The sequence below is a fragment of the Streptomyces sp. NPDC017095 genome (assembly GCF_044332325.1).
In the GTDB taxonomy this organism is placed as follows: Bacteria; Actinomycetota; Actinomycetes; order Streptomycetales; family Streptomycetaceae; genus Streptomyces.
This window is the reverse complement of sequence record NZ_JBIROU010000003.1, coordinates 625,371-667,076: the sequence shown is the minus strand read 5'-3', so window position 1 is coordinate 667,076 and position 41,706 is coordinate 625,371. Positions and strand designations below refer to the sequence as shown.

The 41,706-nt window shown below is 74.6% G+C and carries 31 protein-coding genes, 5 tRNA genes and 1 riboswitch (1 of these 37 cut by a window edge); of the genes, 17 read left to right on the top strand and 19 right to left on the bottom strand.

Going from position 1 to position 41,706, the window contains the following annotated elements; genetic code table 11:
• Nucleotides 1-382: 382 nt before the first annotated feature.
• Entirely contained in the window at nucleotides 383-931 is a 549-nt protein-coding gene (locus ACH4OA_RS09180) for a MarR family transcriptional regulator (protein ID WP_365883158.1), read from the bottom strand.
• Nucleotides 932-1,041: 110 nt separating this feature from the next.
• Between ACH4OA_RS09180 and ACH4OA_RS09175 the strand changes: the two genes are divergently transcribed.
• Nucleotides 1,042-2,325 carry an MFS transporter gene (locus ACH4OA_RS09175; protein ID WP_397968354.1) on the top strand — a complete coding sequence of 428 codons (1,284 nt, stop codon included), beginning with the start codon at nucleotides 1,042-1,044 and terminating at the stop codon, nucleotides 2,323-2,325.
• Nucleotides 2,326-2,452: 127 nt separating this feature from the next.
• Here ACH4OA_RS09175 and ACH4OA_RS09170 read toward each other — a convergent pair whose 3' ends face one another.
• Both ACH4OA_RS09170 and ACH4OA_RS09165 read right to left on the bottom strand, forming a co-directional pair.
• A complete protein-coding gene (locus ACH4OA_RS09170) occupies nucleotides 2,453-4,099 on the bottom strand; it encodes a SpoIIE family protein phosphatase (protein ID WP_397936764.1) in 1,647 nt (548 codons plus the stop codon).
• Nucleotides 4,100-4,229: 130 nt separating this feature from the next.
• On the bottom strand, nucleotides 4,230-5,603 hold the full coding sequence (locus tag ACH4OA_RS09165; RefSeq protein WP_397936763.1) for an NAD(P)/FAD-dependent oxidoreductase: 1,374 nt from the start codon (nucleotides 5,601-5,603) through the stop codon (nucleotides 4,230-4,232).
• A gap of 384 nt (nucleotides 5,604-5,987) precedes the next feature.
• Between ACH4OA_RS09165 and ACH4OA_RS09160 the strand changes: the two genes are divergently transcribed.
• Both ACH4OA_RS09160 and ACH4OA_RS09155 read left to right on the top strand, forming a co-directional pair.
• Entirely contained in the window at nucleotides 5,988-6,779 is a 792-nt protein-coding gene (locus ACH4OA_RS09160) for a TetR/AcrR family transcriptional regulator (RefSeq protein WP_397936761.1), read from the top strand.
• Nucleotides 6,780-7,102: 323 nt separating this feature from the next.
• Complete coding sequence (locus ACH4OA_RS09155; RefSeq protein ID WP_397968352.1) at nucleotides 7,103-9,142, top strand: sigma-70 family RNA polymerase sigma factor; 2,040 nt, start codon at nucleotides 7,103-7,105, stop codon at nucleotides 9,140-9,142.
• A gap of 7 nt (nucleotides 9,143-9,149) precedes the next feature.
• On the opposite strand, the gene ACH4OA_RS09150 is transcribed toward ACH4OA_RS09155, so the two are convergent.
• Both ACH4OA_RS09150 and ACH4OA_RS09145 read right to left on the bottom strand, forming a co-directional pair.
• Complete coding sequence (locus ACH4OA_RS09150) at nucleotides 9,150-12,467, bottom strand: ATP-binding protein (protein ID WP_397968350.1); 3,318 nt, start codon at nucleotides 12,465-12,467, stop codon at nucleotides 9,150-9,152.
• Nucleotides 12,468-12,914: 447 nt separating this feature from the next.
• On the bottom strand, nucleotides 12,915-14,990 hold the full coding sequence (locus ACH4OA_RS09145; RefSeq protein ID WP_397936756.1) for an asparagine synthase-related protein: 2,076 nt from the start codon (nucleotides 14,988-14,990) through the stop codon (nucleotides 12,915-12,917).
• A 723-nt stretch (nucleotides 14,991-15,713) separates the two neighbouring features.
• Here ACH4OA_RS09145 and ACH4OA_RS09140 point away from each other — a divergent pair.
• From ACH4OA_RS09140 to ACH4OA_RS09125, 4 genes are all read left to right on the top strand, one after another.
• On the top strand, nucleotides 15,714-17,138 hold the full coding sequence (locus tag ACH4OA_RS09140; protein ID WP_365874452.1) for an MFS transporter: 1,425 nt from the start codon (nucleotides 15,714-15,716) through the stop codon (nucleotides 17,136-17,138).
• A 157-nt stretch (nucleotides 17,139-17,295) separates the two neighbouring features.
• Nucleotides 17,296-18,516, top strand: coding sequence for an L-2-hydroxyglutarate oxidase (lhgO, locus tag ACH4OA_RS09135; protein WP_397936753.1), 1,221 nt, complete (start codon nucleotides 17,296-17,298; stop codon nucleotides 18,514-18,516).
• A 30-nt stretch (nucleotides 18,517-18,546) separates the two neighbouring features.
• The gene (trmB, locus tag ACH4OA_RS09130; RefSeq protein WP_397936752.1) at nucleotides 18,547-19,374 is read left to right on the top strand and encodes a tRNA (guanosine(46)-N7)-methyltransferase TrmB; all 828 of its coding nucleotides are present in this window, start codon (nucleotides 18,547-18,549) and stop codon (nucleotides 19,372-19,374) included.
• 91 nt (nucleotides 19,375-19,465) lie between these two features.
• Nucleotides 19,466-20,770, top strand: coding sequence for a PrsW family intramembrane metalloprotease (locus tag ACH4OA_RS09125; RefSeq protein WP_397968347.1), 1,305 nt, complete (start codon nucleotides 19,466-19,468; stop codon nucleotides 20,768-20,770).
• Between the two features lie 68 nt (nucleotides 20,771-20,838).
• On the opposite strand, the gene ACH4OA_RS09120 is transcribed toward ACH4OA_RS09125, so the two are convergent.
• Complete coding sequence (locus ACH4OA_RS09120) at nucleotides 20,839-21,783, bottom strand: aldo/keto reductase (RefSeq protein WP_397936750.1); 945 nt, start codon at nucleotides 21,781-21,783, stop codon at nucleotides 20,839-20,841.
• 197 nt (nucleotides 21,784-21,980) lie between these two features.
• A complete protein-coding gene (locus ACH4OA_RS09115; protein WP_397936749.1) occupies nucleotides 21,981-23,051 on the bottom strand; it encodes a M23 family metallopeptidase in 1,071 nt (356 codons plus the stop codon).
• 12 nt (nucleotides 23,052-23,063) lie between these two features.
• A riboswitch (cyclic di-AMP (ydaO/yuaA leader) is annotated at nucleotides 23,064-23,228 on the bottom strand.
• A gap of 308 nt (nucleotides 23,229-23,536) precedes the next feature.
• Here ACH4OA_RS09115 and ACH4OA_RS09110 point away from each other — a divergent pair.
• Nucleotides 23,537-23,610: transfer RNA gene (locus tag ACH4OA_RS09110), tRNA-Met, on the top strand.
• 67 nt (nucleotides 23,611-23,677) lie between these two features.
• On the opposite strand, the gene ACH4OA_RS09105 is transcribed toward ACH4OA_RS09110, so the two are convergent.
• A complete protein-coding gene (locus ACH4OA_RS09105) occupies nucleotides 23,678-24,811 on the bottom strand; it encodes a dihydrofolate reductase family protein (protein ID WP_397968345.1) in 1,134 nt (377 codons plus the stop codon).
• A 149-nt stretch (nucleotides 24,812-24,960) separates the two neighbouring features.
• Between ACH4OA_RS09105 and ACH4OA_RS09100 the strand changes: the two genes are divergently transcribed.
• Nucleotides 24,961-25,470: a MarR family winged helix-turn-helix transcriptional regulator gene (locus ACH4OA_RS09100; RefSeq protein WP_397936747.1), complete on the top strand. Its 510-nt coding sequence runs from the start codon at nucleotides 24,961-24,963 to the stop codon at nucleotides 25,468-25,470.
• A 127-nt stretch (nucleotides 25,471-25,597) separates the two neighbouring features.
• Nucleotides 25,598-26,278 (top strand): GTP cyclohydrolase II, encoded by a 681-nt coding sequence (ribA, locus tag ACH4OA_RS09095; protein WP_397945823.1) that lies wholly within the window; start codon nucleotides 25,598-25,600, stop codon nucleotides 26,276-26,278.
• Nucleotides 26,279-26,507: 229 nt separating this feature from the next.
• On the opposite strand, the gene ACH4OA_RS09090 is transcribed toward ribA, so the two are convergent.
• Nucleotides 26,508-27,143 carry an NADPH-dependent FMN reductase gene (locus ACH4OA_RS09090; RefSeq protein WP_397968343.1) on the bottom strand — a complete coding sequence of 212 codons (636 nt, stop codon included), beginning with the start codon at nucleotides 27,141-27,143 and terminating at the stop codon, nucleotides 26,508-26,510.
• Nucleotides 27,144-27,274: 131 nt separating this feature from the next.
• On the opposite strand from ACH4OA_RS09090, the gene ACH4OA_RS09085 reads away from it, so the two are divergent.
• Nucleotides 27,275-27,961 (top strand): TetR/AcrR family transcriptional regulator, encoded by a 687-nt coding sequence (locus tag ACH4OA_RS09085; RefSeq protein ID WP_397936744.1) that lies wholly within the window; start codon nucleotides 27,275-27,277, stop codon nucleotides 27,959-27,961.
• A 79-nt stretch (nucleotides 27,962-28,040) separates the two neighbouring features.
• On the opposite strand, the gene ACH4OA_RS09080 is transcribed toward ACH4OA_RS09085, so the two are convergent.
• Together ACH4OA_RS09080 and ACH4OA_RS09075 are read right to left on the bottom strand one after the other, a co-directional pair.
• Nucleotides 28,041-28,919 carry a hypothetical protein gene (locus ACH4OA_RS09080; RefSeq protein ID WP_397968341.1) on the bottom strand — a complete coding sequence of 293 codons (879 nt, stop codon included), beginning with the start codon at nucleotides 28,917-28,919 and terminating at the stop codon, nucleotides 28,041-28,043.
• A 5-nt stretch (nucleotides 28,920-28,924) separates the two neighbouring features.
• Complete coding sequence (locus tag ACH4OA_RS09075; RefSeq protein WP_397968339.1) at nucleotides 28,925-29,104, bottom strand: hypothetical protein; 180 nt, start codon at nucleotides 29,102-29,104, stop codon at nucleotides 28,925-28,927.
• Nucleotides 29,105-29,401: 297 nt separating this feature from the next.
• Here ACH4OA_RS09075 and ACH4OA_RS09070 point away from each other — a divergent pair, with 297 nt between their 5' ends.
• Complete coding sequence (locus ACH4OA_RS09070) at nucleotides 29,402-30,355, top strand: LuxR C-terminal-related transcriptional regulator (protein ID WP_397945827.1); 954 nt, start codon at nucleotides 29,402-29,404, stop codon at nucleotides 30,353-30,355.
• 134 nt (nucleotides 30,356-30,489) lie between these two features.
• On the opposite strand, the gene ACH4OA_RS09065 is transcribed toward ACH4OA_RS09070, so the two are convergent.
• The 8 genes from ACH4OA_RS09065 to ACH4OA_RS09030 all read right to left on the bottom strand — a co-directional run bounded on the left by ACH4OA_RS09065 (nucleotide 30,490) and on the right by ACH4OA_RS09030 (nucleotide 39,250).
• Nucleotides 30,490-31,485, bottom strand: a complete 996-nt coding sequence (locus ACH4OA_RS09065) for a DMT family transporter (RefSeq protein WP_397968337.1) — start codon at nucleotides 31,483-31,485, stop codon at nucleotides 30,490-30,492.
• A gap of 88 nt (nucleotides 31,486-31,573) precedes the next feature.
• Nucleotides 31,574-32,317, bottom strand: coding sequence for a 2OG-Fe dioxygenase family protein (locus tag ACH4OA_RS09060; protein WP_397968334.1), 744 nt, complete (start codon nucleotides 32,315-32,317; stop codon nucleotides 31,574-31,576).
• 35 nt (nucleotides 32,318-32,352) lie between these two features.
• On the bottom strand, nucleotides 32,353-33,594 hold the full coding sequence (locus ACH4OA_RS09055) for an argininosuccinate synthase-related protein (RefSeq protein WP_397936737.1): 1,242 nt from the start codon (nucleotides 33,592-33,594) through the stop codon (nucleotides 32,353-32,355).
• 258 nt (nucleotides 33,595-33,852) lie between these two features.
• Nucleotides 33,853-33,925, bottom strand: a tRNA-Lys gene (locus tag ACH4OA_RS09050).
• A 90-nt stretch (nucleotides 33,926-34,015) separates the two neighbouring features.
• On the bottom strand, nucleotides 34,016-35,509 hold the full coding sequence (locus ACH4OA_RS09045; RefSeq protein ID WP_365874482.1) for an amino acid permease: 1,494 nt from the start codon (nucleotides 35,507-35,509) through the stop codon (nucleotides 34,016-34,018).
• A 209-nt stretch (nucleotides 35,510-35,718) separates the two neighbouring features.
• Complete coding sequence (locus ACH4OA_RS09040; protein ID WP_397968332.1) at nucleotides 35,719-37,944, bottom strand: DEAD/DEAH box helicase; 2,226 nt, start codon at nucleotides 37,942-37,944, stop codon at nucleotides 35,719-35,721.
• A gap of 299 nt (nucleotides 37,945-38,243) precedes the next feature.
• On the bottom strand, nucleotides 38,244-38,789 hold the full coding sequence (locus ACH4OA_RS09035; protein ID WP_397936734.1) for a hypothetical protein: 546 nt from the start codon (nucleotides 38,787-38,789) through the stop codon (nucleotides 38,244-38,246).
• A 110-nt stretch (nucleotides 38,790-38,899) separates the two neighbouring features.
• Nucleotides 38,900-39,250, bottom strand: a complete 351-nt coding sequence (locus ACH4OA_RS09030) for a metallopeptidase family protein (protein WP_365882569.1) — start codon at nucleotides 39,248-39,250, stop codon at nucleotides 38,900-38,902.
• Nucleotides 39,251-39,342: 92 nt separating this feature from the next.
• Here ACH4OA_RS09030 and ACH4OA_RS09025 point away from each other — a divergent pair, with 92 nt between their 5' ends.
• From ACH4OA_RS09025 to ACH4OA_RS09005, 5 genes are all read left to right on the top strand, one after another.
• Complete coding sequence (locus tag ACH4OA_RS09025; RefSeq protein ID WP_397968330.1) at nucleotides 39,343-40,872, top strand: metallophosphoesterase; 1,530 nt, start codon at nucleotides 39,343-39,345, stop codon at nucleotides 40,870-40,872.
• A gap of 80 nt (nucleotides 40,873-40,952) precedes the next feature.
• Nucleotides 40,953-41,025 (top strand) — tRNA-Glu (locus ACH4OA_RS09020).
• A 36-nt stretch (nucleotides 41,026-41,061) separates the two neighbouring features.
• Nucleotides 41,062-41,136 (top strand) — tRNA-Asp (locus ACH4OA_RS09015).
• Between the two features lie 24 nt (nucleotides 41,137-41,160).
• A tRNA-Phe gene (locus ACH4OA_RS09010) sits at nucleotides 41,161-41,234 on the top strand.
• 97 nt (nucleotides 41,235-41,331) lie between these two features.
• Nucleotides 41,332-41,706 carry the 5' portion of a histone deacetylase gene (locus ACH4OA_RS09005; protein ID WP_397968328.1) on the top strand. The gene runs 300 nt beyond the window's last position, so 375 of the gene's 675 nt are visible here — the first part of the coding sequence; it begins with the start codon at nucleotides 41,332-41,334; its stop codon lies off the right edge, out of view.

Below are 41,706 nucleotides of genomic sequence, written 5' to 3'. Positions count from 1 at the left end.
TTTTCCGATCCGATTTCCTCGGTGCTTTCCAGGTTCCCGCTTCCGCGTTTCCCTTTCCGGCGGTTCCGACTCTATCAGATCCTTTCGGCGTCTGACTCCCAGTCAGGGGGGTTTGTCTTCCGGGCCGTTGGCCCTTCCGACGTCTCAAACCTTAGCGGATCCGCCCGGCGATTCCCAATCGGGCCGCCGAGTCCCTATTCGAATTGAATTCCGGCACGCCGAAAGCAACCCGTTCGGGAGATCGCACTGAAGGTGTGAGGGGTGCCGCTCGAGGCGGCGGAGGTGCTGTCGGAGAACCGTTACGGCTCCGCGGCAACCCGAAGAACTTTACGGACCGCACCAGGGGGTGTCAACCCACCCTGTCAACATCTTTTGCGGCGTCTCAGTCCAGGTCGCTGAGCCGGCCGCCGGCGTCCGGCTGCGCGTGCTCCACCCGGCGCAGGAGCCGGGTCAGCACCTCGCCGAGCACCGCGCGCTCGGCGGGCGTGAGGTCCTGGAGCAGGTCCCCCTCGAACACCGTCGCCAGGCGCATGGCCTCCAGCCACTTCTCGCGGCCCTCGGGCGTCAGCTCCACGATGACCCGGACGCGGTTGGACTCGTCCCGCTCCCGGGTGACCAGACCCTCGGCGACCATGCGGTCGATCCGGTGGGTCATCGCGGCCGGGGTGAGGCCGAGCCGCTTGGCCAGGTCGCTCGGGCCCATGCGGTAGGGCGCGCCGGACAGGACGAGCGCCTTGAGCACTTCCCACTCGGCGTTGCTGATGCCGAGGGCGGCGGTCTGGCGGCCGTACGCGACGTTCATCCGGCGGTTCAGCCGGGACAGCGCCGACACGATCTTCTCGACCTGGGGGTCCAGGTCCTGGAACTCGCGCTGGTAGGCGGCGATCTGTTCTTCGAGTGTCGGCTCGGTGACGCCGCGGGTGTCGGCCATGGGCGCAGTATGGCACGCGGCCCCTTTGCCTTGAAGTCCTTCACTGTGTACTCTTTAGCTTCGAACTTTAGCTTCGAAGTCTTCAGGTCTAACTAGTGAGAGAGGTGAACGTGACCAGGGCGAGGGGCGCGGCGATGCGCCGGATCCACGTGGGCAACGCACTCAGCGCGTTCGGGCTCGGTTTCACCGTCCCGTACCTGTACGTCTATGTGGCGCAGGTGCGGGAGCTGGGAGCCATGACGGCGGGACTCGTGCTCGCCGTCTTCGCCGTGGCCGCGCTGATCGTGCTGCCGTTCGCCGGCCGGGCGATCGTGCGGCGCGGCCCGCTGCCGGTCCTGCTCGCCGCTCTGGTGACGGCCGCGCTGGGCGCGCTGAGCCTCGGCCTGGCGGGCAGCGCCACGGCCGTGCTGGTGTCCGCGGCGGCGCTCGGTGCCGGTCAGGCCGTGATGCAGCCGGCGCTGGCGACGATGATCGTGGACTGCTCCTCGGCGGACACGCGCTCGCGCGCGTTCGCGACCCAGTTCTTCCTGCAGAACCTGGGGCTCGGTGTGGGCGGCCTCATCGGCGGCCATCTGGTCGACACCACGCGCGTGTCCTCGTTCACGCTGCTGTTCGCGATCGAGGCGGCGATGTTCCTGCTGCTGGTGGCGGTGCTGGCGACGGTGCGCATGCCGCACTCGCCGCGCATGGAGGACGCGCCCGCCGCGTCGGCGAAGGGCGGCTGGCGGCAGCTGCTCGGGAACCGGGCGATGGTGCAGCTGTGCGTGCTGGGCTTCGTGCTCTTCTTCGCCTGTTACGGCCAGTTCGAGTCGGGTCTGAGCGCCTACGGGGTGGAGGCGGCCGGGATCTCCACGTCCGCGCTGGGTACGGCGCTGGCCGCGAACACGCTGATGATCGTGGTCGCCCAGTTCGCCGTGCTGAAGCTGGTGGAGCGGCGCCGGCGGTCCCGCGTGATCGCCTCGGTCGGCCTGATCTGGGCCGTGGCCTGGCTGGCCGCCGGGTACGCGGGGCTGGGCCACGGCAGCCAGGAGATGGCCACGGCCGCGTTCGTGTCGACGTACGCGCTGTTCGGGCTGGGCGAGGCGATGCTGTCGCCGACGCTCGCGCCGTTGGTCGCCGATCTGGCGCCGGAGGGCATGGCCGGGCAGTACAACTCGGCGTTCGCGCTGGTCAAGCAGCTCGCGTTGGCGATCGGTCCGGCGGTGGGCGGTCCGCTGGGCGCTTCGCTGCCCGGGCCGTACGTCGTGGCGTTCCTGCTGGTCTCGCTGGGCATCACCGCGCTGGCGCTGCGGCTCGGCCGCGGGCTGACCGTGGCGCAGGACCAGCCGTGGGCCGCCGCGGGCAGCCGGGTGGTCGCCCGGGGCGGGGCCCCGGCGGAGACACTGGCCGCCTAGCCGGCCGCCAGCCCAGGGGTGCGGGCGACCGCGCGGCCGGGCACGGACCACCCGTGCCCGGAAGCCGGCCCGCACCCCTGTGGCGTACCCCTGCGGCGTTTGTCCCCGCGGTGTCGCCCCTGCGGCGCTACCTCCGCGGCAGCGCGAACTCGCACCACACCGCCTTGCCGCCGCCCGGGGTGCGGCGGCTGCCCCAGCCGGTGGCGATCGTCGCCACGATGGCGATGCCCCGGCCGGACTCGTCGCCCGGTTCCGCGCGCCGGCGGCGCGGCAGGTGGTCGTCGCCGTCCGTGACCTCGACGATCAGCCGGCGGTCGGTGCGGCGCAGCCGCAGCCGCATGGGCGGGGTGCCGTGCTGGAGGGAGTTGGCGACCAGCTCGCTGGCGGCGAGCACCCCGAGGTCGTGCAGTTCGGCCGGGAAGCGCCAGCTCGTCAGCACGCCGGAGGCGAAGGCCCGTGCCCGGGGTGCCGCCTCGACCCCGCCGAGGAGTTCCAGGGCCGCGTTGCGGAAGAGGTCGCCGTCCGGGCCCGTGCGCGCCGGGTGCTGGAGGACGAGGACGGCCACGTCGTCGTCGTGGTCGGCGGTGACGCCGGCCGAGCGGACCAGGCGGTCGCAGACGACCTGCGGGGTGCCGGTGGCGCCGGCCAGGGCGCCTTCGAGCGCGGCGATGCCCTCGTCCAGGTCCGCGTCACGGCGCTCCACCAGGCCGTCGGTGTAGAGGACGGCCGTGGCGCCGGGGCCGAGGGCGATGCTGCCGGAGGAGTGGATCCAGCCGCCGGTGCCGAGCGGCGGGCCGGTGGGTTCGTCGGTGCGCGAGACCGTGCCGTTCTCGTCGCGGACCAGGATCGGCAGATGGCCGGCGGAGGCGTACACCAGCCGGCCCTCGTTCGGGTCGTGGACGGCGTAGACGCAGGTGGCGATCTGGTTGGCGTCGATCTCGGCGGCGAGGCCGTCGAGCAACTGGAGCACCTCGTGCGGGGGCAGGTCGAGGCGGGCGTAGGCGCGGACGGCGGTGCGGAGCTGGCCCATGACGGCGGCGGCCCGCACACCGCGGCCCATGACGTCCCCGATGACCAGGGCGGTCCGGCCGCCGCCGAGGGTGATCACGTCGTACCAGTCGCCGCCGACCGCGGCCTCGGTGCCGCCGGGGTGGTAGGTGGCGGCGATGCGCAGGTCGTCGGGCTGCTCCAGCTCCTGCGGGAGCAGGGAGCGCTGGAGGGTGACGGCCGTCTCGCGCTGGCGGCGCTCGCTGGCGCGCAGGCGCTCGGCGGCCTCGGCGTGGTCGGTGACGTCGGTGGCGAAGACGAGCACGCCCGCGTCGCGGTCGCCGCCCTCGGGGACGGGGGTGCAAGTGAAGGTGTACGAGCGGCCGTCCGGGGCCTTGCGGGACTTCAGGGTGCGGGACCTCCCGCTGCGCAGCACCTGGTCGAGCAGCGGGAGCAGGCCCAGCGCGGTGAGTTCGGGCAGGGCGTCGCGGGCGGGCCCGCCGGCGGGGCGGGGGCCGAAGGCCGTGGTGTAGGCGTCGTTGACGTAGGCGACGCGGTGGTCGGAGCCGTGGACGAGGGCGACGAGGGCCGGGACGCGGTCCAGCACGTCACGCGCGGGCAGTTCGTCGACGGCGGGGACCGGGTGGGTGCCGTCGGCGGTCCGTACGGCGCGGGCCGCGGGCACGGAGCCTTCTTTCCGCCGGTCCGGGGAGACAGCCGTCTCGGACCGCGCGGCGGCGCGGCGCTGCGTACCGGGGAGCCGGGCGCTCCAGCGCGTGAAGTTCACTGTGGGAAAGGCCTCGTGGGTGCGGTGGGCGGGCGGGGGACCCGTCCGAGGACGTGGGCAGTCTGGCAGGGAGCGGGACGCGGCGACATCCGTCAGACGCCCCGGTGCCCCGCGGAGTTCCCGGGCCCGGTCAGGACGACCCCTTCGGGTCTGCGGAGGGGTCGTGGGGAGACTTTCCCCCGGCCGCCAGTTCGAACTCCGCGCGGGGGTGTTCGAGTGAGCCGAGCGAGACGATCTCCCGCCGGAAGAGCCCGGCGAGGGTCCATTCGGCGAGCACCCGGGCCTTGCGGTTGACGGTGGGCACCCGGCTGAGGTGGTACGCGCGGTGGAGGACCCAGGCCGGGTAGCCCCGGAGCCGGCGTCCGTAGACCTGGGCGACGCCCTGGTGCAGGCCGAGGGAGGCGACGGAGCCGGCGTACCGGTGCGCGTAGGTCTCCAGGGGCTCGCCGCGCAGCGCGTGGGCGATGTTGTCGCCGAGGACCCGGGCCTGGCGGACCGCGTGCTGGGCGTTGGGCGCGGTCTCGGCGCCGGGTGCGGCGGCCGTGACGTCGGGTACGGCGGCGGCGTCGCCGGCGGCCCAGGCGTGCTCGGTGCCGTCGACGGTGAGCTGGGCGGTGCAGCGCAGCCGGCCGCGGCCGGTGCGCGGCAGCCCGGTGGCGGCGATCAGCGGATGCGGGGTGACGCCGGCCGTCCACACCACCGTACGGGTCGGGAAGCGCTGGCCGTCGCTGAGCACGGCGACCCGGCCGGCGCAGGACTCCAGGCGGGTGTCCAGCAGCACCTGGATGTTGCGGCGGCGCAGCTGGGTGACGGTGTAGCGGCCCAGCTCCGGGCCGACCTCCGGCAGGACGCGGTCGGTGGCCTCCACGAGGACCCACTTCATGTCCTCGGGGCGGAGGTTGTGGTAGTAGCGCGCGGCGTAGCGGGCCATGTCCTCCAGTTCGCCGAGCGCCTCCACGCCCGCGTAGCCGCCGCCGACGAAGACGAAGGTGAGCGCGGCGTCGCGGAGCGCGGGGTCGCGGGTGGAGGAGGCGATGTCCAGCTGCTCGATGACGTGGTTGCGCAGGCCGATGGCCTCCTCGACGGTCTTGAAGCCGATGCCGTACTCGGCGAGCCCGGGGATGGGCAGGGCGCGGGAGACCGAGCCGGGGGCGAGCACCAGTTCGTCGTAGCCGAGGAGCCGGGCGGACCTGCCCTCCTCGGCGGTGGCGAGGGTGGTGACGGCGGCGGTGCGCGCGTCGTGGTCGATGGAGGTGACCTCGCCGACGACGACGTGACAGTGGTCCAGGACCCGGCGCAGCGGTACGACGACGTGGCGCGGGGAGATCGAGCCCGCGGCGGCCTCGGGAAGGAACGGCTGGTACGTCATGTAGGGGTCGGGACTGACGACCGTGATGTCGACCTCGCCTCTCCTCAGCTCGGCCTTCAGCTTCCGCTGGAGGCGCAGGGCCGTGTACATCCCGACGTAGCCACCGCCGACAACGAGAATGCGCGCACGTTCCATCACCCTCCCATGACGCACCCGGCGCTGTTGTTTGTCCACAGGCCCGGCAAGGTGTGTGACGGGCGGCCGGCTGGGCGCACAGCCCGCCGCGATGTCACCGCGGGACGAAAGGGGGCAGGTCAGCGGGGCCGGTCGGGAGAAGGGGAAGGCAGGGAAACCGGACGCACGCGCCGCGTACTCCGATCGGGGGGCGCACTGTACGGAACCTGCCCCTTCTGAATTGACTTCGTCTCAACTATGTTCGTGTGTCGACGAGGTGTAGGGAATGTGGTCGAACGGGCCCGCGACGGGCGGTTCCGGTCGAGGCCGATGCCGGCTTTCGCGCACCTCGGGTTCAGTGGCGGGGAGAGTCTCCGGGGGGAGACGACATTACCGGGGGAATACATGCATGTTCAGGAGACGCATTGGGCATCCGCGACCGTCGTCGCGCCCGGTGGCACATCGATGAGCACGGCGGGTGCCGGACGCGCTGACGGGGCGCGGACGACTCCGCTGCGAGTGGACGCACAGCGCAATCTGGAACACGTGCTGCGTGCGGCGCGTGAGGTGTTCGGCGAGCTGGGGTACGGCGCGCCGATGGAGGACGTGGCGCGGCGCGCCCGGGTCGGGGTGGGCACGGTGTACCGGCGCTTCCCCAGCAAGGACGTGCTGGTCCGGCGGATCGCGGAGGAGGAGACGGCACGGCTGACCGAGCAGGCCCGGGCGGCGCTCGGACAGGAGGACGAGCCGTGGTCGGCGCTGTCGCGGTTCCTGCGGACGTCCGTCGCCTCGGGCGCCGGGCGGCTGCTGCCGCCGCAGGTGCTGCGGGTCGGTTCCGCCGCGCCGGGCGAGGAGGGCCCCGCCGGGGCGTTCCCCGCCGTGGGCGCGGTCGGTGTCCTCGCGGACACCCGGGTGCCCCAGCAGCGGGTGCAGCCGGTCGGCGTCGAGCTGCGGCTCGTGGCGGAGGCTCCGGCGGCGGACGACGACGCCGGGGCCGGTGCCCTGCTCGACGTGGTCGGGCAGCTGGTGGAGCGGGCCCGTTCGGCGGGCGCGCTGCGGCCGGACGTGTCGGTGGGGGACGTGCTGCTGGTGATCGCCACGGCGGCGCCGTCCCTGCCGGACGCGGCGCAGCAGGCGGCGGCCTCCTCGCGGCTGCTGGACATCCTGCTGGAGGGACTGCGGTCGCGGCCGGTCTGACGCGGCCCGGCCACGGGATCGTTTCCGGCCTCGCTCCGGGGCTCGGCCCCCGCTTCCGGCGGCCGGTTCCGCTTCCCGCCCGCGCCACCCGAGCGGCTGTCACGGCCGGGTGGCGCGGGCGGCCCTTCGCGGGACCCGTGGACCCTCGGGCGGTCCGTCCGGGCGCCCGGACGGACGGCTGTCCGGCCCGTGTTCGAGCGCGCGCGGAGGAGTTCCGCTCGGATGAACGGACGAGATGTGCGCGGGGCGCCTCGGAGGGAGAGGGCTGTGGCACGCTGAACCGGTGACGGATGGGGCTGGGCCGGGGCCGGGGGCTTTCCGCGATGGGCGCTGACGGGCGGGACGGGTCGGGCGTGAACGACGGGGCGGACGCGGGCACGCACGGGCCGGCCGCGCCGTACGTACCGGAACAGGGCGGTCGGCCCGCGTCCCCGGGCCAGTCCGCGCCCCCGGGCCAGTCCGCGCCCCCGGGCCGGTCCGCGCCCCCGGACAGGCCCGGCACAACGGACCGGCCCGGCACGGCGGGTGGGTCCGGCGGGTCCCGGGGCGGGAGCGTGCCCGCGCAGCGCGCGGGCGGGGTGCCGCCGGCCTCCCGGCGGACACCGCCCGGCGACGGCGAGCTGATCGAACGGATGCGCGCCGGGGACGACTCCGCCTACGAGGAGCTGTACCGGCGGCACGCCGGCGCGGTGCGGCGGTACGCGCGGACCTGCTGCCGCGACGGCCACACCGCCGACGACCTCACCGCCGAGGTGTTCGCGGCGATGCTCCAGGCGGTGCGCGGCGGTGCGGGGCCCGAGCACGCCGTACGGGCCTATCTGCTGACCTCCGTACGGCGCGTCGCCGCGCACTGGGCCCGGTCGGCCCGGCGTGAGCAGCTCGTCGACGACTTCGCCCTGTTCGCCGGACAGGCCGCGCGGGCCGCGGAGACGTCCGGCGACGGCACGCTCGGTCTCGGCGCCGACGCGCGCGCCCTGCACGCGGCCGAGCAGTCCATGGCCGCGCGGGCCTTCCGCTCCCTGCCCGAGCGCTGGCAGGCCGTGCTGTGGCACACCGAGGTGGAGGACGAGTCGCCGAGCGAGGTGGCCGTCCTGTTCGGGCTGGACGCCAACGGCACCCGGGTGCTCGCCAGCCGCGCGCGCGAAGGGCTCCGGCAGGCCTATCTCCAGGCGCACGTCAGCGCCGCCCTCACCGCCGACGAGGAGTGCGCCCGCTACGCCGACCGGCTCGGCGGCTACGCCCGCCGCAAGCTGCGCGTCCGGGCCGAGCGGGGCCTGCGCGAGCACCTCGCGCAGTGCGCCCGGTGCCGGCTGGCGGCGGCGCAGCTCGAGGAGGTCGCGAACGGCATCCCCGCCGTCGTACCGGTCGCGGTCATCGGCTGGTTCGGGGCCGCGGGATACGCCAAGGCGCTCGGGATCGTGGCCGGCGGCGCCGGGGCGGGGGCCGCCGCCGGGGCCGCCGGCTCGTCCGGCGGGGCGGGCGGGGCCGCGGTCCGGCAGGGGCTGGGGGCGCCGGTGAAGGCCGGGATCGCGGCCGGGGTGGTCGCGGTGGCCGCCGCAGCGGTCGCGCTGGCCCTGGTGGACGACGGCCGGCCGGCGCGGGTGGCCGCCGGGCCGGCGCCGTCCTCACCGGTCGTACGGTCCGAGGCCCCGCCGCCCGCACCGGCGAAGCCCCTGCCGAGCCCCTCGCCCAAGCCGGTGGACCGCGCTCCCGGCCCGGCCCCGGCGCCGACCCGGACACCGGCCCCGACATCGCCCCGGACGCCGGCCCGGACAGCCACGCCCGCGCCCACCCCGACGCCCACACCGACCCCGACCCCGAGGCCCCCAGCGGAGCCCGCCCCCAGGCCGAAGCCCACGCCCAAGCCGCCCCCGACGCCCGTCCCGACCCCGACCCCGACCCCGACGCCCACCCCGGCGCCCGCGTCCACCGTCTACGAGCTGAGCGAGCTGCGCTACGACGTCACCGGCGACGGCACCGAGCCCGAGATCCGACTGGGCGAGAGCGGCTGGGTGTGGCAGCGGTACGGCATGTCGATCGACGGTACGGCGTACACGCGCGGCATCACCGTGTCCGGCGAGTCCTCCGTCACCATCGCCCTGAACCGGCCGTGCGCCGCGTACGACGCCCTGGCCGGGGTGGACGACATGGCCCTGGGCCGCGGCGAGGTCTCCTTCGCCGTCTACGCCGACGGGGTCCCGCTGTGGCGGTCCGCTCCGGTCAAGGGGCGCGAGCCGGCCGTCCCCGTCCATGTGGACCTCACCGGGCGCACCACCGTACGGCTCGTGGTGGAGCCGCACGGCGGCGCCTTCGGCCGGGTCGTGCCGGCGGACTGGGCGCACTCCCGCCTCACCTGCCGGTAACCCCGGATCACCCGTTCCCGGGCGCGCCCTGCCGGGCGGTCGCGGCGGCCGCCGTGGCGCTCAGCTCGCGCAGCACGTCCAACACGCCGAGCGAGGCGCCCCGGGCGCGCTCGGCGTCGTACCGGCCGGCGGAGAGCGCCGCGCGGGCCTCGGCCCGGGTCCGGGCCACCTCGCCGCGCTCGGGTTCGGGCCGCGGGCGGCCGTCGCGCCACCGGTCCGCGGCGGCGAACAGCCGTACCGCGCCCGGCAGATCGCCGAGCCGGGCGAGCAGTCCGGCCGCGGTGTCCGCCAGCCCGGCCGTGATCGACTCGGCGCACCGCTGCTCCACGGCCTCGCGCAGCGCCGCGGCCAGGACCGGCAGCCCGTGCGCCGGGCCCGACTCGGCGGCCAGCAGCAGGCCCTCCACCGTGCGCTGGGCCGCCACGAACTGCGGCGGCGGCGCGGCGTCCCGGAGCTGGACGAGGGTCGCCTCGTACAGCTCGCGGGCCTCGACGGTCCGTCCGTCGTACAGGGCGATGTGGGCGCGCAGCAGCAGCGCGAAGGCCCGTGACTCGGGCACCGCGTGCCGGTCGGCGGTCGCCTCCGCCTCGTCCAGGACGGCCAGCGCGCCGTCCCGGTCGCCGGAGCGGTAGGAGATCTCGGCGAGCCGGGCCAGCAGGAACGGCGCCTCGGCGTCCGCGCCCACCTCGCAGGCCAGGCGCAGCGCCTCCTCGTACTCGCCGCGTGCCTCGTCGAACCGGCCGCGCGCCATGGCCGCCTCGCCGGCCGCGCCGCACACCTGGGCCCGCACCCAGCGGTCGCCGACCCGCCGGCCGAGGACGCGCAGCTCGGCCAGGTCCTCGTCCACGCCCCGGAGGTTGCCCGGCGAGTCGACGGTCACGTGGGCGCGGTACATCAGGGTGACCGCGACCTCCCAGTCGCCGCCGTACCTGCGGGCGTTGGCGACGGACTCGGTCATGACCGGGCGGATGTCGGCCGGGCCGCCCAGGTAGTAGGCGGTCAGCGGCCAGACGATGCCCGGGAGCCGGGCGGCCCGGGGACCGCCGCACTCGTAGGCGGCCCGCACCCGCGCGACGTACTCCGGGACCTGGTCCCCGCCCGCGAGGTGGCCGGCGTCCGTCTCGGAGGTCAGGAACAGGTCGAGCATGCGCAGGTCCATCCGCAGCGCGGCCAGCGGGTGCCGGGCCGCGCCCGCGGGGTCGGCGAGGAAGGCGCCCACCGGGTCGGCGGCCGCCACCCGGGCCGCCAGGTCGCCCGCCGGCGCGCCGACGGGCAGGGTGTCCAGGGCGGCGCCCAGACGGAGCACCAGCCGCACCCAGCCGACCGCCTCCCGGCGGTGGCTGCGCAGCCACCAGAACCAGCCGATGGCCAGGACGACGGCGCCCGCCTCCGCCTCGTCACCCGCGCGGACCGCGCGGTCCAGGGCGGCACGGACGTTGTCCAGCTCGGTCTCCAGGCGGGAGAACCACGGCAGTTGGGCGGCCGACCGGAGCTGCGGCTCGGCCTCCTCCACCAGCGCGCGCACCCACGCGCGGTGGCGCCGCTCGGCCGCCGCGCGCAGTCCGGGGACCTCGGCCGCGCGCTCGGTGGCGTACTCGTGGATGGTCTCCAGCATGCGGTAACGCATGCCGGTGCCGGCCGGGCCGGTCGGGGCGGCGACCACGAGGGACTTGTCGACCAGCGCGCCGACCAGGTCCGCCACGGGGCCGGTGCAGACGGCCTCGGCCGCCGCGAGGTCCCAGCCGCCGGCGAACACCGAGACCTCGCGCAGCACCGTCCGCTCGCCCTCGTCCAGCAGGTCCCAGGACCAGTCGACGACCGCGCGCAGGGTCTGCTGGCGGGGCAGGACCGTGCGGCTGCCGGAGGTGAGCAGGCGGAAGCGGTCGTCCAGGCGGTCGGCGATCTGCCGGGGGGTCAGCAGCCTGAGCCGGGCCGCGGCCAGCTCGATGGCGAGCGGCAGTCCGTCCAGCCGGCGGCAGATCTCCGCGACGGCCTCCGTGTCGGCGAGCACCGCGCCGGCGTCGGGGCGGACGGCACGCGCGCGCTCGGCGAAGAGGCGGTGCGCCTGCTCGGGGACGAGCGGCTCCACCGGGCGCACCGACTCCCCGGGGACGCCGAGGGGTTCCCGGCTGGTCGCGAGGACCGTGAGCCCGGGGCACCGGGTGAGGAGGGTCTCGGCGAGGCCGGCGGCCGCGGCGATGACGTGTTCGCAGTTGTCGAGGACCAGGAGGGCGCTGCGCGGGGCGCAGTACTCGACCAGCAGGGCCGTGGGGTCGGCCTGCGGGGTGCCCAGCTCGTTGGTCAGCAGCACGGTCTCGCGCAGGCCGAGCGCGCTGACCACCGCGCCGGGTACCGCCTCCGGCCGGTCGAGCGGGGCCAGTTCGACCAGCCAGGCCGAGGGGTGGGCCGCGGCGGCCTCCTCGGCGAGGCGGGTCTTCCCGGAGCCGCCCGGTCCGGTGAGCGTGACCAGGCGGGCCCGGTGCAGGTCGGCGCGGATGGCCTCCAGTTCGGGTTCCCGGCCGACGAAGGACGTCAGACGGGGACGGAGGTTGCCGGTGCGCCCGGGAGGCCGGGCGGCGGGCGGCATCTGTGGGTGCTGTGTCCCCGGGGGAGTCGGGGCGGCGGGGTCCCGCTGTGTCAGCAACGACGCGTGCAGGTCCCTCAGTTCCCGGCCGGGGTCGGTGCCGAGGGTGTCGGCGAGGGTGCGGCGGGCGGACTCGTAGGCGGCGAGGGCGTCGGCCGGGCGGCCCGTGTCGCGCAGGGCCCGGATGAGCAGCACGTGCAGGGACTCGTCGTACGGGTGGGCGGCGGTCAGCTCCCGCAGCTCCGGTACGGCCTCCCGGGCGCGGCCCAGGCCGAGGGCGGCGGCGGCGCGGGCGCGGACCGCCTCCAGGCGCAGGGCCTCGGCGCGGGTGGCGGCGGTGCGGTCGGGGAGGTCGGCGAGGGCCGGGCCGTACCAGAGGGACAGCGCCTCGGTGAGGGTGCGGTGGGCGGTGGCCGGGTCGCCGGCGGCGAGGGCGGCGGTGCCGGTGCGGGTGAGCCGTTCGAAGACGTGGAGGTCCACGTCGTCCTCGGTGGCTTCCAGGCGGTAGCCGCCCGGGGTGGAGGTGACGGCGGTCCGGCCGAGGGCGCGGCGCAGACGGCCGACGAGGGCCTGGAGGGCGGCGGGGGCGTCCTGCGGCGGGATGTCCGCCCAGATCTCGTCGACGAGGGAGGCGGGGGTGCTGGTGCGGCCGGGGCGCAGGGCGAGGGCGGCGAGGAGCGCGCGCAGCCGCGGGCCGCCGACGGGTACGGGTGTGCCCTGGTCGTCCGCTGCTTGGGTCACGCCCAGGATTCCGTACCGCACCCGGACATTGTGGCGGGGGACGCGGACCCGGGGCACGGGGGTTTCGGCGGCGGCGCGGCGCCCCCGCCGTCGCGGACGCCCCGGACGGGCCTGTGCGGACGCACGGCGAGCACGACCGGACGGCCCGCAGGGGGCTACGGACCGACGGTCAGCCCTGACCGGCGCGGCCTGCGCACCACGGCGAACCCGGACCGGACCGACCCCCGCGCACCCACGGCCAACCCGAACCGGACCGGACCGGCCCCCGCGCATCCACGGCCAACCCGGACCGGACCGGACCGGCCTCCGCGCATGCACGGCCAACCCGGACCGGACCGGCGCGGCCCCCGCGCATGCACGGCCAACCCGAACCGGACCGGACCGGCCTCCGCGCACTCACGTGCGGAACCGAACCGGACCGGCCCCGGACTGCCCGGACCGGCCTCCTCAGCCCCCCGGTGTGAGCGCGCTGCGCCGTGGCTGGATCCCCGACGGGACCGCGCGGGAGCGGGCGGGGGTGCCGGTCCAGCAGGTGCCCCGGCGGGCGAGGAGGCGGCGGAGCCACACTTCGAGGGAGACGAGGTCGGCCAGGCCGTCCAGGGCGAGCGGTTCGCCCGCCGCGCCGGCCCGCAGGGCGTCGCGGACGACCCGTGCCTCCACCAGCCCGGCGTCGGCCAGCAGCGGGGTGGCGAAGAGGTCCAGCAGGGGATCGGCCGCGGCCCGCAGGCCCGCGCGCGCGGCGGCCGCCGTGGAGGCCTGGGAAGGAGCGCCCCAGCCGGCCGGGAGGTCGGTGACGCCGGCGCCCTCCAGGACCGTGCGGAGGATGGCCGCGCGGGCGCCGGGCCGGACGCGCAGGGCCTCGGGCAGGTCACGGCAGGCGCGGACGACCTGATTGTCGAGGAAGGGCGCGTGCAGACGCTGGGAGCGGATCTCCGCGGCCTGCTCCAGGACGCGGAGGTCGGCGGCGTGCCGGGCGAGGGCCGCACGGGCGCGGTAGTCGCCGGGCCGCAGCGCGCCGCTGGCGGAGCGGTCGGCCTCCGCCTGGAGGAGAACCGATACTTCAGCCAGTGCCTCGCCCGTCAGCCACCGGGCGGCGGGCCCGGGTGCGGCCCAGGTCAGCGCGGCGAGGGAGGCGTCGGCCGCGCCCTTGGGCTCGTCGAAGCGGCGCCGCATCAGCCGCTCGGCCAGCTCCTCCAGGCCCGCCCGGTACGGGGTGCGGGCCAGCCGCCGGGCCGCGCCGTACACGCGCGCGGGGACCAGCACCGAGCCGTCGGCGCGGGCGAGCGCGGTGACCGGCCGGACCAGATGGCGCCGCCGGCGGTCCACCAGGAGGTCGGCGAGCCGGGCCGGGTGGGCGTCCAGGACCTGGCGGGCGCCGTGGCCGGTGAAGTGGTCGGCGCTGCCGGCGGCGAGCCGCGCCCGGTGCCGGGCCGCCTGGACCAGGCAGGGGCCCGGTTCGTCGGTCAGGGGGCCGTCGAGGTCGGCGTACGGCAGGGTCTCCGCGCCGCCGGTGACCACGACGTGGTGCAGCCGGGGCCCCGCGGCGAGGGCGCCGGCACGTTCGAGTTCGGCCTCGTGGCCGGCCACGGCCAGGTCGTTGAAAGTGACGGCGAGGAGGCGTTCGCCGGCGCCCGTGCCGTGGCCGAGGAGCGTGCCGGGCCGGCCGGGCAGCCCGGCGGCCAGCAGCGCGAGGGTGGCGGAGGCGGGCCCGCCGGACAGGTCGGCGCCGACGCCGGGGACGGGCATCCCGCGTGCGGCCCGCCGCTCGGCCGGCCCCATGCCGGGCACCGGCCCGGGATCCAGGTCGGGCACGTGCCGGGGGGCCGACAGCCGGGTGCGGACCGCCTCCACGAGGGCGTCGCGCACGGCGTCCACGGCGCGGCCGGGGTCGGCCGGGGGCGCGGCCACCGCGAGGGAGGCGACCGGCTCGTACCCGGCGACCTCCCGGGCTCCGGCGCGCAGCACCAGCGCGTGCCCCGGCGGAATGCGCCGCACCCCCTCGTACGGGGTGGTGTCGCGCCGCGCGGCCGGCACGTCCGGGGCGGCGAGCAGGGCGGCGAGGTGGGTGAAGTCGAGCGGGGCCTCGACGAGGTCGGCGAGGGGCAGCGCGGCGGTGGCGTAGGCGGTGCCGCCGGCCCAGGGCGTGTAGAACACCGGCCGGGCGCCCGCCAGATCGCCGCACACGGTGACGCGGCGGCCGGCCTGGACGACGGCCGTGTAGCTGCCGGGCCAGGTGGTCAGGTGCCGCACCGCTCCCCCGCGCGCGGTGAACAGGCCGCGCCGCAGCTCCTCGTCGGTGGCGCCGCAGATGCCGAGGACGGCGATCCGGTGCCCGGCGTCGGCGTGCACCACGCGCACCTCGTCCGGCCGCCAGTCGCCGACGGCCCACAGCGGGTCCGGGTCGCCCCACAGGAGGTGGGAGCCGACCGGGTGCAGGGTCTCGCCGTCGTACCCGACCGTGCCCGCCGGTCCGGGCCCGGCGGCGCGCGCGGCGGTGCTGCTCCACCCCACCAACCACCGCATCGACGCCTCCGCGGACTGTGGACCACCCGTGCACCGTACGAACCGGACCCCATGCTGCCATGAAGGGCACGGCGCGGAGGCGCGGTGGCGCCGCCTTCGCCCGGGGGAGCCGGTGGTGCGGGCCGGGCGGACCGGCGGGCGGGCGGCGGGTGCCGGCGCCGTGCGGTGGGGGCGGCGGCCGACCGGTGCGGCGCGAATGCGCCCCCAATACGCTCCCCCAAAACCCCCCGTGCGCCCTCAAGTTCCATGGTCGCGGCGGACATACGCAGTACTTCTAAGGAATGATTTTCAGCCAAATCCACGGCGAGTCGCGCGCGATGAGCACGCTCCGTACAGGGCGGCGCCGGGCCCGGCGGCCCGCACACACGCACGGTCCGGGAGGCGGGTGACGCCTCCCGGACCGGTCCGCCACCCGCGGGGATGAAGGCGGCGGTGTCCCCCAGCCCACTGGATCCAGTACAGCGGGCCGACCCACGCACGAGCCATGGAACCGCTCTCCGGATGGCCGGAGAAGAGCGCACGGGCAGGCGCACGGCCACACGGCCGGGGGCACGCGGCGACGCCCCGTGCACGGTGCGTACAGGCCCGGCGCCCGCCCACGGACCACAATCCCGCCATCCGGAACAATGCCCCTTAACGCTTGGGATGCGGCGAACTACGCTGGGTTTACGAATGCCGCGTGGTTATGCCAGTGCGGCAGCCGTCTGTGTCGAGGGGTGGCGCATGTCCAGGGAGCAACGCGGGCCGAACGAGAAACTCGGCGCCGTTCTCGCCCTCGCGGGAATCAGCAACGCCGGCCTCGCCCGGCGTGTCAACGATCTGGGGGCCCAGCGCGGACTGACGCTGCGCTACGACAAGACGTCGGTGGCGCGCTGGGTGTCCAAGGGCATGGTGCCGCAGGGCGCCGCGCCGCACCTCATCGCCGCCGCCATCGGCCAGAAGCTGGGCCGTCCGGTGCCGCTGCACGAGATCGGCCTGGCGGACGCCGATCCGGCGCCCGAGGTGGGCCTCGCCTTCCCCCGGGACGTGGGCCAGGCGGTGAAGTCGGCGACCGAGCTGTACCGCCTGGACCTCGCCGGGCGCCGGGCCGGTTCCGGCGGCATCTGGCAGTCCCTCGCCGGCTCCTTCGCGGTCAGCGCCTACGCGACGCCCGCCTCACGCTGGCTGATAACCCCCGCCGACAGCTCGGTCGCGCGCGAGGCGGGCTCCGCCGAGGGGTCCGGCGCACCGCTCAAAGTCGGCCACAGCGACGTGCAGAAGCTGCGGGAGGCCGCCGAGGACGCCCGGCGGTGGGACTCCAAGTACGGCGGCGGGGACTGGCGTTCGTCGATGGTGCCGGAGTGCCTGCGGGTCGAGGCGGCGCCGCTGCTGCTCGGCTCCTACTCCGACGAGGTCGGCCGCGCCCTGTTCGGGGCCTCCGCCGAACTGACCCGGCTCGCCGGCTGGATGGCCTTCGACACCGGCCAGCAGGAGGCCGCGCAGCGGTACTACATCCAGGCGCTGCGGCTCGCGCGCGCGGCGGCGGACGTCCCGCTCGGCGGGTACGTCCTCGCCTCCATGTCGCTGCAGGCCACCTACCGGGGCTTCGGCGACGAGGGCGTGGACCTCGCGCAGGCCGCGCTGGAGCGGAACCGGGGGCTGGCGACCGCCCGCACCATGAGCTTCTTCCGGCTGGTCGAGGCGCGGGCCCACGCGCGCGCGGGCGACGCGCAGGCGGCGGGCGCGGCGCTGAAGGCCGCCGAGGGCTGGCTCGAACGGTCCCGGGAGGGCGACAACGATCCCTCCTGGCTCGGCTTCTACGGATACGACCGGTTCGCCGCCGACGCCGCCGAGTGCTACCGCGACCTGAAGGCGCCCCGGCAGGTGCGGCGCTTCACCGAGCACGCCCTGTCCAAGCCGACGGAGGAGTTCGTGCGCTCGCACGGGCTGCGGCTGGTCGTCTCGGCCGTCGCCGAGCTGGAGTCCGGCAACCTCGACGCGGCCTGCGAGCAGGGCGTGCGGGCCGTGGAGGTGGCCGGGCGGATCTCGTCGGCGCGGACCACCGAGTACGTGAAGGACCTGCTGCACCGGCTGGAGCCGTACGGGGACGAGCCGCAGGTGGTGGAGTTGCGGGAGCGGGCCCGGCCGCTGCTGATGACGACCGCGTAGGCCGGGGCTCCCGGCGTCCGCCGGGCCCGCCCGGCCGTGACCCGGCGTGTCTGCGCGTGCGCGGGCGGTGCGCGGCCGCCCGCGCTCGTCGGCGCCGTCCGTGCCGCCCCGCGTTTGAAGGCACTGTCAGTGGCGCAGTGCACTATCGGAGGCGGAGGTGGTGCGGGTGTGGGCCGGGGCGTACGACTGTGACGTGCTGGTGATCGGCGGGGGAATCGTCGGGCTGTCGACGGCGTACGCGATCACGCGGGCCGCGCCGGGCACGCGGGTGACCGTGCTGGAGAAGGAGGCCGGGCCCGCCCGGCACCAGACGGGCCGCAACAGCGGCGTCATCCACAGCGGGATCTACTACCGCCCGGGCTCGCTCAAGGCGCGGTACGCGGTGCGGGGCGCCGCCGAGATGGTGAAGTTCTGCGCCGAGTACGGCATCGCGCACGCCGTCACCGGCAAGCTGATCGTCGCCACCGAGCGGGCGGAGCTGCCGCGGCTGCACGCCCTGGTGCAGCGGGGCCGGGAGAACGGCATCCCGGTGCGCGAGCTGGGCCCCGCGCAGATCGCCGCGTACGAACCGGAGGTGCGCGGTCTCGCCGCGATACACGTCGGGACGACCGGCGTGTGCGATTACGCGGCCGTCGCCCGGGAGCTGGCCCGGGCCTCCGGCGCGGAGATCCGGTACGGCGCGCGGGTGGTCCGGGTCGACCGGCGGCCGGAGCGGGGCGTGGCCGTGCGCACCGCGGCCGGCGAGGTCGTCCGCGCCCGCGTGCTGGTGAACTGCGCCGGGCTGCACTGCGACGAGGTGGCCCGGCTGACCGGCGACGAGCCCGGGATGCGGATCGTGCCGTTCCGCGGGGAGTACTACGAGCTGGCGCGGCCGGGCCTGGTGCGGGGCCTGGTGTATCCGGTGCCGGACCCGGCCTTCCCGTTCCTCGGGGTGCACCTGACGCGCGGGATCGACGGCGGGGTGCACATCGGCCCGAACGCGGTGCCGGCGCTGGCCCGGGAGGGGTACGGCCGGCGGGACGTACGGCCCCGGGAGCTGGCCGGGACCCTGGCCTGGCCGGGCGCGTGGGCGATCGCCCGCCGGCACTGGCGCTACGGCGCGGGCGAGCTGTACCGCTCGGTGTCCAAGAGAGCGTTCCTGGAGGCGGTGCGAAGACTGCTGCCCGCCGTGACCGCCGCCGACCTGCGGCCGGCGCCGGCCGGGGTGCGGGCGCAGGCGGTGCTGCGGGACGGGACGCTCGTGGACGACTTCCTGATCCGGGAGGCGGCACGGGCCGTGCACGTGCTGAACGCGCCCTCGCCCGCGGCCACCGCCTCCCTGCCGATCGGGCGGGAGATCGGGCGCCGGGCACTGGGCCTGCTGCGCTCGGCGGACTGACCCGCCCGGACCCTTAAAATCGGTCGTACTGTGGCTGACTCACCGAACTCCCCCGATGCCCCGCCCGCGGCCCCCCACGCCGGCGGCGAGCCCGTCCGGCACACCCGGGCCAAGGGCGAGCCGCGCTTCCCGGACGGGCCCAGGGCCGATCCCGCCGGCTCGCACTTCGAGCGCCGGATCCGCAGCTTCCAGCCGCGCCGCAGCCGGGTGACGGCCGGGCAGGCCGACGCGCTCCAGCGGCTGTGGCCCAAGTGGGGGCTGGACATCGACGGACAGCGGGTCCTCGACCTCGGCGAGCTGTTCGGCGACGACCGGCCCGTGGTGCTGGAGATCGGCTTCGGGATGGGCGAGGCCACCGCGCAGATGGCCGCGGGCGACCCGGACACCAACATCCTCGCCGTCGACGTGCACACGCCCGGCCAGGGCAACCTGCTGGCCCTCGCCGACCGCAACGGCCTGTCCAACATCCGGGTGGCCAACGGCGACGCGATCATCCTGCTGCGGGAGATGCTCCGCCCGGACGCGCTGGACGGGCTGCGCGTCTACTTCCCGGACCCCTGGCCCAAGAAGCGGCACCACAAGCGGCGGCTCATCCAGCCCGAGTTCCTGACGCTCGCCGCGAGCCGGCTCAAGCCCGGCGCGGTCCTGCACTGCGCCACGGACTGGGAGCCGTACGCCGAGCAGATGCTGGACGTGCTCACCGCGCACCCCGGCTTCGAGAACACCCGGCCGGACGGCGGTTACGCGCCGCGCCCGGAGTTCCGGCCGCTGACCCGTTTCGAGGGACAGGGACTGGACAAGGGTCACGTGGTGCACGATCTCCTGTTCCGCCGCGTACCCCACGACCGGGACCGCTGACCCGCGCCGGACCGCCCGACCGCACCGCCGGGCCCGGACCGTCCCGATCATCCGACCAGCCCCTCGTCCCGCCACCGTTAGGGTCGATGCCGTGGCCACCAGTCCTCCGTTCCCGACGTATCCCCCGAGCCCCGGCGACGGTGTGCTCCACCACCCGCACTGGTGGCAGCGCAGGTGGGTGCGGTACGGGGCGCTGAGTTCGCTGCTCGCCCTGTCCGGCCTGGTCATCCTCGCGCTGGTCCGGCGGCAGACCGGCACGGAGGGCTTCCTCGTCGGCCTCGGTCTCGGCGTGCTGCCGGTGCCCTGGCTGATAGCCGCCTTCCGCTGGCTGGACCGGGTGCGGCCGGGGCCCTGGCGGAACCTGGTCTTCGCCTTCGCCTGGGGCGCCTGCGCGGCGGCGCTCATCGCCATCGTGGCCAACAGCTTCGCGACCAGATGGATCGCCACCTCCACCGCGGACCCGGCGAGCGCCGACACCCTCGGCGCCACCGTGATAGCGCCGATCGTGGAGGAGTCCGCCAAGGCCGCCGCCGTCCTGCTGGTGTTCCTCTTCCGCCGGCGGGACTTCACCGGGATCGTGGACGGGATGGTGATAGCGGGCGTCACCGCCACCGGGTTCGCGTTCACCGAGAACATCCTCTACCTCGGCACGGCCTTCGGCACCGACCAGCTCACCGGCGGGCGCGGCATCGCCTCCGTCACCGCCGCCACCTTCTTCGTGCGCATCGTGATGTCCCCGTTCGCGCACCCGCTGTTCACCGTCCTCACCGGCATCGGCTTCGGCATCGCCGCGCTGTCCGCCGACCGGCAGCACGTGCGGCGCGTCCTGCTGCCGGCCGGCGGACTGCTCCTCGCGATGGGCATGCACGCCTTCTGGAACGGCTCGGCCACCTTCGGCGAGTACGGCTTCTTCGCCGTCTACGGCGCCTTCATGGTGCCCGCGTTCGGGCTGCTGACCTGGCTCGCGGTCCGGACCCGGCAGCGGGAGCTGCGCACTGTGCGGGCGGAGCTGCCGGCGTACGCGGCGGCCGGCTGGATCGGTCCGGCCGAGCCGTTCACGCTCGGCTCGATGGCGGCGCGCCGGATGGCCCGGGACTACGCCCGGCACCACCACGGCCGCCCGGCGGCGCGGGAGGTGGCCCGGTACGAGGGGTACGCCACCTCGCTGGCGCTCCTGCGGCGGCGCGGGCGCGCGGGCAGGGTCGGGGCGGACTTCACCGTGCGGGAGCGGGAGCTGCTGGACGAGCTGTGGCAGCGCCGGCACGTGGCCCGGCCGGCGCTGGAGTACGCGGCCCGGGCCTCGGCACCGGCCCGGCCGGTGTACGCGGGGCCGGTGGCCTACGGGTACGGGTATCCGGCGGTGCCGTACCCCGCGTACAACCCGTACCGGACGTAGCCGGACCGCGTGCGGCCGCCCCGGCCGGTCCGGACGGGTGCGGCCCGGCATGATCCGAACGAGACGTTCTAGGCCGACGCCTCCGTCAGCTTGGCCACCTCGGCCTCCGTCAGCTTCAGCTCCGCCACGCCGAGCAGCGCCGGGAGCTGCTCCACCGTGCGCGCCGAGGCGATCGGGGCGGTGACCGTCGGCTGGGCGGCCAGCCAGGCCAGCGCGACCGTGGCGACCGGGGCCTCGTGGGCCGCGGCGACCTCGTCCAGGGCCGCCAGCACCTTCTGGCCGCGCGCGGAGTCCGCGTGGGCCTGGGCCTGGCCGGCCCGGGCGCTGTCGACGGTCGTACCGGGCCGGTACTTGCCGGTCAGGAAGCCCGAGGCGAGCGCGAAGTACGGGACGGCGGACAGGCCCTCGCGGCCGGCGACGTCCTGGAGCGCGCCCTCGTAGGTGTCGCGGGAGACCAGGTTGTAGTGCGGCTGGACGGCGACGTAGCGGGCGAGGCCCTCGCGGTCGGAGAAGCCGAGGGACTCCTCCAGGCGCTCGGCGCTGATGTTGGAGGCGGCGATGTGCCGGACCTTGCCGGCCTTCACCAGCTCGTCCAGCGCGCCGATGATCTCCTCGACCGGCACCTCGGGCTGGTCGAAGTGGGTGTAGTACAGGTCGATGTAGTCGGTGCCCAGACGGCGCAGGGAGGCGTCGGCGGCGGCCTTGACGGTGCCGGCGGACAGGCCCTGGAACTCGGGATGCTGGCTGACCTTGGTCGCGATGACCACGTCGGAGCGGTTGCCGCGCTCCGCGAGCCACTTGCCGATGATCGTCTCGGACTCGCCGCCCTTGTTGCCGGGAACCCAGGCCGAGTAGACGTCGGCGGTGTCGATGAAGTTGCCGCCCGCGGCCGTGTAGGCGTCGAGGACGGCGAAGGAGGTCTGCTCGTCGGCCGTCCAGCCGAACACGTTGCCGCCGAGGGAGAGCGGGAAGACCTCGAGGTCGGAGGAGCCGAGTGTACGAAGTGACGTCATACCCGGTGCCAACGCCGGCGGCGGGCGATCGCATCCCGCCCCCGGCGCCGGGTTTCACGGCGCGGGCGGCGGGAGCGGAGGCCCGCCGCCCGGATCAGACCGGGCCGGGACCGGACCAGAACCTGATCAGGACCGGTGCGGGACCCGGGCCCGCGAGCCCGGACCGGTCCGGTCGAGGGACCCGGGTCAGGGGCGGGTCAGGGGTTGAGGCCCTTGTCGCGCAGCCACGCCATCGGGTCGATGCCGGCGGGCGCGCCGCCGGGGTGGACCTCCAGGTGCAGGTGCGCCCCGGTGACGTTGCCGGTGGAGCCGACGCGGCCGATGACCTCGCCGGTGGCGACCTTCTGGCCGGCGGTGACGTTGATCGAGGACTGGTGGCAGAACCACAGCTCGGTGCCGTCGTCCAGGGTCAGGATCGTGCGGTAGCCGTAGGAGGAGCCGGCCCAGCCCGCTTCGGTGATCGTGCCGTTGTGCACGGCCTTGATCAGGGTGCCGGCGGCGGCGGCGAAGTCCAGACCGGTGTGGTGGCCGGAGGACCACATGGTCCCGCCCTGACCGAACGTGGCGGTGATCGTGTAGGCGGAGGTCGGCAGCGCGTACTGCTTGGCCAGCTCGGCCAGCCGCTTCTCCTGCGCCGCCTTCTCGGCCTGCGCCTTGGCCTTCTCGGCGTCGGCCTGCGCCTTGTGCTGGGCGGCGACGGCCTCGGCGGCGGCCTCCTTCTCGGCCTGCGCGGCGGCCTCGGCGCTCTGCTTCCCGACGGCGGCGAGCGCGGCGGCGGTGGCCTTGCTGTCGGCCTGGCCCTGCTGCTGCTCGGCCTGCGCCATGATCCGGCTGCGCAGCAGTTCGCCCGCGTCGGCGTCGCCCCGGGTGTCCCCGGCGGCCACGGCGACGGTGCTGAGCGCGGCGGTCGCGGTGGCCTCGGACGCCTGGTCGTCGGCGGAGCCGTCGTCGAAGAGGGAGCCCACGGAGGGCAGGTCGGGCAGGGCGAGGGGTACCGGCGGCTTGCCGGAGTTGGCGCTGGCCATGCCGCCCGCGCCGACCGCGGCGATGACGCCGACGCCGAGGACGGTGGAGCTGCGCGCGAAGCCGCCGCGCTGCTTGGCGACCCGGTGCCGGCCGCGGACCGGGGCGACGGATTCCTCGGTGGGGTTCCACTCCTCCCACGGGCCGTCGTCGGCGGGGTGGGCGCCGTAGCCGAAGATCTCGGGCTCGGACTCGCGCTGTGCCGGTATGGACAGGGCTTCGGGGGCAGGCCGGTTGGACGCCACGCGGGCGCGCTCCTTTCCTTCCTCCGCCTACCGGGTTAGCTGACGGGTTCGGAGCAGGAAGGTCTCCTACGCGCGTATACCGGTCGTGGGCTCCCCTGAGTCCACTGCGGTACCCGCGTGATTCACCCCAAAATGGTGGTTCCCCGGTTCCCTTGCGGGATTCGGCGCGTGCGCGCGGAGCCGCCTTCTGTGACGGCTGGGACGACCGCGCTGCGTTATCGAACGTTAATAGACTTGCCAGTCACTTTCCAAGCCGTTCAGCGTGATCATTACCGTTTTCGGTGGTGGAGTTATCCCTCAATACCCCGGCAAACCCGACGAGTTGACCGACGCCCGGGAATGTTCAGCAGTCACCCCGGGTTTTGATGGTGACTCAGTTGTTATGCGCACGGCGCCCGTCCGATCACCCTCCGTGACGCACGGCGGGCCGCGGAGAAGCGATGTGCGAGCACCCCTGTGGATGACGTACACTGGAGTCACAACGACGCGGGGTGGAGCAGCTCGGTAGCTCGCTGGGCTCATAACCCAGAGGTCGCAGGTTCAAATCCTGTCCCCGCTACTGAAGGCCGAGGGCCCGGAATCCAGTGGATTCCGGGCCCTCGGTGTTTCCCCGCGTGCCCGGGGGCTCAGCCCGGCAGATGGGCGTTCGGCGCCTTGGCCAGGCCCGCCAGCTCCGGCAGTACGACGACCCGGGCGCCCGCGGCCGTCAGCACACCCGTCCCGTCCGCCGCGGTCACGAACGTGTCGGGCTCCCGCCAGGCGGTGACCACCCGGCGTACCCCCGCCCGCAGGATCAGCTCGGCACAGGGCGCGGGCCGGGAGGCGCGGCGGGCACACGGCTCCAGGCTGCTGTAGACCGTGGCGCCGGGCAGCCGGGGATCGGCCGGATCGGTCTTGGCGAGCGCGGCCTCCTCCGCGTGCACCACGGGATCGCCGCCCTCGCGCGAGTGGCCCCGGGCCAGTTCCGTGCCGTCCGCCGCGACCACCACCGCGCCGACGCTGAACGCCGTCTCCGAGGGCGGGCACAGGGCCGCGAGGTCGCAGGCGGTGCGCAGCCAGTGGCGGTCGGCGGCGGTGGCGTCCGGGCCGGCGCCGGGGGCCGTGGGCGCGTACCGCATGAGGACCACGTCCTCGATCCGGCGGGTATCGAGCAGCCGCAGCCGTCCGCCCTGGTAGGCGCCGGGTCCGAACAGCCGCGGGGCGGCGGGGTCGCCGACGAACAGCGGGGCGAGGACGAGCTGGAGTTCGTCGGCGAGACCCTGCTGGAGGAGCTGGGTGTGGACCGTGCCGCCGCCCTCGACCATCAGGCGCTCCACCCCGCGCACGTCGCGCAGGTGCTCCAGCAGGGTCCGCCAGTCCAGGGCGGGGCCGAGCGGGACGACGTCGGCGGTGCGGCCGAGGAGCCGGGCGGCCCGTGCGGCGCCCCGGTCGGTCGTGCAGACCAGCTTGTCGCCGCCGGTGTGCCAGAAGCGCGCCGCCGGGTCGAGATCGCCGGAACCGGTGACGGTGACCTTCAGCGGGTACTCCGGTCTGCCCGCCGCCCGCCGGGCCGCGCGCCGCCCGGCGGAGTTGACCAGCAGGCGCGGGTTGTCGGCGCGGAGGGTGCCGGCGCCGACGAGGACGGCGTCGGCCCAGGCCCGCACCTCGTCGACCCGGTCGAAGTCGGCCGGGCTGGACAGCAGGAGCCGCTCGGGGCCGGTGTCGTCCAGACAGCCGTCGAGGGAGACGGCGGCGGACAGCAGCACGTACGGCAGGGGCATGGCGCTCTTTCTTCCGGGGCGGACGGATTCTTCCGGACGGACGGTTCCGGGGCGAACAGCGGATTCTTCCGGGGCGGAAGTGGCTTCTTCGGGGCGGGCGGTGGCACGGCCGTCTTGGTTCAAGTTTTAAACAAACCTACACTGGCGATATGACGACCCGCTGGCTCACTCCCGAGGAGCAGCGCGCCTGGCGCGCCTACATCGCCGCCTCCCGCCTCCTGGAGGACGCGGTCGACCGGCAGCTCCAGCAGGAGGGCGGCATGCCACACCTGTTCTACTCGGTGCTGGCCAACCTCTCCGACGCCCCCGGCCGGCGGCTGCGCATGACCGATCTCGCCGAGACACTGAAGATCACCCGCAGCCGGCTGACGTACGTGGTGAACCGGCTGGAGCGGGACGGGCTGGTGCGCCGGGAGAACTGCCGCGAGGACAGGCGCGCCTCGCTCGCGGCGCTGACGGACGAGGGGCGGGCCGTCCTGGAGCGTACGGCGCCCGGGCATGTCGAGACGGTCCGCACCCTGCTGTTCGACCGGCTCACCGAGGAGCAGGTGGGGCAGCTCGAGGAGATCTGCACGGGCATCGCGCGCGGCTTGCAGGGCGAGGGCACGGATCCCGGGGCGGACGACGTGCCCTGGCGGCGCCGTTCGTCCCCCTGCTGACCCGGGCGGTTCCCGTACCGGAGACCCCGAGGCCCGGCGGGGTCAATTGCTTTAACTTTTAAGCACAAGGTAGGGTCCGGTCCACCACTGCTTCAAATGTGAAGCACCTCGCCCGGAGGGATTCCGCATGCCCGACCTCCCCGCCGCCACCCCGCGCGCCCGCGTCCGGGTACCGCTGCGCTTCGCCGACGGCTACCGCGCCGACGCCGAACTCGTCACCTTCCACGGTCTCACCGACGGCCGGGAGCACCTCGCCGTCGTCCTGGGCGAACCCGGCCCGGTCCCGCTGGTGCGGCTGCACTCCGAGTGCCTGACCGGCGACGTCTTCGGCTCGGCGCGCTGCGACTGCGGCCCGCAACTGCGCGAGGCGGTCGAGCGCGTCGCCGGCCGCGGCGGCATCCTGCTCTACCTGCGCCAGGAGGGCCGGGGCATCGGCCTCTACAACAAGCTGGACGCGTACGCCCTCCAGGACCAGGGCCTGGACACCTACGAGGCGAACGCCGCCCTCGGGCTCCCGGAGGACGCCCGTGACTACACGGCCGCCGCGCAGATGCTCACCGCCCTCGGCGTCACCGAGCTGGACCTGCTCTCCAACAACCCCGACAAGGCCGAGCAGTTGCGCGCGCGGGGCATCACCGTACGGGAGCGGGTGCCCACCGGCGTCTTCACCACCGCCCACAACGTCCGCTACCTGCGGGCCAAGGCCCTCCACACCCGGCACACACTGCCCCTGCCGGAGCTGCCCGACCTGCCCGAACTGCCGGACCGAACGGACCTCACGGACCTCACGGAGCTGACTGCGGGGTAACTCGGAGGTCGGCGGACGCTCAGCCGTACTCCCAGACGGCTCGGCCCGGCCCAAACGGGTCACGGCGGCGTCCCAGGCGCAGGCGGCGAGCAGGGAGCCCAGCGTGAACAGGCAGAGCGCGAGGACGTAGGTCCGCTGGGCGCCGATCCGGGCCATCGCCCAGGCGGCGACCGGGATCACCGCGGCGAGCGCGAGCGGGTACACCGGAGCGTGCTCACCGCCGTCGCCCTCAGCCCGCGTAGGGGCGCTCGGCGCGTGCGGTGCGCAGGGCACGGCCCCACCACAGGAGCTGGCCGAGCATGCCCTTGGCGGCGCCGGCGCAGACCTCGGCGTCGCGCGGCACGCCGTCCTCGCCCAGGCCGGACCAGGGGCCGTGCAGGCTGACCGAGTCCCGCACGGTCACGGCGTGCAGCTCGGCGAAGACCAGCCGGAGCTGCTCGACCGCGCGCAGACCGCCGCCGAGACCGCCGTACGACACGAAGCCGACCGGCTTGGCCTGCCACTCGCGCAGGTGCCAGTCGAGGAGGTTCTTCAGGGCCGCCGGGAAGCTGTGGTTGTACTCGGGCGTGACGACGACGAACGCGTCGGCGGCGGCGAGCCGCGGCGAGACGTCCCGCAGCGCGGCGACGGCCGCGGGGCCCGGCGTGCCGCCCCAGCCCGGCATCACCAGCGGCAGGCCGACGGCGGCGAGGTCGACGACGTCGAACTCGGCGTCGGGTGCGGCCGTGGCGGCGGTGCCGAGGAACCAGTCGGCGACCGCCGGCCCGAGGCGCCCCTCGCGCACGCTGGCGATGATCACGGCGACGCGGAGCGGACGGTCCGCCGCGGCGGTACGGGCCTCGGTGACGGAATCGGTAACGGACACGGCAGTCCCCCATGAGCGGTCGCTGAGCGGGCCCCGGACGAGACCCGCGACAGCAAGCTACAACGCTCGTTGTAAAAATTACAATGGTCGTTGTAACTCGGTTAAGGTGGGCCGAGCGCGAAGGAGGCGGCGTGGGCGAGACGAACGAGTCCCGGCTGGACCGGGCGCGGCGCGAGGTACCGCCGCGCAAGCTGCAGAAACAGATGGCCATCGCGAGCGCCGCCTGCACGGTCTTCGGCCGCGAGGGCTATGCGCGCGCCTCGGTCGACGCGCTCGCCGCCGCGGCCGGTGTGTCCACGCGGACGCTCTACAACCACTTCCCCGGCGGCAAGGCCCAGCTCTTCGAAACGGTCGTGACCTGGACGTCGAGCGAGGTCCGCGACGCCCAACTGGCCTGCCTGCGCACGGTCCTGGACCCCGCGCGCCCGGCACGCCCCGAGGAACTCGAACGCGACCTCGTCGCCCTGGCCCGCGGCTTCATCGGGCTCATGACGGAGTACGCCAACCACTTCGCCCTGGTCCGCCACATCCACGCGGAGGCCGACCACGTGCCTCCCGAGGTCCTCACCGCCTGGCACGAGGCCGGCTCCGCCCCGGTCGGCCGGGCCCTCACCGAGGCGATGACCCGCCTGGAGAAGGCGGGCCTGCTCAACCTCCACGGCGACGCGTCCCTGGCGGCGGGCCAGTTCATGGCCCTGATCTCCCACACGATCGTCCAGTTCACCCACTACGGCGTCCTCCCCCTCCCTCCCACGGAGCGGGACCGCCTCATCGACGGCGGGGTGAACACGTTCCTACGGGCGTACCGGACGCCGTGACGAACGGACAGGACCCCAGCTCGGCGCTGCTTCAGAATGCTCCTGATCCCGGCCGCTTGCGGGGCGTCCGGGCCGGGAGTCAGACCGCCTGGGTGTGCGGGACGGTCAGGGCGTTCTCCCGGGCCGCGGCCCGGATCGGGCACACCGCGGACAGCCGTGACACGCGCCGCCCCCCGCCGAGCACACCGCCGTCCGGACCGATCAGGAGCGCCGAGCGGGACAGGACCCGCGAGGCGAGCCGGGCGCCCCGCAGCGAGGGGTCCTCCGCCAGGGCGGCGGCCAGCGAGGCCACGGCCGCCCGGGTACGGCGGACCAGACAGGGCTCAGCATGGACGGCCCACACGGGCAGCCGGGCGGCTGCCGTCACGAGCGCGTCGAACGACGGCAGCCCGCAGTCCGTCACCATCAGCACGGCCCGCCACGACTCCCCCTCCCGGGCGCGCAGGAGGGCCGGCAACCGGTGCTGTGGGGCGAGCAGGGCGAGGACGTCACCGGTGCCCCCACCGGTCCGTACGGCGAGCCCCGTCGCCCGTGCCTGCGCGGCGAGCAGCCCGGCCAGTCCGGTGCTGTCCTGGTCGTCGTCGTACGCCACCGTCAGCGCCCTCGCGGCGAGGGCGAGCGCGGCGTCGGCCAGCGCGCGGGCGAGGTGGGTCTCGTCGGGTGCCCAGCTCAGCGCGGGCGCGCGGCCGGGAAGCAGCGGCAGGAGACAGGGCAGTCCGGCCTGCCGGTAGACGTCCAGCGCGCCGTCGGCGACCGACGGGTCGGCGTGGCCGACGACCGCCGTGAAGCCGCCGGCCACCACGGTGTGCGCGACACCGGGTGTCTCGTGGAAGACCTGCCAGTCGGCCGTTCCCGGGGCGCCGCCACGGAGCCGGTCCACCTCGCCGAGGAGGACGGTGCCCGCGGCCGTTCGCGGCCCGGTGAGCGGGGCGACGACGGCGACGGCCGGTCCGGACACGGCGGTCAGCCCCAGATGAGGGAGTCGGAGCCGGCGGCGACGGCCGTGGTGCCCGCCGCCGGTGCACCCGCGACGCAGACGCCGCCCGCGAGCAGGGCGGCGAGGGCGACGGCGGAGGCGACACGCCGGAGCCGACGCCGGACGGACGCGGGGGACGGGACGGACGCGGCGGACGGAGCGGGCATGGCGAACCTCCGGGATCGGGGTGGGCTGGGTGTGCGGTGCGCGAGTACGCGGTGTGCCGTCAGCATGTGCCGGGACGGTCACCCACCGCCATGTCTCCGCTGGTTCCGGGACCGGCCATGGCCAGGGCCGGACGGCTTCGCCCGTTCCCGCCGCGTCCGTATGCCGGACCTTGTCTGGCCAGCTGAGCAGGGACGTTCCTAAGATCCACTGGGCGCCCGGCCGGGGGGCGGTCGCGCCGGGGGACGACAGGGAGGGGCCCGATGGATGTGAAGGAGCGTGCGCAGGAGCTCTATCGCATGGCGTTGGAGGATGCGAACTGGCACCCCGAGAGCGTGATCGGCGAGCGCGGCTGGAGCGACGCGGAGTTCGCCGACGCCCTCCAACTCCTCAACAGACTAAGCCTGTTCGTGCCGGCCCCGGACAGCGGGAACGGGTGGACGGCGCTGTCGCCCGACACCGCGCTGCGCAATCTCCTCGTGGAGGAGGAGCAGCACACGGCCGGGCTGCTCAGCTCCGTGCAGCGGACGCGTTCCGCACTGACGCGGATCCTCACGGACTTCCAGCCGGTGTACGCACGGGAGTTGCTCCCGGTGCGGATGGAGGTGGTGACCGGTGCCGCGAACGTCTCGGCGGCGCTGGAGGACGTGTCCCGGCGTGTCGAGGAGGAGGTGCTGTCGCTGCACCCCGGACGCGCGCTGCCCGCTCAGATGGTCGAGTCGGGCCTGGGGCGGGACCTCGCGGTGATCGGGCGCGGGGTGCGCATGCGCACGATCCACCTGGGTTCCGCGGCGGCCGTGCCGCACATGGCGTCCTACCTGCGCCGGCTGAGCGCGGCCGGGGCGCAGGTGCGCACCGCGCACACGCTGCCGCTGCGGCTGATCGTCGTGGACAGCTCGACCGCGCTGGTACCGGTGCCGCCGTCGGCCATCGGTGAGATCACGGCGGTGATCCTCCGGGGAGAGACGCTGGCCGGAGTGTTCCGGGAGATCTTCGAGCACTGCTGGGCGGCGGCGAACGTGCTGACCGACGCGGCGGCCGGGCCGGACGGCGCATGGCGCCCCGAGGGACGCCACCTGGAACTGCTGCGGATGCTCGCGGGCGGACTCACCGACGAGGCCATGGCCCGCAAGCTCGGCATCTCCGAACGCACGATCCGCCGCCTCGTCTCCGAGCTGACCGAACGCCTCGGTGCCGCCAGCCGCTTCCAGGCCGGGGCCTGTGCCGTCCGGCTCGGCTGGCTGGACGCCTGATCTCCCACCGCGGCCTCAGAGCCTGTCCGACGGATCCCGTCCCGGACGCGAAGGCCCGGCCCCCCTCTCTCACTGCCTCAAGAGCGTGCGGGGCACCCCCATCGCCCCGCCTCACCTGCGCCGACGAGGCGCCGTCACTGTCCCGCGACCTGATCCGCCGGACGGGCCCCGGCACCCGTGGCCCCGGCTCCCGTCCCTGTGACCGCCGTCTCCGTGGCGTTCGCGGCTCCCCGTTCCCGGTCCGCCACCGCCCTCCCCCACGCCGTGCCGGCGAGCACCAGGACAGCGCCGAGCAGGCCCGGCCAGCCGGGCCGGTCCCCGCCGACGGCGATGCCGACCGCCGCGGCCCACACCGGCTCGGTGCCGAGCAGCAGGCTCACCCGGGACGGGGAGGTACGGCGCACCGCCCACATCTGCACGAAGAACGCGAACAGGGTGCAGAACGCGGACAGATAGAGCAGCCCGAGCCAGTCCCCGGCGCCGAAGCCGGCCGCGGCCGCCCAGGGCGAGGCACCGGTGCCCGGCAGCGCCACCAGCGCGGCGAACACGACGACCGCCCCGCCCAGCTGGACGGTGGTCAGCGACAGCGCGTCCGCCCCGCGTACCGACTCCATCCTGGACATGGCCAGGACATGCACGGTACGGACGACGGCGGCCCCCAGCATCAGCAGGTCGCCGCCGTTCGGGGCGCTGAAACCGGCGCCCTGGGTGAGCAGCGCCACGCCGAGCACCGACAGCCCGGCGGCCGCCATGAAGGCGCCCGGCAGCCGGGTGCCGCGCACCCGGCTCTCGGCCAGCGGGGTGAACACCATGGTGAGGCTGATGATCAGCCCGGCGTTGGTCGCCGAGGTGTGCACCACGCCGTACGTCTCCAGCAGGAAGATCCCGGCGAGGATCAGTCCCAGCAGTCCGGCCCCGCGCAGTTGCACGGCGTTCAGGCCGCGCAGCCGCCGCCAGCCCGCGGCGACCAGCACCGGCAGCACCACGGCGAACCGCAGCACCAGCACGGCCAGCACGGTCCGTTCCGTGGTGACACCCTTGGCGGCCAGATAGCTGGAGCCCCACACCACCGCGACCAGCAGGACGGGAAGATCGGTCAGCCGGCCGCTGCGGGCCGCGGTGACGGTCATGGGCACTCCTCTGCGGAACTGGGGACGACGGTGCTGCGAAGACGGTGCTGCGAAAGAGGCGGGCGCCGGGCGCGCGCGGGGCCGGCCCTCAGCGCGCTGTGTACGCGATCACCAGGACGTCACGGTGTGCGGGCAGCGCCGGATCCACCGGGTGCACCGGGGTCACCGAGTGCAGCGTGCGGCGGTCGTCGCCCAGCAGCAGGTCACCGGGCTCGGACAGCGTAGTCGTCAGCAGGTGGGCGCCCGAGTCGGCGTACACCCCGCTCTCGCCGCCGACGACGTTGGTGCGGCCGATCAGCAACGAGGTGATGAAGGTGACCCCGTCGCGGTGCCGGCCCTCGGGAGCGGGCTGGCCCACCTGTCCGTCGGCGGCGCTGATCCGGTACGGGTGCAGCTTGACGTTCCAGCGCCGGGTGCCGTCTGTCCCCCGGCCGAGGGCGGAGCTGAAGATCCGGCCGAGCGTGACGAGCACCGAGCGCAGCAGCGGGTCGCCCACGAACGACACCGTCAGCGGGTCGAAGATCCGCTCGATGCCGCCGTTGAGCGGGTTGACGTCGGTGTCCTGCCGGTACGGCTCGTGCGGCAGCAGCGTCAGCTCCCCCGCGGCCGGATCCAGGTCGAACTGGCCGTAGCGGCGGAAGCGGTACGTGCCGCCGTCGGCCATGTAGGCGTCGAGGGTCAGCTCGTCCCAGTGCGCGGCGAACCGCGCCCAGTCGGAGGCGTCGGCACCGAGCAGCGAGGACAGCGCGGCCGACGGCATCAGATGCCCGCCGGGCCCGGACAGGGCGGCGACGGCGTCGAGGGCGGCGGGGTGGGCGAGGGCGGTGGTCATGGGTGCGACTCCGTACGTCGTGAAGCGGGGTGTGGTCAGGCGGTCGCGGGAAGCAGCGCGGGGACGGCGGGAGCGTCGAACGGCGCCGACTCGGCGGCGATCGCCAGTTCCTCCCACTCCTCCCGGTCCCGCAGGTACAGCGGCCGGCCGGCGGTGATGGACCGGGTGTCGGCACCGCCCGTGCGCAGCCGCCAGGTGACGCTGCCGCTGGTCCGGGACGCGCAGGCGTCGACGAACGACTGGGCGGCCAGCCGCAGTTCTCCGAACCACCGGCCCTCCAGCGCCTCCCGCACCCAGAGCTGCTCCAGGTGCCGCTTCTGCAGGACGAGTTCGGCGTCCAGGCAGGCGCTCTCGATGTGCCGGTAGGTGCTCAGCAGCAGCCAGGCGGCCGGCATCTCGCGGATCTCCAGGACCTTCTCGCCGTGGTCCAGGTGCTCCAGGCCCGAGTAGCGGCCCAGCCCGTAGGCGCCCACGCGCCGGTTGAGCAGCTCGATCAGCTCGGTGAGCGGCAGCCGGGCCCCGTCCAGTGCGACGGGGCGGCCGTTCTCGACGGTGATGGTGAGCAGTTCGGTGGCGCCCGGCGCGGCGGTGGGCCGGCTCCACGCGTACATCTCCTCCGGCACCTCGTGCCGTTCGGGATCGTCGAGGATCCCCGACTCGAACTCGCGGCACCACAGGTTGGAGTCGCCGCTCACGATCCGTCCGGCCAGCAGGTCGACCCCGGCGGCGCGCAGGGCGTTCAGCTTGTCCTCACGGGTGACGGGGTCGAGGTCGTACGGGCTGCCGTACGCGCCCTCGTACCCCAGGAGCGCCAGCGCTCCGTTGAGCCGGCGCAGGGTGTTCTGCGAGCGGTTGGCGGTGTGCAGGACGGCCTGTGCGCCCAGCGAGCGGGCCAGCTGCACCGCGGTCTCCGCGATGAGCGGACGGCTGAGCGTGGAGCTGACGGGGTGGATGCCGAGGTACACGGCCTGCGCGGCGATAGCCGGTGCGACGAAACGGTCGGCGAACTCCGCGCGTCGGTCGAGCAGGTGGAGCCGTGCGCCGAGCGCCTCGGCCACCAGGCGTTTGTAGGGGCCGGACTCGTCCTCGCCGATGTCCACGCTCACGGCGTGCACCTCGCGCAGCCCCATCCGGCGCAGGCGCAGCAGCAGATAGGAGCTGTCCAGCCCGCCGCTGAACAGGGTCACGACCGGTCGGTCGGGGTCCAGGTCCGCGAGCTGGCCGAAGGAACGGACGAGCCGGGACGGTGCGGTGTTCGCAGCCTCTGTTGTGGTCACGGGGAGCAGACTTCTGCCCGGCGGCGCCCGGCACAACGCTTTCCCGACGACCGCGCCCGGCCATGACCGGACCCGGACGCCACGTCCGGCAGCCGCCGAACCGTCCGTCTCGGTCCCGGCCGATCCGCAGGACACAGGCACATCCGCTCACGCATCGCTCACGCAAGAGCCGGAGAACGACGCAGCGCCCGAGTCGACCGAGGCCGACCCGAGCGCTGCGTAGCAGGTCAGAGGGGGTGACCCCCTCACCCGCCGCCGTAGGCCCTGTGGGACTCGAACCCACAACCAATGGATTAAAAGTCCACTGCTCTGCCAATTGAGCTAAGGGCCCAGGCGATGTTGCCTGTCCGAGCATAGCCGGACCGGGGCGTGTCGCCGATCGGGTATCGGGGGTGCGGCGGTGTCGGAGGGGGCGGGAGGGTTACTTTTCGGCCTGGGCGGGGCGGCCGGTGAGGAACCAGTGGCGGGCCGAGGCCAGCCACCAGGTCGCGGCGAAGCCCAGGACGACCAGGACGGCGACCGGGGCGTAGTTGAAGGTCTTCCAGGAGACCGGGGACACCTGCGGGAGCATGAACAGGACCGTGATCGCCAGCACCCATGTCACCGAGACCGCCCCGATCACCCCCGACCAGCGGCCCAGGTGCCAGGGCCCGCGGTCGAACGCGGCGCCCTTGCGGACCCGCAGGAAGGTCGGGATGACGTAGGCGATGTACAGGCCGATGACCGCGATCGAGGTCACCGCCGCGTAGGCCGTCGTGTTGATCAGGTAGGGCAGGCCGAGGGCGAGGGCGCCCAGCGCGGCCAGCCAGACCGCCGCCACGGGTGTGCGGGTACGCGGGCTCACCGTGCGCCAGAGGCGGGAGAAGGGCAGCGCGCCGTCCCGGGAAAAGGCGTAGATCATGCGGCTGTTGGCGGTGACGGAGGCCATGCCGCAGAAGAGCTGGGCGCCGATCACCACCAGCAGGAGCAGCTTGCCGGCCGTCGCCCCGAGCGCGTCCAGGAGGATCTGGGCGGGCGGGGCGCCGGTCGGGGAGGCGAGTTCCCTGTCGTACGACTGGATGGCGAAGGTGAAGCCGAGGAGCAGGACGAAGCCGGCGATCCAGGACGTCCAGATCGAGCGGACGATGCCCTTCGGGCCGGCCGTGGCGGCGTCGCGGGTCTCCTCGGTCATATGGGCGGAGGCGTCGTAGCCGGTGAAGGTGTACTGGGCCATCAGCAGGCCCAGGAGGACGACGTAGGGGCCGCTGCCCCAGCCGGTCTCGTTGACGAAGTGCGTGAACACGAAGGACGCCGACCGGTGGTGGTCGGGGACCAGCGCCAGCGCACCGGTGATCACCAGGACGCCGAGGACGTGCCACCACACGCTCACGCTGTTGAGGAACGCGACGATCCGGACGCCGAAGGTGTTCAGCAGGCCGTGCAGGAGGAGGATCGCCGCGAACAGCGCCACCGTACGGCCGGGGCTCACCCCGAAGCCGAACTGGAGGTTCAGGTAGGCGCCCAGGAAGGAGGCCGCGCCGAAGTCGACGCCCGCGGTCACCGCCACCTGGCCCAGTACGTTGAACCAGCCCGTGAACCACGCCCAGGCCGCCGCCGAACGCGCGGGCGCCAGCCGGTGGGCCCAGAAGTACAGGCCCGCCGAGGTCGGGTACGCCGAGCAGATCTCGGCCATCGACAGGCCCACGAACAGGGTCATCAGACCGACCGCGACCCAGCCCCAGGTGATCACCGCGGGGCCGCCCGTGGTCATGCCGAAGAGGTACAGCGTCAGGCAGCCGGAGAGCACCGAGATGATCGTGAAGGAGACGGCGTAGTTCGAGAACGCCGACATCCGGCGGGCGAGGACTTGGGTGTAACCGAGCTGGGCCAGCCGTTCCTCGTCCGACAGGCCGGCCGCGGACCGCTGTCCGCCCATCGCCGCCGCTCCCGCGGTACCGGGCTCCCCCGGCGCTCCCGTCGTGCCGGTTCCCCTCGCCGCTCCCGGCTTTCCCGTCGCGCCCGCTTCATCTGTCATGCCCCCAGCAATGCCCTGCCGGGCGATGTCATATGCGCCGGGCGCCGGGCATGCGGAAGGGCCCGCACGAACGGTGTCGTGCGGGCCCTTGCCCTCGCCTGAAGTCGGCGTCAGCCGTTGCGCTTCCAGCGCGGCTTGTCGTCGCGGCGCCCGAAGGAGCCGGTGCCACGGTGGTCGTCACGCCGGCCGTAGGGGCGCTCGTGGCCGCCGGTGGGGGTCCCCCCGCTCGAGGGCCGCCGAGAGTGGGGGAGGAAGCCCGGACGGTCGTCGCGACGGTCGCGGTTGAACGGACGGTCGCTGCCGCGGTGCCCGGTGCGCTCGTCGCGGCGGAAGCCACCGCGCTCCTCCCGGCGGAAGCCGCCCCGGTCGTCACGGCGCTCGAAGGAACGGCCGCCACGGTCGTCACGGCGGTCGTCGCGACGGTCGTCCCGGCGCTCGAACCCGCGGTCGCGGTCGAACGGACGGCGGTCGCCGCGGTCGTCACGGCGCTCACCGCGGTCGTCCCGGCGGTCGAAGGAACGGCCGCCACGGTCGTCACGGCGGTCATCGCGACGCTCGAAGGAACGGCCACCACGGTCGTCACGACGCTCGAAGCCACGGCCACCACGGTCGTCCCGGCGGTCATCGCGACGCTCGAAGGAACGGCCACCACGGTCGTCACGACGCTCGAAGCCACGGCCACCACGGTCGTCCCGGCGGTCGTCACGACGCTCGAAGGAACGGCCACCACGGTCGTCACGACGCTCACGGCGCTCGTACGGGGCCGAGGCCGCCGGACGCTCCTCACGCTCGGGCGCGCGCTCCGCCGGCTCCTCGGCCACGGCGAGCTGCTCGGCAGCCGCCGTCGCCTGGGCCTCGGCCACCGCCGTCTGCGGGTCCTCGCCGCGTTCGCGGGCGACCCGGGCGACCAGCCGGTCGGCCTCCTCGCGCAGCTCGGTCGCGCGGCGCTGGGCGCGCTCCAGCTCCTTGGTGAGCTGAGCCACCTCGCGCTCGGCCTGCTGGGCGGCGTTGGCGGCCGACTCGGCCTGGACCTCCGTCATGGAGCGGGCGCCGGTGATCTCGGCGACCTCCGGTTCGAAGGCGTCGCCGCCCTGGACGATGTGGCGGGCCGCGTCGACGCCGGCGTCCTCCATCAGGCGGAAGATCTGGCGGCGCTGGTGCGGCAGCGACAGGGAGACGACCGTGCCGGTGCGGCCGGCGCGCGCGGTGCGGCCGGCGCGGTGCAGGTAGTCCTTGTGGTCGCCGGCCGGGTCCACGTTCAGCACCAGGTCGATGCCGTCGACGTGGATGCCGCGCGCGGCGACGTCGGTGGCGACCAGGACGTTGACGTAGCCGTCCTTGAAGTCGGCCAGCGTGCGGGTACGGGCGCCCTGGGTCATGCCGCCGTGCAGCGCGTCGGCCTTCACCCCGGCCTCGCGCAGCTGCTCGGCGACGCGGTCGGCGCCCAGCTGGGTGCGGACGAAGATGATCGTGCGGCCCTTGCGGGAGGCGATCGCGGCCGTGACCGGCGCCTTGTCCTTGGGCTTCACGATGAGGATGTGGTGCGACATGGTCGTCACCGCGCCCTGGGCCGCGTCCACCTCGTGCAGGACCGGCTCGTTCAGGTAGCGGTCGACCAGGGTCTTGATCTCGTTCTCCATCGTGGCGGAGAAGAGCATCCGCTGACCGCCGGCCGGGACCTGGTCGAGCAGCTCGGTGACCTCGGGCAGGAAGCCCAGGTCGGACATCTGGTCGGCCTCGTCGAGGACGGCGATCCGGGTGTCCTCCAGGGAGCAGGCACCGCGGTTGATGATGTCGCGCAGCCGGCCCGGGGTGGCGACGAGGACGTCGACGCCGCGCTCCAGGGCGTAGATCTGGTTGCCCATGGACGTACCGCCGCAGACGACCTTCATCTTCAGGCCGAGCACGTCGCCGTACGGCTGGAGGGCGTCGGCGACCTGCATGGCCAGCTCGCGGGTCGGGGTGAGGATGACGGCGCGGGGCCGCCGCTTCTCGGTGCGGCCGCCGGCCAGCAGGGCCAGGGTCGGCAGGCCGAAGGAGAGGGTCTTGCCGGAGCCGGTGCGGCCACGGCCGAGGATGTCCTTGCCGGCCAGGGCGTCCGGGATGGTCGCGACCTGGATCGGGAAGGGGGTCGTCACGCCGTTCTGCGCGAGTTTGCGCACGATGCCCTCGGGGAGGCCGAGGTCGGCGAAGGTGATCTGGGGGGACTCGGTGGTGTCAGCGGCCTCGGGGGCCTCGGTGACCTCGGTCGCCTCGTCGACGAGTGCGTTCTCGGTGTCGATGAGTTCGTTCTCGTTCTCGGATACGACGATCTGGTCAGTGCTGGACACGGACATGCGAATGCGAAACCTTCCGGAGTCTCGTCGGCACGCGCCCGTCAACTCCGTGATTCGCTCACGACCGCCTCGATGCGGTCCGCCACGGCAAAGGAGAGTACGCGCCACACGGCGCGCTCTGTGGTGGCGCCGGGCAAATGGGATCAAACGATCTACCACCATACGCACCTACCACCCCTGAAGGCAAACCGGACCGTAGAGCCGCACGTCAGCGAGGGTCCGGCCGCCCCGTGGGCACGGTGAGAGCGGCGCCCCGTGGGCACCGTGAGCGCGGCGCACGGTGGGCGCGGTGGGCGCGGTTACGTCCGGTGACGCCTCGGTGCCGCCAGGCCGGCCGCCGGTGCCGGCTCCCGCTGGCCGAGCTGGGGCCCCGTCTCGTCGTGCGCCGACGCGGACGGCTCGGCCGACGGCGGCTCCGAGGCGGGCGGCGGCGGAGTGGAGGGCGGTGGTTCGGGCGGGGCGGAGGTGGCCGGGGGCGTCGGCGGCGCCTTGGTCGGCACCGGGTCGCCGGGCGCGGCGGTCGTCCCCGGCTCACCGGGCTTCCCCGGCCTGCCCGGCTTCCGGGGCGCCTGCGTCGCACGGTCCGCGCCCGGCGGCGGCGCCGACGCCCGGGCGGACTTCCCGGGCTTCGCCTTGCCGCCGTGCCCGTGGGTGCCGGGGCCGGCCCAGCCCTCGCCGGCGAAGCCGCCCGCGCCCGCCACCGGCCCGCCGTCGGGCACCTCCCCGCCCCGCTGCCCGGCCGAGTGGGAGGGGCGGGCCCGGTCCGCGTCGTCGCCCACGTTCACGCAGCCGGCGGCGGTGGTGACGGCCAGCACCGTGACGGCGAGCCGGACGGGTACGTACATGGGGCGCACTGCGGCCACCTCCGGAGGCAGAGGGAAGGAGTCAACCTCCCCAACTCCCGCCGCCCGCAAGAGGACACGCGCCGCGCCCGGGACTCCTCACCCGGGGCCCCTCACCCGTACCCGAGCGCGTGCAGCCGGGCGTCGTCGATCCCGAAGTGGTGGGCGATCTCGTGGACCACCGTCACCTCGGTCTCCGCCACCACGTCCTCGCGGGACGCGCACATCCTGAGCGTCGGCCCGCGGTAGACGGTGATCCGGTCCGGCAGGACACCGGCGTACCACTCGCCCCGCTCGGTCAGCGGCGTCCCCTCGTACAGCCCGAGCAGCTCGGGATCGTCGGCCGGCGGTTCGTCCTCGACGAACACCGCGACGTTGTCCATCAGCCGTGTCAGCTCCGGCGGGATCCGGTCCAGCGCCTCGGCGACCAGTTCCTCGAACTCCTCGCGCGTCATCTCCAGCACAGGGCCATTGTCCGGGAACGGCGCCGCATATCCACCCCGTGACATGGGCATACGGGACCAATGCCCGCAACCCCGTCCCAGCCCTGAGCGCCATGCCGAACCGGACCCCGCACCGACCGCTCCCCCGTCTGGAACTCGCCGCCCGCCCGCGCCCCTGGTCACGCGCCCTCGGTCTGACCGCGGTCGTCCTCGCCGGGGCCTGGCTGGGCCTGCTGATCGTCGGCAGCGTCCGGGCCCCGGTCGGCCCGGTGGACACGACGATGGCGCTGCGTCCGTCCCTCACCGGCGGCACGAAGATCAACGTGTCCCCGCTGGGCGCGCTCTCCCTGGACAGCCACGCGGCGCCGCTCCGCCTGGACGTGAACGTCGACCGGCTGGACCCGCTGCGCTCCCGCGCGCTGGTCGACCACCCGGAGCGGCTCTCGGGACTCCAGGAGGAGGTCGCCCGGGACGTCGGGCACGGGGCGCTGGACCTGGCCGTGCGTTCGGGCGTCGCCGTGGTGTCCGGGGCCACGGCGCTCGGTCTCGCCGTCTACCGCCGGCCGCGCCGGGCCCTGGCCGCCGGGGGGCTGGCCCTGGTGCTGCTGGCGGCCTCGGGCGCGTCGGCGTACGCCACCTGGAACCCGAAGTCGGTCCTGGAGCCCAGGTTCTCCGGGCTGCTCGGCTCGGCGCCGTCCGTGGTCGGCAACGCCCGCAGCATCGTCACGGAGTTCGACGTCTACCAGAAGGAGCTGGCACGCCTGGTGACGAACGTGACGAAGCTCTACGACGCCACCTCCACCCTCCCGGCCTACCGGCCCGACCCCTCCACCATCCGGGTCCTGCACGTGTCGGACATCCATCTCAACCCGGCGAGCTGGAAGATCATCGGCTCGCTGGTGAAGCAGTACCAGGTGAACGTGATCGTCGACTCCGGCGACACGATGGACCACGGCACGGCGGCGGAGAACGGCTTCCTGGACCCGGTCCGCGAGCTGGGCGTGCCGTACGTCTGGGTGCGCGGCAACCACGACTCGCGGACCACCCAGCGCTATCTGGAGCGGATGAGGAACGTGCACGTCCTGGACGACGGCCGGGCCGAGACGGTGGCGGGCCTGCGGTTCGCGGGCACCGGCGATCCGCAGTTCACCCCGGACCGCTCGACGGTGCCCGGCGGCGAGGCGGCCGAGGAACTGGCGGGCGCCCGGCTGGCCAGCGCCCTGCGCGACCAGCAGGCGGCCGGCACGCCCGTGGACGTGGCGGTCGCGCACGAGCCGACCGCCGCCCGGGAGACGGACGGCCTGGTGCCGCTGGCGCTCTGCGGGCATCTGCACCACGAGGGCACGAAGACGCTGCCGTACGGCACCCGGCTGCGCATGGAGGGCTCCACCGGCGGCAGCGGACTGCGCGCCGTGGAGCACGAGCACCCCGCTCCGATCGAGGCGTCGATCCTCTACTTCGACCGGGACAGTCACCGGCTGCAGGCCTGGGACGCGATCGAGCTGGGCGGCCTGGGACTGACGACGGCGGAGGTCAGCCGCCATCTCGCGGAGGAGAACCAGCCCGGCGCCACCGGCGGTCCACGCTCCCCCTCGCCCTCCGCTCCCGCCTCCCCGACGGGCACCGCGACGACCGCGCCGTAAAGCGTTTTGGCGATAGCCCCCGCCATCCCATATGCTTCTCACGTCCCCGACGCGCTGAGAAGCGCCCAGGCGGGCCGATAGCCCTCATCGTCTAGCGGCCTAGGACGCCGCCCTTTCAAGGCGGTAGCACGGGTTCGAATCCCGTTGGGGGCACGCATTACCGTGTGCAACACTGTTGCACACACGCTTGGTCCTGTGGAGCAGTTTGGAGTGCTCGCCACCCTGTCAAGGTGGAGGCCGCGGGTTCAAATCCCGTCAGGACCGCTGGTGTTTCACGTGAAACACCGTGGCTGGGTAGCTCAGTTGGTACGAGCGTCCGCCTGAAAAGCGGAAGGTCGCCGGTTCGACCCCGGCCCCAGCCACACCCGCCCTGACCAGGGCCTGAACCCCTCTCCGGGAATCCCGGAGAGGGGTTCTTCCGTATCAGCCATGCCACGCGGTACGCCGACGGAGCAGCCCATGGTGAAGGCCCTGCCGAGCATCGACCCGGCCCTGCCGTCCGACCGGCATCCCGAGCGGGTCTGGTACACGTCCTACGGCTCCAACACGCACCTGGACCGGCTCGCCGCCTACCTCAAGGGCGGGCGTCCGCCCGGCGCGGCGAGGGAGTACCCGGGCTGCCGCGACCCCGCCATGCCGGCCCGGTCGGTCCCCGTGGAACTGACCGGCGCGATGTACTTCGCCACCCACTCCCCGGTCTGGGGCGGCGGGCGGGCCTTCTACGACCCTCAGCCCAGCGGACGAGTGCTGGCCAGGGCCCATCTGGTGACGAGCGGCCAGTTCGCCGACATCGCGGCGCAGGAGATGTACCGGGAGCCGGACGGGGACCTGGAC

Bases quoted from the DNA above. Each gene is read 5' to 3' on its own strand.
- ACH4OA_RS09180 (WP_365883158.1), bottom strand. From the start codon at position 931: ATGGCCGACACCCGCGGCGTCACCGAGCCGACACTCGAAGAACAGATC.
- ACH4OA_RS09165 (WP_397936763.1), bottom strand. From the start codon at position 5,603: ATGGAACGTGCGCGCATTCTCGTTGTCGGCGGTGGCTACGTCGGGATG.
- ACH4OA_RS09160 (WP_397936761.1), top strand. From the start codon at position 5,988: ATGCATGTTCAGGAGACGCATTGGGCATCCGCGACCGTCGTCGCGCCC.
- ACH4OA_RS09155 (WP_397968352.1), top strand. From the start codon at position 7,103: ATGGGCGCTGACGGGCGGGACGGGTCGGGCGTGAACGACGGGGCGGAC.
- ACH4OA_RS09145 (WP_397936756.1), bottom strand. From the start codon at position 14,990: ATGCGGTGGTTGGTGGGGTGGAGCAGCACCGCCGCGCGCGCCGCCGGG.
- ACH4OA_RS09140 (WP_365874452.1), top strand. From the start codon at position 15,714: ATGTCCAGGGAGCAACGCGGGCCGAACGAGAAACTCGGCGCCGTTCTC.
- ACH4OA_RS09120 (WP_397936750.1), bottom strand. From the start codon at position 21,783: ATGACGTCACTTCGTACACTCGGCTCCTCCGACCTCGAGGTCTTCCCG.
- ACH4OA_RS09105 (WP_397968345.1), bottom strand. From the start codon at position 24,811: ATGCCCCTGCCGTACGTGCTGCTGTCCGCCGCCGTCTCCCTCGACGGC.
- ACH4OA_RS09100 (WP_397936747.1), top strand. From the start codon at position 24,961: ATGACGACCCGCTGGCTCACTCCCGAGGAGCAGCGCGCCTGGCGCGCC.
- ribA (WP_397945823.1), top strand. From the start codon at position 25,598: ATGCCCGACCTCCCCGCCGCCACCCCGCGCGCCCGCGTCCGGGTACCG.
- ACH4OA_RS09075 (WP_397968339.1), bottom strand. From the start codon at position 29,104: ATGCCCGCTCCGTCCGCCGCGTCCGTCCCGTCCCCCGCGTCCGTCCGG.
- ACH4OA_RS09070 (WP_397945827.1), top strand. From the start codon at position 29,402: ATGGCGTTGGAGGATGCGAACTGGCACCCCGAGAGCGTGATCGGCGAG.
- ACH4OA_RS09065 (WP_397968337.1), bottom strand. From the start codon at position 31,485: ATGACCGTCACCGCGGCCCGCAGCGGCCGGCTGACCGATCTTCCCGTC.
- ACH4OA_RS09060 (WP_397968334.1), bottom strand. From the start codon at position 32,317: ATGACCACCGCCCTCGCCCACCCCGCCGCCCTCGACGCCGTCGCCGCC.
- ACH4OA_RS09045 (WP_365874482.1), bottom strand. From the start codon at position 35,509: ATGGGCGGACAGCGGTCCGCGGCCGGCCTGTCGGACGAGGAACGGCTG.
- ACH4OA_RS09040 (WP_397968332.1), bottom strand. From the start codon at position 37,944: ATGTCCGTGTCCAGCACTGACCAGATCGTCGTATCCGAGAACGAGAAC.
- ACH4OA_RS09035 (WP_397936734.1), bottom strand. From the start codon at position 38,789: ATGTACGTACCCGTCCGGCTCGCCGTCACGGTGCTGGCCGTCACCACC.
- ACH4OA_RS09025 (WP_397968330.1), top strand. From the start codon at position 39,343: ATGCCGAACCGGACCCCGCACCGACCGCTCCCCCGTCTGGAACTCGCC.